The following is a 57,671-nucleotide window of genomic DNA, read 5'->3' on the forward strand; positions in this document are numbered from 1 at the left end:
AAGAAACGCTCGGGCTGGTGCCTCAAGGCGACGGGACCTCGATGGGGCTTGGAATTGACCCTAGCGCCGAGCAGGCCCCCGTCATGCACCAATCCCTCGTGGCCTGGAAGCACATGCGCGACAGCCTGGAAGATGGCTCCGTGACCCCGGATGAGTACGCGGCTTGGAAGGCCTCCTTTACCGCATAGTCGAGAAGAAGCGGCTTGCAGCCCGTGTTTTTGCACCTTTTGGGAGTATTATGTCAGCCCGGTCGTGCGGGAAATCCCTGGCGTTTTGCCCTCCCGAGTTCCAATAGAAGCCTTCAATCATCCAAAATACTCCCCATTAACTACCTGCGGAAACGTTGTTTTCCCTTCTTTTCGACATGGGTGAGTTCCAAAGTGAGTTCCAACTGCGTGCAAAAACGTCGTGCGGCTTATTTGGGGAGTATTTTCCCAGTGGGCCATTCTCACCGTTTGGTACGGATTAGCACCTCTTGTCACCTTTTAGCACCGGTTCATGGAGAAGGCGTGCATGGGGAGTATTCCCTGATGAAAAACTGCAGGTAAATCGCTTGTTTTAGCCATGGAAAAGCCCCGAAGCAGGCGCTTCGGGGCTCGAATACTCCCTATGGTTTCGGCGCATTTTGTCCAAACGGAGCTACTCGATGCCAATCAGGGTGAGTACATGCTGGAACTCAGAAAAAACGCTGAATCACTCCCACTCGATGGTTGCCGGCGGCTTGGAGGTGCAGTCGAGCACCACGCGGTTGATCTGGCGGCATTCGTTGGTGATGCGCGTGGAGATCGTGGCCAGCACGTCGTACGGCACGCGGGACCAGTCGGCGGTCATCGCGTCCTCGGAGGAGACGGGGCGCAGCACAATCGGGGAACCGTAGGTGCGCTCGTCGCCCTGCACGCCGACGGAGTGCACGTCGGCCAGCAGCACCACCGGGCACTGCCAGATATCACGGTCCAGACCGGCCTTCGACAGCTCTTCGCGGGCGATGGCGTCGGCCTCGCGCAGCACATCCAGACGTTCCTTGGTGATTTCGCCGATGATACGGATGCCCAGACCCGGGCCCGGGAACGGCTGACGCCACACGATTTCGTCCGGCAGACCAAGCTCGGTGCCGATCGCGCGGACCTCATCCTTGAACAGGGTGCGCAGCGGCTCGATCAGCTGGAACTTGATGTCCTTCGGCAGACCGCCGACATTGTGGTGCGACTTGATGTTCGCGGCGCCGTCGCCACCGCCGGACTCCACCACATCCGGGTAGAGGGTGCCCTGCACGAGGAACTTGACTTCCTTGCCCTGCGCGCCGGCCTCTTCGATCACCTGACGTTGGGCCTTCTCGAACGTGCGGATGAACTTCTCGCCGATGATCTTGCGCTTGCGCTCCGGCTCGCTCACGCCCTTGAGCGCGGTGAGGAAGTCATCGGCGGCATCCACGGCGATCAGCTTGATGCCGGTCGCCTTGACGAAGTCGTGCTTCACCTGCTCGACTTCGCCCTTGCGCAGCAGGCCGTGGTCCACGAACACGCAGGTCAGCTGATCGCCGATCGCCTTGTGCACCAGAGCGGCGGCCACGGCGGAATCGACGCCGCCGGACAGGCCGCAAATCACCTGCGCGTCGCCGACCTGCTCGCGGATCTTCGCGACCTGATCGTCGATGATGCTCGAAGCGTCCCAGTCGGAATCAAGGCCGGCGCACTCGTGCAGGAAGGTTTCGATGAGCTTCTGACCCATCGGGGTGTGCTTGACCTCAGGGTGCCACTGCACGCCGTACAGCTTGCGGGAGGGATCCTGCATGGCGGCCACGGGAGCGCCTTCGGTGTGCGCGAGCACTTCGAAGCCTTCCGGTGCCTTCTTCACGGCGACGCCATGGCTCATCCACGTGTTCTGCTCGGCGGGGGAGCCGTCGAGCAGGCCTTCGACGTGGTCGATCACGGTATCGGTCTTGCCGTACTCGCCCAGAGCTGCCTTGTCGACGTCACCGCCGAGCTCATGCGCCATCACCTGGAAGCCGTAGCAGATACCAAGCACCGGAACGCCGGCATCGAACACCTTCGGATCGATGGTGGGGGCGTCGGGTTCGAACACGGAAGCCGGGCCACCGGAAAGGATGATGGCCTTCGGGTCCTTGGCGAGCATCTCGTCGGCCGGCATGGAATGCGGTACCAGCTCCGAATAGACGTTTGCCTCGCGTACGCGGCGGGCGATGAGCTGTGCGTACTGGGCTCCGAAATCAACTACGAGCACAGGGCCTTTTGCCATTGGTTGTCTCCCTTGATTCTTGGGTCGCGGATAGGTCTTCCTCACGTCGCCGATACCTCATATATGACTCATATATGGCGAGATGCGCACGGCATGGTCCGGTGCGGACGCACATATATTAGGTATGCGTGCAGCATGCGGGAAAACAGTACCTCTGATTATGGCCGCGTTCGCAGACATTTGCGGTTGTGCGACGTGTGGGGCGGTGAAGCTGCGCGGAAGCCGGGGGTGGACGACGAAGAGGACACCACTTTGCTTATGGATGGCAGATTCGGGGGAGTTGAATATACTAGGTGGCTTATGTATGGCACTCTTTCGCAGATATTGCGGGTATGATCGCTGGGATTTCAACATCCTTACCCGCGGTTTCAAGGGATGCGTGCCATATATAAGCCACTTGGTGGGATTCAATCAGCGAAATCTGCCATATATTAGGCGAGATAGCGGCGGGGATAGTGGGCGAATGGTCTGTGGAAGGATATTCTGCCTTCGTGGGGTGTGTTGGACGGGTCGATTGCCCGGTTTTGTTTCCGCTACGTGGCTGGATGGTGTGCGGGGAGGGCAATGCAAACGTATTCTGCCAAAAGGCAACATTTCCTCCCATATCCAAGGCAACACGCCGATTATGAAAACGTTCGAAACGAACGTGCCGTTTTTGTTGGATTCTCTAAAAACGTTGGAATTTAGCCATTTTTAGGAAATAATCCTCGATTGGCTCGCTTCACAAATCGCACAGTAAAACGAAACAAAAAATGTCATTTTCTTAACTTTTACGAACACACACGCAAAAAACTGTCCAAAAGTCAAACAGTGCTCGTACCATGAAACCGATTGGGCGTGAGTTTCCCAAGGGCTGCAAGGCCTGAAGGAAGCGCACGACCGAATGTAATAATCAATCGCACAACATGTGCAGGAGTTACAGGAGTATACATGACGAATCCTGTTATTGGCACCCCTTGGAAGAAGCTCGACGCTCCCGTTTCTGAGGAAGCCCTTGAAGGCGTTGACAAGTACTGGCGTACCGCTAACTACCTGTCCATCGGCCAGATCTACCTTCGCAGCAACCCGCTGATGAAGGCGCCGTTCACCCGCGAGGACGTCAAGCACCGTCTCGTGGGCCACTGGGGCACCACCCCGGGCCTGAACTTCCTCATCGGCCACATCAACCGCTTCATCGCTGATCACCAGCAGAACACCGTAATCATCATGGGACCGGGCCACGGCGGCCCGGCTGGTACCGCTCAGTCCTACCTGGACGGCACCTACACCGAGACCTTCCCGAAGATCACCAAGGATGAGGCTGGCCTGCAGAAGTTCTTCCGCCAGTTCTCCTACCCGGGCGGCATCCCGTCCCACTACGCTCCGGAAACCCCGGGCTCCATCCACGAGGGTGGCGAGCTGGGTTACGCTCTGTCCCACGCTTACGGCGCTGTGATGAACAACCCGTCCCTCTTCGTCCCGGCCATCGTCGGCGACGGCGAAGCTGAGACCGGCCCGCTGGCTACCGGCTGGCAGTCCAACAAGCTCATCAACCCGCGCACCGACGGTATCGTGCTGCCGATCCTGCACCTCAACGGCTACAAGATCGCCAACCCGACCATCCTGTCCCGCATCTCCGACGAAGAGCTGCACGAGTTCTTCCACGGCATGGGTTACGAGCCCTACGAGTTCGTTGCTGGCTTCGACGATGAGGACCACATGTCCATCCACCGTCGTTTCGCCGAGCTCTTCGAGTCCATCTTCGACGAGATCTGCGAGATCAAGGCCACCGCTCAGACCGACGACATGCATCGTCCGTTCTACCCGATGATCATCTTCCGCACCCCGAAGGGCTGGACCTGCCCGAAGTTCATCGACGGCAAGAAGACCGAAGGCTCCTGGCGTTCCCACCAGGTGCCGCTGGCTTCCGCCCGCGACACCGAGGCCCACTTCGAGGTCCTCAAGAACTGGCTCGAGTCCTACAAGCCGGAAGAGCTGTTCGACGAGAACGGTGCTGTGAAGGCTGACGTCACCGCCTTCATGCCGAAGGGCGAGCTGCGCATCGGCGCCAACCCGAACGCCAACGGTGGTGTGATCCGCAAGGATCTGAAGCTCCCGAAGCTGGAAGACTACGAAGTCAAGGAAGTCAAGGAGTACGGCCACGGCTGGGGCCAGCTGGAAGCTACCCGCCGCCTGGGCGTCTACACCCGCGACATCATCAAGAACAACCCGGACGACTTCCGCATCTTCGGACCGGACGAGACCGCTTCCAACCGTCTGCAGGCCGCTTACGAAGTGACCAACAAGCAGTGGGATGCCGGCTACCTGTCCGATCAGGTCGATGAGCACATGGCTGTCACCGGCCAGGTCACCGAGCAGCTGTCCGAGCACCAGATGGAAGGCTTCCTCGAGGGCTACCTGCTGACCGGTCGTCACGGCATCTGGAGCTCCTACGAGTCCTTCGTCCACGTGATCGACTCCATGCTGAACCAGCACGCCAAGTGGCTGGAAGCTACCGTCCGCGAGATCCCGTGGCGTAAGCCGATCTCCTCCATGAACCTGCTTGTGTCCTCCCACGTGTGGCGTCAGGATCACAACGGCTTCTCCCACCAGGACCCGGGTGTCACCTCCGTCCTGCTGAACAAGTGCTTCAACAACGACCACGTGATCGGCATCTACTTCCCGGTGGATTCCAACATGCTGCTGGCCGTCGCCGAGAAGTGCTACAAGTCCACCAACAAGATCAACGCCATCATCGCCGGCAAGCAGCCGGCTGCCACCTGGCTGACCCTGGACGAAGCTCGCGCCGAGCTCGAGAAGGGTGCTGCTGAGTGGGAGTGGGCTTCCACCGCGAAGACCAACGACGAGGCTCAGATCGTGCTCGCCGCCACCGGTGATGTTCCGACTCAGGAAATCATGGCCGCTGCCGACAAGCTGGACGCCATGGGCATCAAGTTCAAGGTCGTCAACGTTGTGGATCTGGTCAAGCTGCAGTCCGCCAAGGAGAACGACGAGGCCCTCTCCGATGAGGAGTTCGCTGAGCTGTTCACCGAGGACAAGCCGGTCCTGTTCGCTTACCACTCCTACGCTCGCGACGTGCGTGGTCTGATCTACGATCGCCCGAACCACGACAACTTCAACGTCCACGGCTACGAGGAGCAGGGCTCCACCACCACCCCGTACGACATGGTGCGCGTCAACAACATCGATCGCTACGAGCTCGTTGCTGAAGCTCTGCGCATGATCGATGCCGACAAGTACGCCGACAAGATCAACGAGCTCGAGGCCTTCCGTACCGAAGCCTTCCAGTTCGCGGTCGACAACGGCTACGATCACCCGGATTACACCGACTGGGTCTACTCCGGCGTGAACACCAACAAGCAGGGTGCCGTCTCCGCTACCGCCGCCACCGCTGGCGATAACGAGTGAGCCTAGCAGCCTAGCGATTGCTTTGATTCCGGTCGCATGACCGGTGTCGAGTAGGAAAGGGCCTGAGGATTCGTCCTCAGGCCCTTTTCGTTGCCGCGTTCACATGCGCGTTCATGCGAACGACCCACCTCGGAAATGCGGAAGTTACGGGGGATGACAGGGTGTCTACTTGAACGGCATTACAATTGGTTACGATTACAGCGGCGTGGCAACGCGACGCCGAACCAACGTACCTAGGAGACAACGTGAGTCTTACTACCGTCACCATCATCAGCCCGGAAGCAGCAAACGGCCGCAACGTCGCGGCGCTTGGCGTGGTCAGGGCATTGGCGTCCGTCAAAAGAACCGGTGTGTTCCGTCCGGCCGCATGCAGGAAGGAAACCTTCACCTCCGTACTGCTGGATGCCGCCAGCGCGGAAGAAACCATCGAACAGGCCAGGGGAGTGTGCCCCAAACGCGCCCGTAACGACAAGGAAGGCGCGCGCGCCGACATCGTCGCCGCATATGAGACCACCGTCGCCGTCATCGATCCGGAAGCCATGGTGATCGTCGGTACCGATCGCAGCGCCATCAATGATCCGGAAATATTCGGCTTCAACGCCGATGTCGCGGCCGATCTGAAAAGCCCCGTGCTCCTCGCGGTCTGTACTATCGACCGCACCCCCGAACAGGTGCTGGCGACGATTCGAGCCTGCACCGCATCCGTCGAACAGCGCGGCAGCACCGTGCTCGGCGTATTCATCACCGGCGCTGACGAGGATCAGATCCCCGCGTTGAACGAATTCTTCGCCTCCGAATACGATCTGCCCGCTTGGGTGCTGCCCAAGGTCGACTTCGCGGAGGAAGGCGCCGTGCAGAAGGCCGTCGAAGCCTTCAGCGCGAACGTACCCACCGACGAGCTGCTCGCCGCACTCGATACGCCGTTCGCTGCCCCCGTCACCCCGTACGCATTCCAGTACGGTCTGCTCGGCAAGGCCAAGGCCGACAAGAAGACCATCGTGCTGCCCGAAGGCGCGGAAGACCGCATCATCAAGGCCGCCGACTACCTGCTCGAACGTGACATCGTGGATCTGATCATCGTGGGAGACAAGGATGCGATTCTCGCACGCGGCGAGGAACTCGGTCTGAAATCGCTCGGCAAGGCATCCTTCCAGTCCATGGATGATGAGGAAGCGCTCACGCCGATGGTCGCCAAGCTCTGCGAGCTGCGTGCCAAGAAGGGCATGACCGAGGAACAGGCCCGCAAGCAGCTCACCGACGCCAGCTATTTCGGTACCATGCTGGTGGTGCTCGGCAAGGCGGACGGCTTGGTATCCGGATCGGTCAACTCCACCGCCAACACCGTGCGCCCCGCGCTGCAGGTCATTAAGACCAAGCCCGGCGCATCGCTGGTATCCGGCTCGTTCCTCATGTGTTTCAAGGATCACGTCGCCGTGTTCGCCGATTGCGCCATCAACCTCAATCCGAACGCCGAACAGCTGGCCGACATCGCCATCCAGTCCGCCGAAACCGCGGCGGCGTTCGGCATCGAGCCCAAGGTCGGCATGCTGTCGTACTCCACGCTCGGTTCCGGCAAAGGCCCGGACGTCGATCTGGTCGAGGAAGCGACCGCGCTGGTCTGCAGCAAGGCACCGGACCTGCAGGTTGTCGGATCCGTGCAGTTCGACGCCGCCTGGTCGCCGACGGTCGCCGCGACCAAGGCCAAGGGCAATGATGTGGCCGGGCATGTGAACGTCTTCGTGTTCCCCGACCTGTGCGCGGGCAACATCGCCTACAAGGCGGTGCAGCGTTCCTCCGGCGCGATTGCCATCGGACCGGTGCTGCAGGGCCTGAACAAGCCGGTGAACGACCTGTCCCGTGGCGCGACGGTTCAGGACATCATCAACACCGTGGCGTTGACCGCCGTCGAAGCCCAACAGTAAGCGGTAGCCAACGGTAGCCAAACAATGGCCAAAAGATAACTCACCGTGGCCGAACGGTGAACAGCCGATAGCCACCGGCGAACGACCGATTGCCGGGCGCCGTCCAGTCGGATATGCGCGGAACGCGCCTATCCACAAAGCGGCGCACGGCAATGGTTTGTAGAACGTGAAGAGTAATCTGGACAACGGTAAATCCGTGTGTGCGGAACAGTACAACAATTGGAGGATGCCCACAATGGCAAAAACCGTCCTTGTTATCAATTCCGGTTCCAGCTCGATCAAGTACCAACTGGTCGATCTCGAATCCGGTGAAGGTCTCGCTTCCGGTCTCGTCGAAAAGATCGGCGAGCCCGTCGACGGCCACTACAAGCACGAATACAACGGTGAGAAGCACGAGCTCGAAGAGCCGATCCACGATCACGAGCAGGGTCTGAGGCGCGTCCTCGGCTTCTTCGACGAGTTCGGCCCGAAGCTGTCCGACGCTGGCATCGTCGCCGTCGGCCACCGCGTGGTCCAGGGCGGTTCCATCTTCCCGCAGCCGGCTCTGGTCACCGACAAGACCATCAACCAGGTCAAGGACCTCGCCGTGCTCGCCCCGCTGCACAACGGCCCGGAGGCCAAAGGTGCCGAAGTCATGCGCGCTCTGCTGCCGGACGTTCCGCAGGTCTTTGTGTTCGATTCCTCCTTCTTCTTCCAGCTGCCGAAGGCTTCCAGCACCTACGCGCTGAACAAGGAAGTCGCCGACCAGTACCACATCCGCCGCTACGGCGCCCACGGCACCTCCCACGAGTTCATCTCCTCCGTGGTTCCGTCCGTCATCGGCAAGCCCGCCGAAGGCCTCAAGCAGATCGTGCTGCACATCGGCAACGGCGCTTCCGCCTCCGCTGAAATCTCCGGCAAGCCGGTCGAGACCTCCATGGGTCTGACCCCGCTCGAAGGCCTCATGATGGGCGGCCGTACCGGCGACATCGATCCGGCCGTCGTGTTCCACCTGATTCGCAACGCCCACATGAGCGTCGACGAACTGGACACCCTGTTCAACAAGCGTTCCGGCATGATGGGCATGACCGGCTATGGCGATCTGCGTGAAGTGCATCGTCTGGTCGCCGAAGGCAACGAGGACGCCAAGCTGGCCCTCGACGTCTACGTGCACCGCATCGTCGGCTACATTGGCAACTACACCGCTCAGATGGGCGGCGTGGACGTGATCACCTTCACCGCCGGCGTCGGCGAGAACGATGACGTCGTCCGCAAGATGGTGTGCGACAAGCTCGCTCCGTTCGGTGTCAAGCTGGACGAGGAGAAGAACGCCACCCGTTCCAAGGAACCGCGCATCATCTCCACCCCGGATTCCGCGGTCACCATCTGCGTCATCCCGACCAACGAGGAGCTCGCCATCGCCCGCAAGTCCGCCGCCATCGCGGAAGCCGGCGAGGACTACTACGGCTACAAGGTCGCCTGAGTCGACTCTTACGGTGAAACGTCGCGTGGCATGCGCCTGAGCGATGTATCACCCGGATGATTCGGACCAAACGGTGAAGGTCCCGACATGTCATGTGTCGGGGCCTTCACCGTTTTCATGGCTGGTCCGATCCCATTGCGCGGCCGATCCCTGGCCTGAACTCGCTTCCTCCTGCCCAACGGGCGACGCTCCATAAGACAGAAAGTCCGAATGGCGGAAACGATGGGGGAGGTTTTCGACGAAGGGGGGGATTTGGAGCGTCGTTAGGTCGTGCTGACAGTATGATTGGCTCTGTTCATCACGAACCTGAGCATGATCTCCGTTCCGGAATACGAGCGGCGGCGAATCGGTTCGCGCCATCTCGTTTCGTATATGGAAAGAAGAAGGGTCCACGCATGATGAGGAAGTTCGTCGGACTGGACGGTATCAAAGGTCTGGCACTGCTTGCCATCGTCGCATACCATTGCGCACAGGGCAATCTCCCCGGTGGATTCTACGGCGTCGACGTGTTCCTCACCGTGGCGGGTTTCGTTATGGCGACGAGCATGTTCCGCAAACTGTTCCGTGACGGCAAAATCAACTACTTCAGGTATGCGCAGAGGCGTTTATCCCGACTGTATCCGGCGCTCGTGCTCATGGTCGCATCCATGGTGACGTTCGCGAACGTCTTTGACCGGGACGCTTTGGTGGGTGTCTCGGGTCAGGTGCTCAGTTCGTTGACCGGATGGTACAACTGGCATGCGATCATCGGTGGGCAAAGCTACTTCGACCAGATGAACCCGCAACTGTTCCGGCACCTATGGTTCGTTGGTGTATTGCTGCAGTTCTACGTGTTGCTGCCGTTCATCGTGTGGATCATGTGTCGGATACGAAGCACGCGATTCTCGGTGGCGGTGCCGCTCGGTCTCGCCGCGCTCAGTGGCACGTTGATGTGGGTGTTGTACCAGCCTGACGGCGATCCGACGCGCGTCTACTTCGGTACCGACACGCATTCCGTGGGACTCATGTTGGGTGTCGCGTTCGCCTGGTGCGTGTGTACGTATGAGTACAACCAGCAGCGCCCCCTGTCCGCCTCGCAGACGGCAACGGCAACGAATCAGAAGAACGCCGGATTGCAGCCGCCGAAGCCTTTGCAGCCTCCACAGCCACCGTCCGGAATCGGCTACGCCATCGCGCCGATTGTTGGATTCGCCGCGTTCATCGTACTGGCGGTGCTCTGCTTCTGCGGCAGGCAGGATGCGTTCGCCTTCCGCGGTGGCATCATCCTCGCCAGCGTCTGCTCCATCCTGCTCATCGCCGGCACGATCAGCGCGAACTCCTGGATGCGTGAACTCATGCTGTTCAAACCGCTGGCGGCTCTCGGACGCCACTCCTACAGCGTGTACCTGTGGCATTGGCCGCTGTGGATCGTTGTCACGGCCACGGTCGGCAAAGGTGATCCGCGTAACGGCTGGGCGCTCATCCTGACCCTCGCATTGACCGCGGCATTCTCCGCCATCTCGTGGTATCTGCTCGAACAGACTGTCGCGCGGCATTCCGTGTCCTACGCGATCTTCCCGTATCCGGTCAGTCCGGAGGAGAAGAAAGCCGCGCAGATTCTACGCGCGGTACTTGTCGATGTGCTCGTCATCCTCGCCGTAATCGGCTGTGCCCGTGCCATCAATGAGGCTCCGGAGAAGACACAGATGCAGATTCAACTGGAACAGCAATCCCGTAAGCTCAAGCAGCAGCGTGGCCAGCAGAACGCCGGAGGCCCGGCCAAGCCCGCGCCGCCTAATCAGATCAAGCCCGCCGATCAGAAGAACTCATCCAAGCCGAAGGCGGCACCCAAGCACACCGCGCCCACAGGCGATCAGATCACCGCCATCGGTGATTCGGTGATGCTCGCCAGCAGCGGAGGTCTTACCGCCGTGTACCCGGGAATCGACATCAACGCCGAGGTTTCACGTTCCATGGCAGTCGCCCCCGGGCTTGCGCAAGCCGATGCGGCATCCAACACTCTGAGGCAGTGGGTTCTGGTCGGCTTGGCGACCAATGGCTACGTCACCGTGGATCAACTGGACCAGTTGCGTCAGCAGCTCGGGCCCGGCCACGTACTGGTCTTGGTCAATGCGCACGGCGATCGTGCATGGATCGGCGTGAACAATCAGATGTTCGCCTCCTACGCTGTCAGCCATGCCGCGGATACGGTTCTGGTGGATTGGGATGCGATGGCCAACCAGCATCTCGGCCAGTTGTCGTCCGGCGACGGCATCCACCCCAATATCGGTAGCGATATCTACGCACAAGCGGTCAAACAGGCGATCGATGGATGGATCGCCGCAGGGCACTGATCGGCCGGGGTTTTATTGCCGGGCGGCATCCGATATTGTTCGGGTGCCGCCCGGTTGACGTTCGGGGGCTTTCCGGGCGGCAACCATACTGACATGCCGCTAGGCGTAGGTCGGCGGTGCGACCCGCCACGCCGTAATCGCAAAGCATGGCGTGGGGGAGAGGAAGGGGATAGTCGCCGGGGAGTGTTCGCGGTCGGTGTTGGTCGCTACACTGGGAGCTTACAAGCCCATGACTAAACACACTTTTGGGAGATAATGGTGAGCGCAATCCTTGAAGGGAAGCCAGATAAAAACCTCATTCTCGTAACGGGAAGAGTTCATCCGAAACTTGCTCAGGATGTCGCCGATCAACTCGGCATCGATGTACTCGAAACCACCGCATACGATTTCGCCAACGGTGAGATGTATGTGCGTTATACCGAATCCGTTCGTGGCGCCGACGTATTCGTACTGCAAAGCCATTACCAGCCGATCAACAAGGCGATCATGGAACAGCTCATCATGATCGACGCGTTGAAGCGCGCTTCCGCCCGTTCCATCACCGCCGTGTGCCCGCTGCTCGGATACTCCCGTCAGGATAAGAAGCATCGTGGTCGCGAACCCATCTCCTGCCGTCTGGTCTTCGATCTGCTCAAGACCGCTGGCGCGGACCGCATCATGTCCGTCGACCTGCATGCCGCCCAGTCCCAGGGCTTCTTCGACGGCCCCGTCGACCATCTGATCGCCATGCCGGTGCTCGTCGACTATATTCGTGATCGTTTCCAAGATCAGCTTGACAATGTCGCCGTCGTCTCCCCGGACGCCGGCCGCATCCGTGTCGCCGAACAGTGGGCCCAGCGCCTTGGTGGTGGCCCGCTCGCCTTCGTGCACAAGACCCGTGACATCACCCGCCCGAACCAGGCTGTCTCCAATCGTGTGGTCGGTGACGTCGCCGGCAAGGACTGCGTGCTCGTCGATGACCTGATTGACACCGCCGGCACCATTGTTGGCGCATGCAACGTGCTGAAGAACGCCGGAGCCAAATCCGTGACCGTGGTCGCCACGCATGGCGTGCTTTCCGGCCCTGCCGTCGAGCGTCTCAAGAACTGCGGCGCCCGTGAGGTCGTGCTCACCGACACCGTTCCGATTCCGGATGAGAAGCGTTGGGATGGTTTGACCGTGCTTTCCATCGCGCCGCTGCTGGCCAGCGCCATCCGCGCGGTGTTCGAGGACGGTTCCGTCGCCGAACTGTTCGACACTTACCCGGAGCATCACGGCAAGGGATTCCTCTTCGCTTAGCATGCATTCCCTGAGTGGACGGCCGAAAATCAGGCATCCACTCAGGGAATCGCGCCGGAATCACGGCCATAATCGAAGAAAAAACGCCGCCGCGACACGTCGAACGTGAAACGTGTGGCATAATAAACACTTGGCGGGTTTCGCACTCGCCGTTCCCCCATGGTGTAATGGCAGCACACGGGTCTTTGGAACCCTTTGTCTTGGTTCGAGTCCAGGTGGGGGAGCCCATCATGAGACGGCTCTGCGGCATGCGTCGCAGGGCCGTCCTCGTATATTCGAGCGCTGCGGGATCCGGCATGACGCGCGTGGGCTGTTGATCGCCGATTCCCGGCGTCGCGCTCATCCGGGCGACAGTCTATGATGTTGTGCGAAACAACCGATGCCGAGACGCCATGCGCCGCAGCGGCGTCGCGCAGCATCATCCGTCAACGAAGGGAACGCACCTTTATGGCATCCTCGGCATTGTCCGCCGCAATCATCCTCGCCGCAGGCGAAGGCACCCGCATGAAGTCCTCCAAGCCGAAGGTGCTGCACACTTTTGCAGGGAAAACCTTCCTGAACCGTGTCATGGATTCCGTCGCCGCGCTGAATCCCGGCACCCTTGCCGTGGTCGTGCGCTTCCAGGGCGAGCGAGTGGCCGAAGCCGCACGTTCCTACAATGAGCACGTCACCGTCGTCGAACAGGACGACAAGCCCGGCACCGGGCGTGCAGTGCAGTGCGCCATGGAACAGCTCGCGGCGAACGGTGAGCTCACCGGTTCCGTGCTTATCGCGGCTTCCGACATGCCGTTGCTTGATACCGAAACCCTCGGCGCGTTGCTTGACTTCCACAACAACAGCGGCAACGGTGCCACCGTGCTCACCACCGTGCTTGACGATCCGACCGGCTACGGCCGTATCATCCGCGACAGCGAAGGCAACGTGCTGCGCATCGTGGAACAGAAGGACGCCAACAGCAGCGAACTGGCCGTGCATGAGGTGAACACCTCCGTGTACGTGTTCGATGCGGCGGTGCTGTCCAAGGCGATCAAGGGCCTCAACTCCAACAATGCGCAGGGTGAGTTCTATCTGACCGACGCGTTGGAGACCGCCAAGCAGGAAAGCGCCGTGGGTGCGTTCGCCGCGCCGGATCCGCTGAGCGTGGAAGGCGTGAACGATCGCGTGCAGCTTGCCGCGCTGGCCAAGGCGCATAACCTGCGTGTGTGCGAGTATTGGATGCGCGAAGGCGTCGACATTCTCGACCCGCAGACCACGTGGATCGAGGATGATGTGACCATCGGCCGCGACGCCGTGATCCTGCCGGGTAGCTTCCTGCAAGGTCATACCGTGATTGGCGAGAACGCCGTCGTAGGCCCGTATACCACGCTGATCGACGCCGTGGTGGATGAGGAGGCCGTGATGGAACGTTCCCGCGTGCAGGAATCCCATATCGGTCGCGGTACGAACATCGGCCCATGGACGTACCTGCGCCCGGGCAACGAGTTCGGCGAGGGCGCGAAGGCCGGCGCGTTCGTGGAAATGAAGAAGGCGCGTATCGGCAACGGCACCAAGGTGCCGCATCTGAGCTATGTGGGCGATGCCGAACTGGGCGACCACACCAACATCGGCGGCGGCACCATCACCGCCAACTACGATGGCGTGCACAAGAACCGCACCGTGATCGGCGCCGGATGCCATGTGGGCGCGGGCAACCTGTTCGTCGCCCCGGTCACGGTCGGCGACAATGTGACCACGGGCGCCGGCTCCGTGGTACGCCATGAGGTGCCGAGCGATTCCATGGTGTATTCCGAGAACACGCAGCACAACGTCGAAGGCTGGAAGCCGGCCTGGGAACGCTGAACGTCGCACGACGAACGCGTCGCATGTTGTTGCACGCGTCGAACGCCGAAGGACGCTCATCCCAGAGGCGACGTGACATACATACCGAAACCAACGGCAGACCGGTGACTTCCGGCTGCGATAACCACTTGTGAAAGGACATTCATGCCCGCATTGCAAACCTCCATCGACGACATCCGTATCGCGGCCGCGGCCGCGGACCGTATGAAGGCCGCCGACATCGTCGCCTTCGACGTGACGGTTCCGCTCGGCATCACCGACATCATGATGGTCGCCACCGCTTCCAACGAACGTCAGGTGCTCGCCGTCGCCGAGGAGATCGAACGCGACCTGTATCTGAAGTGCGGCAAGCGTCAGCCGCGCGAACGTGAGGGTCTGACGGAAGGCCAGTGGGTGCTGCTCGACTACGGCGATTACGTGATCCACGTGATGCACGAGGAATCCCGCAAGTTCTACAACCTGGAAAGACTGTGGCGCGACTGCCCGCAGATCGACCTGCAGCTCGAACACCCGGAAACCAGCGCATCCGCTGCGTCCGACGAGTCCGACGAATCTGCCGACAGCATCGAAGCTTGATATGCCATCGCCCGGAACCGGCTTTCGAATCGGTTCCGGGCGATGCCGTTTTCGTTCCCGAAACCCGCGCAAGGCCGGGAACCTTAGGGATAGGAAGGATTCCCATGCCACATCATGTACGTTCCATTTTCCTCGTCCGTCACGGGCGCACCTCCTACAATGCGGCGCATCGCCTGCAAGGGCAGGTGGATATTCCGTTGGATGCCGTGGGGGAATGGCAGGTCAGACAGACCGCCCTCGCATTGAAGGACCTGTATGTGGATAGAAGACCGCAAACCGATCATCAGCTGATCGTCTGTTCGGATCTCGGACGTGCTCGCGCCACGGCGCAGGCGTTCGCCGACGTGCTGGGCGACGCGCAGCTGCATCCGGACCCGCGTGTGCGTGAGCGCAGCTTCGGCGATTGGGATGGCCATGCCGTCAGCGAGCTGGCCGAAACGTACCCTGAGGATTTCAAACTGTGGATCGATCACAAGGACGGCGAGATGAAGTACGGTGCCGAAGCCAAAAGCGCCGTGGGTGCGCGTGGCGTCGCCGCGATCAACGACTGGGCGTTGCGTGCCGGGGAGGACACGGATTTGTACATCTTCTCCCATGGTGCGTGGATTTCCCAGACCTTGCAGACCCTGCTCGGCCTTAACCAGGTGGATCCGACGTTCGCCAGCATGCTTTCCATGGATAATGCGCATTGGGTGAGGCTGCTGCCGATGGACACCACTGAAGGCGGTTTGCGATGGCGTCTGAAGGACTACAATCACGGTCCCGCCATCGCCGACACGGACGAATGGGGGCGCGAACGCTGAGCAGGACGCATAACGCTGAACGTTGAGCGCTGAATGAACCAATGGCCCCATGTGTCTTCCCGTATTTCATTGGAAGACACATGGGGTTTCGCTTATCGTGGCGACACGCCGGCATGTATGGCTGAAATCGTTGGAATTCCGCCGAAATTTGCTTGTTGTTTTCACGTGCGACACGCCATGTTTTGCGTCCTTCGACATTCCGTCGTATTGTATACGAGGTTCGCAAAGAGCTGATAAATGAATACGGGGCTATGGCGCAGCTGGTAGCGCATCTCCATGGCATGGAGAGGGTCAGGGGTTCGAATCCCCTTAGCTCCACGAAAAGGTTGAAACCTCTTGCGTCGCGCAAGGGGTTTCTTCATATTTTCTAATCCTGTGCTAGTCTGCCCGTAAATTTCGGGATAACGGTTTTGCGGCACGTGCATCCCATGATGTTGTCTCTCAACAACGATTCAATACCCCCCTGATCTTTTATGCAGGGGGTTGATTCATCCCGGCGAGTCGTGCGTAGCCGTACAGCGGTTGAATCCATTGATTGCAACAGTTGCCTACGGTTGCAGGGCATTCCCCCTATGCCCCCTTTCTTGACAAGCTGATTCTTATTCTCAAGGAAAACAGGTTGAAAACCTGTGCTTGTACTGAGATGAGAGAACTGCTCTGCGTTCATGCGTTGTTGCAGAGTCCCAGAAGGGTGTGGCAGACATGAGAAAAACAACCTCCCCCCTATCCATTGCTGATTGGGCGAAGAACATAATCGTGACTTTCGTTGGGGCGGCGATGATCGTTGCTGGTGGCATTGAGACGGGTGCCGCCAATGCTGATGATGGCTTGGGGACGACAAATCAGACCGAAACCGTATCCAATGAAGATCACACCGGTTCCCAGCTTATCGATGAATCATTCAAGAATACGGATTTCGACAATGCTGGTAACTGGATCAAGGTTGGCGATGCCTGCCTTACCGCAGGGGCGAATGCCTGCACGAACACGCAGGACAGTTCTGCCGTTCAGGGGGTTGGGAACGGCAAAGGCTATCTGCAGTTGACCGACAACAGTCGTGGCAGAAGCGGTGCAGTGCTATACAATCAGGCCATTCCCTCCCGTCAGGGTTTGGATATCACGTTCGATGAATACGAGTATCACACAACCAGCCAAGGCGAGTACGGCAATACCGGCGCCGATGGCATGAGCTTCTTTCTGACGGATGGCGCTGCCACGTTGTCCAAGCCGGGCGCGGCAGGTGCGGGCTTGGGCTATGCGTCAAAAGATGATGACATCTCCAATGGTCGTGACGACAAGGAGGAGGGTATCGCCCAAGGTGTTTTGGGTATCGGCCTTGACATGTTCGGCAATTTCAGCAAGGAGCATGCCGGCAACCGTGAGGTCGGCGGGCAATCATGCCCGACCGCGTCGGGCGGCGACAGTGATTCCGTGACCTTGCGCGGTGCTGGTGCCATGGACTCCTCCGGTAAATGGCTTGATGGGTATTGTTGCCTGAGCACTCAGCCGAATGCCGGTCTGGCGACGAGTCCCGCCACCGCCGAGGAGAACGATACGAACGGCAAGACGGTGCGTATCAAGATTTCAGCACTTGAGGAAGGACAACAATATCAGAAATATCAGACCGTTACCGTGTGGATTGGCGGGCGGCAGGTGATGGTGTATCCGTTGGAGTACCAGTTGCCGACCACCATCAAGTTCGGTTTTTCCGCATCCACCGGTGGTAACCATCAGGTGCATCTGGTGCGGGGTTTGACCGCGTATTCGGTGACTCCGGTGAGCGCGATTAGCGTCACCAAGCAGGTTGACAAGGACCAAGTGCCGGCATGGACGCCGGAGTATGCCTTCAAAAGCGGCGACACGGTACCATACAAGTTCACTGTCGCCAATGGCGGCAAAGAGCAGCTGAACAATGTTACGGTTTCCGATCCCCTTATTGCGAACGTACAGTGCCCTTCGACACTGAACCCGTTGGAATCGGGCGAGTCCGTTACCTGTACGGGATCGCTCATTGTGAATGACGCGCAGGCCGCTGCCGGCAGTTTAACGAATACGGTGACCGCCACGGATTCCGTCGCGGTTCGTACCATGGCCAGCTTGGGTACGCCCGAACATCGCAAATGGGTGGAGAAGGTCAACGGCACGAACGACACCTATACGCTGAACCTTGATGTGAAGGGCAACGATTCCAGCTCCTCCATCACCATCGGTCGTGGCGCGGATGTGGTGGTTGTGTTCGACAAGTCGGGAAGTATGAAAGGGCAACGTCTGACCATCGCGAAGACGGCGGTGAAGAATCTGGCGAATGCTCTACTGACCGATGAGAACGGCAAGCTTGCACCGGGCAAACAGGTGCAGATGAGCATCGTGCAGTTCGCGACCAGCGCTGAGACGGCCAGTTCATTCACCGCTGATGCAGGCAGCATCACATCAACGGTGAATGGCATTACAGCTAGCGGTGGCACCAACTGGGAGTCTGCTTTGAAAAACGCCAACGCTGCGGCCAGCGGACGCGAAGGCGTAGCGAAGTATATCGTGTTTGTCTTCGATGGCAATCCAACGTACCGTGTGACCAGCTACCCGATTGGCTGCAACTGGTGGACCTGCAATCCAGATGGCGGCAGTGAAGGCCACTACGGCGAGGGAAACAACGATAGCTACGGTTACAACTATGACGCCGTGACTGCCGAAGCCAACAAGCGCGAGTCTGGAGTGATGTTATTCTCCGTCAGTTCATCCAGCGAGGCCAGCAAGATGGATGACCTTGCGAAGGATACGCATGGCACATATTTCGACGGCTCCGATTCCGAGAAGCTGATTAAGGCATTCGACGATATCGCGCAGACCATCATCAGCTCCAGCAGTTACACGATTCAATCCATCCAAGACACGTTGTCCGAATGGGTTGATCCAGCGTGGACTGGAGATTTGTCGCAACATATCAGGGTCTACAAGAACAATATGCAGCTCAACGACGGCTGGACCGCATCATACGATGAGGCCGGCAAGAAGGTTGCGTTGACATTCAACCCTGCGGTGACCGCCACGAAAAATGATGTGTTCCGTATCGCCTTCAATGTCAAGCCGAACGATAAGGCATATGAGTACTACGCTTCGACCGGCTATCCGAGCGGCAGTGTCGGCGATCCCGGCACCGGTGACATCTCTTCCGGTCAATCCGGTTTTGCTACCAATGCTGATGCTTCGGTGAACTATTGCGTGGTCACCTCCACCGCAGGTGGCAACGGTACGAGAAACTGCAAGAGTTCGAATTATGCCAAGCCGGTTATTCCCCTGACCAAAGGTACGCTCACGGTCGTTAAGCACTGGGTCGATGGCTCAGGCAGGACAATCAGCGACCCCAGTGTGGAATCGGTCACTGTGAACGTCAAGCAGGACGGCGTGCAATACGCCCAAGGCAAAGTAACACCTGCCGGACCTGATAATGACGATGCGAAGCCCGAAGACAATTGGACATGGTCGAAATCCGTAGCAGTCGGCTCCGGTGACAAAACCTACACCGTTGAGGAACAGTCCTTGCTGGGCTGGAAACCGACCTATGAGATCAGCGTGGTCGGTGGAGCTACGGCCAATGGAAACACGGGCGCGACATTCACAGGCGGTGCCGCCGGACAGTCGGCGACCATCACCATAACCAACCACCAGCTCTCCACATCGGTGATCCCCCTGACCGGTGGGTCGACGGAACGTGACTGGTTGGCGACGGCTTTGGGTCTGGGAGGTCTTGCCCTCCTTCTGGTAGGTGTATCCAATTTGTGGATGCGTGGCAAACGACTCGACTGAATGTTTCAGATTGTGGATCGCGGAGATCCACGGAGGCCTTATAGCGGCTTCATGCCTCCGCGGTTGCAGAAAACAGCAAACAACCAATAGAGAAAGAAGGATTCCCATGAGAATGAGGAAACTTTTCGCCAGCATTGCCGCTGTGGCGACAATGCTGGGCGGTATGGCGTTCGGCGTCATGAGCGCTGCCGCCGCAGACAGTAACCAAACGATCACGATTCACAACTCGCAGTCGGGGCACGCCTATAAGGCCTATCACAAATCGCCACTTTCAGCAACAAACAGTCGACGGAGGCAGATGGCAAGAAAACCGCATTCGTGGACGTGAATACCGTCACGGGTATGGAGAAAGCCGTGTATCTGGCTGCCGCCGCGGCCAAGAATGTTACCGCATTGCCCACCGAGTACGGCGTGGTCTCCGGTACCGGTGATGCCGCGGATTATTCGGCAACGAATCCTGCGGCCTATGTTGCCACATTCGATGCGAATACCTTGCGTAAGTTTGCTGATGAACTGGATCGGTACCTTACGGCAGACGCGCAGTATACCGTGAATGGCAGCACTCCTTCGGGCTCCGATGTGACGCTTTCCATGCCGGAAGGCTGGTATGCCGTCAAGGACACGAAGAATGCCCAGTCGGTTAAGGGGTCGACGGCCATCGTCGCCACCACCGTTGCGGGCGCGGATGGTCTGACCATCGCGTCTCCATATGAGGAGGGACAGCAGAACATCACCGAGCCAGGCCAGGTGAACGCGAAATCGGAAGACAAGCCTGCTGGCGATAAGACGTCCGATAAGAATGGTACGGCCGTGGGCGTGGGTGACTCAGTCCGTTACACGCTGACTTCGTATGTGCCTACCAACTACTATGAGGCCAACACCACGTACAACGTGACGTTCAAGGATGTTCCCGGCACCGGTCTGACTGTCAACCGCAATACGGCCGATTTCAAGGTCAACGGTACGCAGATCGGCACGCAAGCAGGTCAGGTGAACGCTGTCTTCGGCGGTGAACTGACTAATGAAAGTTCTTCGTTTGATGGTGATGGTACTAAGTTCTTCACCGTGAGCTTGGATAAGGATGCCATCGAGACCGCTCTTGGCAATAATCCCGTGGCCGCCGCGAACGGCTATTACAAGCTTGAGCTCACATACACCGCCAAGGTGAACGCCGCTGCCGGCGGCGTGCTTGAAAACACGTACCACGAAGGCGATGCCACGCATACGAATACGGTGAAGACCGGCTCGTTCAGCTTCCAGAAGATCGGCGTAGGCGACGATAAGGCCGGTTTGAACGGTGCCGAGTTCAAGATCTACAAGACTGGTGCCAATGGTGATAAGACTGGCGAGCCATTGTGGTTCACCGCTGCCGGCGGCACATACAAGCTGTCCGCCACGCAGGAAACCGCCACCGGCAATACGCAGACCTTGGTCACCGCCACTGTTGATGGCACGAAGGGTAAATTGGTCGCCAATGGCCTTGCAGCCGGTACATACGTGGTCGAAGAGACGAAGGCACCTACCGGGTATGCCGAGAACCTGGAGGTCACGTTCAACGTCACCGTCAAGAACGACGGCATCGCCGAGCTTGTTCAGGATGCCAAACATCAGGTTGATCCCAAGACGGGAACTGTTCTGAACGTGAAGTCCATTACACAGTTGCCGCTTACCGGTGCCGCGGGCACGGCATTATTCACCGTGATCGGTGTGCTGCTGGTCGGTGCAGCAATGACGGTGCTTGTGAAGTCGCGTTCCGTTAAGCATCAGCTGGAGAGGTAACGGGAAAGCCGTTGTCGACGGTTTGAAAACTGGTGTCAGGGTTGTGTATCGCCGTGGCACCAGTTTCCTTGTATTCACGGAAGGGGAATTGAATTATGGCCGGGGAGATGGGGGATCATTGTCCGAAGGGTGCCGCTCGTGCGTATGCGAGCATCGAATGAAACGTGTAACGCTTGATGTGCGATCGCGGCATCGCATTGGAGACATGTCCTTCTCGGAAGCCACCGATGTCACTGATTTCGTTTATCGTCGCCGGAAACTGCGTCTGGAGCTCATCGCCATGCGTTTCCTGGTGCTGCTGCTGGCGTTATCGGCGATATGCGTTGCAGGCTATCCGTATGTGATGCAGCGGGTTTCCGATTATCGTTTGGCATCGGCAAACAGCGCATTGGAAGAGCGGGTCGCGGGATGGCCATATCCACGTGCGGAGGATGCGCTGAAAGCCGCAGAAGCATACAATCGGCATCTTGCGTCTTCCGGCCAACCAATTCTGGGAGAAGCGACCGACCCGTTCGCTACTGTGGCTGGCGCATCAGGGCCGGTGGCGGTAAAGCAGATTCCAAAGTCTCGGAAGATACGGAATATCAAAGCCTGCTGAACGCTCGGGACGGAGTGATGGGAGCGATCCGCATTCTGCAGCTGTCGATTGACTTGCCTATCTATCACGGTACCGATGAGCAATCCCTCATGAAGGGTGCAGGTCATTTGTATGGCACGAGCCTGCCTGTCGGCGGTCCCAGTACGCATAGCGTGATCGCTGGTCATCGCGGCTTGGTGGAATCGTTGATGTTCACGCGTATTGATGAGATGCGTAAAGGCGATTATTTCTATTTGGATGTGATGGGTAGGACTCTTGCCTATCAGGTGGACCATATCTGGGTGATCGATCCTGAAGATACGAGCAAACTTCGCGTTACGCCTGATGAGGATAGGGTGACGCTTCTCACGTGCACGCCATACGGCGTGAATACGCAACGATTGCTCGTATCCGGCATTCGTGTACCGATGCCTGGTGTGGCACCGAAACCGAGCGATATACATGATGCGCGAGTCATCGGCCTGTGGATTGGTATAGGGACATTCATCCTGGGTTTGGCGGTGATTGCCGTGAGATGGCGCCGGCGGATGTTTTTTGACATCAGAGCGCGTCATGCGAACGAAATGTTTTGGAGGGGAGGCCGTTATGGCCGGTAAGGCGAAACCGTTTAGCAAGCAGACGCAGCGTTATTTACGGACGTTGCCGGCCGTGGACGCGGTTACTGCGACACGTATCTACTATACGGACGAATTCCGTCGCGAGGTTATGCGTCGATACGATGCGGGGATAGTCCTAGCGCCATCTTCCGTGAGAATGGGCTCGATCCCAAAATCATTGGACACAAACGTATCGAACGCGCCATTGCCAGATGGAAGAATGGTGAGGCCACATTTCATAAGTCCCATGACTACGATGCCGATATCGACGATCCGCGTGACGCGCTCATCGTTTCGCAGGCCCTTCGCATTGTCCAGCTTGAGCAGCACGTACGGGAGCTCAAGCAGCGTGTACGTGAGCTTAAACGGCATAAGCGTACGAGTGATTCGGAACAATCGTCTCATGGGCGTGAACAATCACGTGCTGATGAGGAAGAGCATCTATGAGATGTTCTTCCCGTCAATATTGTTGATGGAAACGTACTGTCGAATTGGAATGCTCGACATTATATGGCCATATGCCGTCAGCCTGACAGATGGCGCGTATAGTGGTCGGCGGTGTTCCCGCCCGTGCCGCGCAGGTCAAGGAGCACCCGGAACAGGGGGAGAAGCCCCGCGGGTGGCCGGCGCCGCAACATGCGACATGCCGTCCCGATCCGATCATGTACTGTGCGCGGCGCGAACGGAGACGAGGATTTTCCATGACCATGCAAACACCGCAGCGAAATCAACAAAACCGGCAGGAATCGAACAGACGGAACGTCTCGGGCCCAACCAGCCCGGCACGCAGCACCTTCGGGCATGGCCGCTTGCGCTGGACCCCGGCCGACATCGCGGTCGGCGCGGCGGTAGGCATGGCGTGCGGTGTGGTCTTCCAAGGATTCAACTTCCTGTATCCGGTGCTCTCGTCGACGCTCAGCGCGATTCTTCCCGGCGTGGCGAGCCTGTTCCACGCGGTCTGGTACGCCTCCGGCGTACTCGGCGTGTTGATGATCCGCAAGCCCGGCGCCGCAGTATACGTCAACTTGGTCGGCTCTTTCGCGGAAATGGTCATCGGCAACCAGTACGCGGTGGGATTCGTGATGGTGTCCGCAATCCTGCAAGGCGTATGTTCGGAACTGCCTTTCGCCGTGGCGCGGTACCGCAGCTTCACCCTGCCGCTCGCCATCGCCGGCGGCGCATGCACGGCGGTAGAGTACGGCGTATACCTGCTGCTGTTCCGCTATGCGGGTGTCTCCCCGTTGAGCCCGCGCGGCATCACGCACATGATCTGCGAGACGATTGGCGGTATCGTGATCGCCGGCGTGTTCAGCTGGTTCCTGTACCGGGCGATCGCGAAAACCGGTGCTTTGGATAAGCTGGCGTCCGGCAGGGCCGTGCGCGGGGGAGTTGCCGCGTAACCCTGCGCATACACGAACGCCCGTGCGGCTCTCCTGCGAGGAAGCCGTACGGGCGTTTCCTTATGCGGGGCTATGAAGCCGGGAAACGGCAGGTTCAGCTCTTGGATCCGGTCATCATGGTGAGCATCATGACGCTCGGTTCAAGCGCACGGATCGCATGCGGCAGACGCGTGGTGAAATGCACGAGGCCACCAGGAACGAGCTTGACGGTCTCGCCGCCGCCAGTCACCTCAAGCTTGCCCTTCAACACCTGCACGAACACCGGCATCGCCGCGGTGTGCTCACTCAGCTCCTGCCCTTTGTCGAACGTGAAGAGCACCACGTTAGCGCCTTCGACGCTCATCACCGTGCGGGAAACGGTGGCTTCCTCCTGAATCTGCACCAGCGGTTCCAACTGGTCGATGAAGCTCATCGTATTGGTGGGGGTTTGTTCCGTCATGTCGACTCCTTTGCAGTATGGCGTTCTCATCGCTGACCACTCTACCGGTATCGGCGTGCGGATGACAGCGGAACGGCAGCGGAACGACGGCGTAAGTGCGGAGAGAGCCTGCGAAACGCTTGGAAAACGCCGTGGAAACCACGAAAAACGTACGCGGGAAGCTGAAAAGCGCGCAAAAAGGCGCAAATACGCCGTTCAGTCGCTTCGGGGCGGTAGTCTGAGAAATGTTGAAGGATATGTAATTCGAATGGAGAGCATGGTGAACAACACTTTTGCAACCCTTCCGGTCATGGCTGGTGAGGATGCGCCTTCCGGGCCGGTCGATCCGATTTTCAATCGACTCCTCAAGGACCGCATCATCTGGATGGGCGAGGAAGTCAAGGATGAAATGGCCAATCGCATCAGCGCACAGATGCTAATGCTTGCCGCCGAGGATCCGAAGAAGGACATCTGGCTGTACATCAATTCCCCGGGCGGTTCGATCACCGCCGGCATGGCCATCTACGACACCATGCAGCTTATTGAGCCGGATGTGGCGACGGTCGGCTTGGGCATGTGCGCTTCGATGGGTCAGTTCCTGCTGAGCTCCGGTACCAGGGGCAAGCGCTATCTGACCTCCCACGCCCGCGTGCTGATGCACCAGCCGTCCGGCGGCATCGGCGGCACCACCACCGATGTGCGCATCAACGCCGAGCTCATCATGGACATGAAGAAGACCATGAGCGAGCTGACCGCCGAACAGACCGGTCACACCGTCGAGGAGATCTACCGCGACAACGAATACGATCACTGGTTCACCGCGCAGGAAGCACTGGAATACGGCTTCGTGGATAAGATCATCACCACGCGCGACAGCATGAGGGGAGAGTGAACATGGCTAGCGAAGAAGCACAGTTCATGGCCCGCGCCCAGCGACTGGCGGGGCCGACCAACCGTTACGTTATGCCGCAGTTCAGCGAGAAGACGCCGTATGGCATGAAGACCATGGACGCCTACTCAAGACTGTTCGAGGACCGCATCATCTTCCTGGGCGTGCAGGTGGACGACACGTCCGCGGACGACATCATGGCGCAGCTGCTGGTGCTGGAAAGCCAGGACCCGAACCGTGACGTGATGATGTACATCAACTCTCCGGGCGGCTCGATGACCGCGATGACGGCCATTTACGACACCATGCAGTACATCAAGCCCGACGTGCAGACTGTGTGCCTTGGCCAGGCCGCATCCGCCGCCGCCATTCTTCTGGCTGCAGGCGCCGAAGGCAAGCGTCTGATGCTGCCGAATGCCCGCGTGCTGATTCATCAGCCGGCCATCGACCAGGGTTTCGGCAAGGCCACCGAAATCGAGATCCAGGCCCGCGAGATGCTGCGCATGCGTGAATGGCTCGAGAATACGCTGGCCAAGCATACCGGCCAGCCTGTCGAGCGCATCCGCAAGGACATCGAAGTCGATACCTTCCTCACCGCCCAGGAGGCGAAGGATTACGGCATCGTCGACGAGGTGCTCGAACACCGCCAGTGATGTTCAGGGTGGCTGCGAAAACATGATTCCGTAGTCGCCATAACTGTTGCCGACACGATGCCTCCGCTCCGGATAGGGCGGGGGTATCGTGTTTTATGGGACCGAAGGATTCACAGGAGGCTGCATGGGACGTGTGGTGAGCTACAACGACGAAGTACCGAAATGCACGTTCTGCGGTAAAACCGAGCACCAGGTACGCAAGCTCGTGACCGGCCAGGGGGCGGCCATCTGCGACGAATGCATCGAACTATGCGTGAGCATCATCTCCGACGAGCGCATCAAGGACGTTGAAGTCAACGCGCTCACCCTGCCCAAACCCATGCAGATCAACGCCTACCTCGACCGGTACGTGATCGGCCAGCAAACCGCCAAACGGGCGCTTTCCGTGGCCGTCTACAACCATTACAAGCGCGTCAACATGGAAATGCGCGAAGCCGCCAGCCAAGTAGGCGAGACGGGCGGCAAGCATAACGCTTCCGGGAACGACCCGTTGCGCGACGTGCAGGTGGCCAAGTCGAACATTCTGCTGCTCGGACCGACCGGTGTGGGCAAAACCTATCTCGCCCAGACACTCGCTAAGGTTATGAACGTGCCGTTCGTCATCACAGACGCCACCACGCTCACCGAAGCCGGCTACGTGGGCGACGATGTGGAAACCGTGCTGCAGCGGCTCATGCAAGCGGCGGACGGCGACGTTTCCAAAGCCGAACATGGCATCGTCTACATCGACGAAATCGACAAGATCGCGCGCAAATCCGGCGAGAACACATCCATCACGCGTGACGTATCCGGCGAAGGCGTGCAGCAGGCGCTGCTCAAGATTCTTGAAGGCACCATCGCGTCCGTTCCGGCCGAAGGCACCCGCAAGCACCGCGAACAGGAGGCCATCCAGATTGACACGCGCGGCATCCTGTTCATCTGCGGTGGCGCGTTCGTGGGCCTGACCGACATCATCAAGAACCGTCTGGGCGCACGCGAAAGCGGTTTCGGAGCCAAATGGCATGATCATGAGGTACCCGATGAGGAACTGCTGCAGCAGGTGTGCGCCGACGATTTGGCGGAATTCGGCCTGCTGCCCGAATTCATCGGCCGTCTTCCTGTGATCAGCGTGCTGCAGGAACTCAAGGAGGATGATCTGGCGGCGGTGCTCACCCAACCGTCGAATGCGCTCATCAAGCAATACATGAAGCTGTTCGCGGTGGACGGCGTGACGCTCACCTTCACCGACGACGCGATAGCGGCGATCGCCCGCACCGCGATCCGGCAGGGGACCGGTGCGCGTGGCCTGCGTTCCATCATCGAACGCACGTTGCAGGACACGATGTTCCAATTGCCAAGCCTTGACCATGTGATCGAGGTGGTCGTGGACGGCGATGCGGTGCTGGGCGAAGGGAATCCGCGCATCATCCGCGACGAGGAGAACGTGGACACCCAATCCATGCCAAGCCTGGGTGTGGCGCACTGACATGCCTATATGTGCGAAAACCGTGCGTTTCCAACACAAAACGCCGTTTCCGACATGCGCGACATGCCGTATTTGCATTATCGAGCAAAGTGTGTAATATAAATCGAGTTGTTTGAAAGAGCAACGTTGCGCGAGTAGCCCAGCGGATTAGAGCAGCTGACTACGGATCAGCAGGTCGCAGGTTCGAATCCTGTCTCGCGCACTACCACGGGTCATCACGTGGTGAAAGAAGATGACGTTGCGCGAGTAGCCCAGCGGATTAGAGCAGCTGACTACGGATCAGCAGGTCGCAGGTTCGAATCCTGTCTCGCGCACCACATACAAACTCCGTTGCCATGCAGCGGGGTTTCTTCGTATCGGGGGTAATGGCGTGCGGCCTCCGGCTGGGCCGGGACATGATAAAGGCTGTCTCACCGGTGAAGCTCAGGGCATAAAATGTTCATAATCTTTCGCTAGTGTGTTAGGTGAACATGCAAAGCAGCCCTGCCGATCGCGGCAAGGGTGGTAAAGGAGAGCCGATGGCCGAGACACAAGCGCGAACACCGAATACATTCTGGACGGGGGTACGGCGGGTCGCCTCATCCGATCGACTGTCAGGCCTGATCATGCTTGGTTTCGCGCTCGTCGGCCTGATTCTGGCAAACCTGCCGGCCACCGCCCACCTGTTCGAAACGATCGCGGAAACGCATGTGGCCATTCCCCGCACGAACATCGACCTGCCAATCGGCCATTGGGCGCAGGACGGTCTCTTGACGGTCTTCTTCCTCATGGTGGGCCTCGACCTCAAGCAGGAACTCACCACCGGTTCGCTCGCCAACCCCAAGGCCGCCGCGGTCCCCATGCTGTGCGCCGTGGGCGGCATGATGGTGCCGCCGGTCCTTTTCCTCGCCGTAACGGCACTGTTCTCCCGTTTCGCACCTCCTAGCCCCGGTCTTGAAACCATCGCATCCGGCGAAGTGTATTCCTATTCGGCCATCGCCCAAGGCTGGGCGGTGCCGACCGCCACGGATATCGCGTTCTCGCTGGCCGTGCTCGCCCTCTTCGCCAAGGCGCTGCCCGGATCGATCCGCGCCTTCCTCATGACCCTCGCCACCGTGGACGATCTGCTCGCCATCGTGCTCATCGCCCTGTTCTTCTCCTCCCTGAATGCCTGGTACTGGTTCATCGGCATCGCCGTCTGCGCCGCGGCATGGGCCTTCCTCGTACGTCGCAAGCGCATCCCCTGGATCGTGGCCGGCATCGTGGGCATCCTCGCCTGGGTGATGATGTTCGAAGCCGGCGTGCACCCCACACTTGCCGGCGTACTGGTCGGCCTGCTCACCCCCTCGCGTGAAATCTACGGCGAGAAGACGCCTCGCGCCGCACGCTACCACGACAAGCTGCAGCCGCTGTCCGCACTCGTCGCGCTGCCGATCTTCGCCCTGTTCGCCACCGGTGTGCACTTCGAATCCCTGACCCTCGCACTCGTCGTCTCGCCCGTGGTGGTCGGCATCATCGTCGCCCTGGTGGTCGGCAAGCCGGTGGGTATCATGCTCGTCGCCTGGCTGAGCACGCATGTGGGCGGCCTGAAGATGCCGAAGGGTCTGCGTGTGCGTGACCTGTTCCCGGCGGCCTGCGCCTGCGGCATCGGCTTCACCGTATCGTTCCTCATCGCATCCCTGGCCTACAAGAACCCCGAACTGTCCGCCGAAGCACGTTTCGGCGTGCTGCTCGCCTCACTGATCGCCGCCTCCATTTCCGGCGTGCTGCTCAGCCGCCAGTCGAAGCGGTACGCTGCGTTGGATGCCGCGAAGAACACCGCGGAAACCGAAGCCGAGGAGGCCGAGGTCGAGGAGCGCACCGTGCTTGAAGACGGCACGCAGAGCGTCAGTGTGAGGGCGTTCAGCCCCGAATGGCTTGCCAAGATGAAGGCGAGCAGGCAGGAACGTCAAGCGAAGAAGGACAACAGGTAATCCAAGCGTATGAACAGAAAACCGTTCGACCGTACCTACCGCCGCGGCCCAGAGATCCTCCGAGGCAAGCTCATCCCCAAAGACAGTTCCACCGCGGCGCTGCTGCAAGCGGAACAGCCGTCCGACTGGCTGCACATGGACCCATGGCGGGTGTTGCGCATCCAATCCGAATTCGTGGAAGGATTCGATGCACTCGCCAGTCTCGGTCCGGCCGTGACCATCTTCGGTTCCGCTCGTACCCCGGAGGATTCCCCGTATTATCAGGCGGCGGAACGCATGGGCAGGCGCATCGCCGAACAAAACATCGCCGTGATCACCGGTGGAGGCCCCGGCATCATGGAGGCCGGCAACAGGGGAGCGGCCTTGGCCGGCGGCACATCCGTGGGACTGGGCATCGAACTGCCGCATGAACAGGGCATCAACGATTACGTGAACCTCGGCATGACCTTCAGGTATTTCTTCGTGCGCAAGACCATGTTCGTCAAATACTCCTCCGGTTTCATCGTCTGCCCGGGCGGGTTCGGCATGCTGGACGAGATGTTCGAGACGCTGACCCTGACGCAGACGCACAAGGTGGATAGGAAACCGGTGGTGCTGTACGGCAGCGAATACTGGGGTGGCCTGTTCGACTGGCTGAACGGGCCGGTGAAGGATAATGGCATGATCAGCGGCGTCGACTCGCAGTTGGTCACCATCACCGACGATCCCAACGAGGCGGTTCGCGTGGCCACCGGCAGCATCGCTTCGTGAACATGACACCTCCTGTACAGCCGGTGAACGACTGAACGGGCTCGGGGAAGACCCGTGTGAGCGAACCTCTGCCCACGAGTCTTCCCCGACCCCATTCCTTGCAGAACCAATAGGACGGGCGGAACACCTACGTAGATGTTCCGCCCGTCCTATTGCCCGATATGGTCCCCGGTATGGCCGGTGCCGTTTACTGCGATGATGTTTCAGCGTTTGACGGCGATAAGCAGACCCGTGCCAGTGGAAGTCAGCGCCGTGTCGAAACGCTCATCGGATTCCACGGTTTCCAGCAGTTCCCTCATGGCGGTGGCCTTGGGGGAGCGGTCGGCGGGATTGATCACACCGCCGTTGGCGTCATCATGCTCCAACGCGAGCATATCCGTGAACACGATCGTGCCGTGGGGACGCAGCAGTCTGGACGCCTGTTCGAAACTCGATGCGTAGTTGCTGACATCGCCGGCCACGACGATCAGATCGTACACATTGGCGTTCAAACGAGGCAGGAATGTGCCGGCGGTGGCGTTCACCGCGCGCAGCGTGGTGCCGGTGCCATCCTGAATGCGGTCGAAGGACTTGCGGATCAGGGCGATACCCTCCGCGGAGGAGTCCACGGCGGTCAGCTGACCTTCACCGTCCAGGCCGCGCACCAGTTCCAACGTTTCCACCAAAGAACCGGTGCCAATGGCTATGACGGATTTCGCGTTCGTCAGACGAACCAGCGTGGACAGCAAAGCGGCCTGCGTGGCGGAACCCTGCGGCATACCGGCCTCCTGCGCCTTATGCCGCAATTCGACCAGTTCGGCGGACTGACGGACCGTGGCATGTTCCTCCACGTAATCCCAAACCTTCGCCAGATTCTCGTAAGTGGTGTGATTCATACAGTCATCTCCTTCTCGTCCGCTTGCCTCGCCCGTCAGCGTTCCCTGACCTTGGCCACGATCTGCCACATCTCCTCGCCGACATCGATGCCGCGCGGGCACTGGCGCGAGCAGGCACGCACTGATTGGCAGGCGGCGACACCGTCCGCGGTGTCGATGGTATCCATACGCTCGGCCGCCTTGACGTCGCGGGAATCGTTGATGAAACGGCTGGACCAGATCAGCGCCGCAGGGCCGATGAACGCGTCGCCGCCGGCGAACACCGGGCAGGAACCCTCGCATACACCGCAGGCGATGCAATTGGTCAGACGCTCGTACCGTGCGAGCTGCTCGGGGTTCTGCAGGTATTCGAACACGTCGACCTTGCCGTCCTTCGTGGTGGCCAGCACGCCGTCCGCCTCCAATGCGGGCTTGAGCTTCTTCAGCTGATCGAGCATCGGATCGATGTCGGCGATGAGATCACGCTGCACGGGGAAACCGGGGAGCGCGGCGAGTTCGATGACGCCGAGACTGCCATCGTTCGCGGTATCGGCTCCAGCCGCATCATCCGCATCGTTCACGTCATCGGTGCGACGGAATCCCTCATCATCCGTCTGCACGACGGTATGCTCCGGCTTGACCCAATCCTTCAACGTGGCGGTGCACAGCAACGTGGGGGTGCCGTTGATGGCTACTGCGTCCGAGCCGCACATGCCATGCCCGCAGGAATAGCGGAACGCCAGCGTCGGGTCGACGGTGCGCTTGATGGTCAGCAGACAGTCGAGGACGGTATCTTCCGGACGGGCCTCGATCACATAATCCTGCGTCCACTGCTTGCCGCGTGGACGACGACGTGCCGGAGCCTCGGCGGAGGAACCGAAGGGGGAGCTTTTGCGCGCGAACGGGCTGCCGCCCCTATCGCGGTTACGCTCCGGACGTGGAGCGAAACGGTTCACTCGCAAAGTCACCGTGGTGTTCGTCATGCGCGCGCCTCCTGTTCGTGGAATCCAGCAAGATATTGTGCCATAAGGCGTCGCCCGCTACGAGGGCTGGAAATCATCGTCATGATGCTCATCAGTATTCACGCTTCTTCGGAGGCATGTCGACGATGTGGACGGGCTGCCATGAGACCTCATGCGCGGCGTCCGTCATGGAATGGGCGAGGAAATGCTCGTCATCGCGATCGGGGAAATCGGTGCGCTTCAACGAACCACGGGACTCATGACGGGCGTCGGAGGCCGTGAGCATGGTCTTGGCGAGCTCAACCAGATGCTGCGCCTCCCAGATGGCGGTGATCTCCTGATTGAACGTGGCCGCCTTGTCGTGCGCGGCGAGCGCCTGCGCACGCGGGGTGAGATCATCATCGATCGTTGCGATGGCCTTGGCGAGGGAATCGGCGTCGCAACGCACCGCGGCGGCGCGTTCCATCGTCGACCCGAGTTCGGCCATCAGACGGTAGGGGTTGTCATCGGTGCTGTCGGACGCGCCCGCGAGCAGCGCATCAAGCTCGTTCTGACGTGCATCCAGCGCGGTGCTCATGGCCGCGTCCTGCTCATCGTCGACGATGTCGGTTTCGCCGCTCGCCGCGGTTTCGACGATGCGGGAGGCGAGGGACCTGCCTGCGCGGGCGCCGAACAGGCATGCGTCAAGCAGGGAATTCGCCCCGAGTCGGTTCGCGCCGTGCACGGATACGCAGGAGCATTCGCCGGCCGCATACAGACCTTCGATGGTATGGCGCTCGCCGTCCTCCCAACGGTACACTTCGCCGCTGGTGGTGATGGGGATGCCGCCCATGGTGTAGTGGGCGGTGGGTTTGACTGGCACGAAGTCATGCGTCGGATCGATGCCGGCGTATTTGCGGATGGTTTCGACGACCTGGGGGAGTGTTTGCTCCATGTGTTCGGGGTTGATGCCCGTCATGTCGAGCCATACGCAGTCCTTGGGGCCGTCCGGGTCCTTCGGGTCGGCGACGCCGCGGCCGGCGTCGATTTCGGCCATGATGGAACGGCTCACCACATCGCGGGCCGCGAGATCGCCGTGGCCGGGGGCGTATTTCTCCATGAAGGCTTCGCCGTCGGCGTTGCGCAGCACGCCGCCTTCGGCGCGGGACGCTTCGGACAATAGGATGCCGGTGTGGGCGAGACCGGTGGGGTGGAACTGCACGAATTCGCAGTCCTCAAGTTGCAGGCCGGCCGCCAAGGTCAGGGCCATGCCGTCGCCGGTGAGATCCCAGGAATTGGAGGTGGTATGGAACAGACGCCCTGCGCCGCCGGTGGCGAACAGCACGTTGTGTGCGTTCACGGCGTGCAGTTTGCCCGCGTGGGTGTCGAAGGCGATGACGCCGGCCGCGCGGGTGCCGTCTTCGCTGAGCACCAAGTTGGTGACATACCATTCCTCGGCGAATTCCACGCCGTTGGCGACGCACTGCTGCCACAGGGCGTGCAGGATCTGATGGCCGATACGGTCGGCGGCGTAGGCGGCGCGGCGGACGGGCTGGCCGCCGAACTCGCTGGTATGGCCGCCGAAACGACGCTGCGCGATATGGCCGTCCGGGGTGCGGGAGAAGGCCACGCCCTGACGTTCCAGATTGATGACGGTTTCGGGCGCATACTCGGCGAGCAGTTTGGCCGCATCCTGGTCGACCAGCCAGTCGCCGCCCTTGACGGTGTCGTAGTAATGCCAATGCCAGTCGTCGTGCTCCACGTTGCCCAACGCGGCGGCGATGCCGCCTTCGGCGGAGCCGGTGTGCGAGCGCAGGGATTGGAGTTTCGAGATCACGAGGATGTTCGGCTCCCTGCCGTTCTCCCTCATCTCTCTGACCTCGTCGGATCGGAGCAGTCCCAATGCCGCGGACAGGCCGGCCGCTCCGGCGCCGACGATCACCGCATCATACATATCTTCCAAGTGCTTCGGACTCATACTTGTTATTGTCACACAAGGGGTGACTTGTCTCGCATATTGGTTGCGGGGCGTTTTCCGGCTTGAATCGGCTGGGGTGTAGCGTGGGCGGACACGTTTCGATACCGGACGCGTCGCCGGGTTTCCGGGCGCATAATGATGGCATGGTCGAAGCATCGTTCAATGACCGCGTGTATGCGGTGGTGCGTGGGATTCCGCGCGGCAGGGTCGCCACCTATGGTCAGGTCGCGGCGCTGGTCGGGGCGCCGCGCTGCGCGAGGATGGTGGGATACGCGTTGCACGCCAACCCGGAGCAGGACGTGATTCCCTGCCATCGTGTGGTGTTCCGTGACGGTTCGTTGGCTCCGGGGTTCGCGTTCGGCGGTCCTGACGCGCAGCGTGCGCTGTTGGAGGATGAGGGCGTGACGTTCGTGCCGCCCAAGGAGGGCGGCAATGCCGGCGATGGCGGGTGGCGGGTCGATTTGGATCAGTGCCGTTGGCTGGCGTAGCGCCTGTCGGTCGTTGACGGTTCCGCGTTGTGCGTTATGCGCTACGCCAGTGTGGCGACCCCATCGTAATGGAGCATGCCGCGAGCCTCCAAAGCGCCGATGTCGGCCATCACCTGGCCGATGCCGATGCGTTCCGATGCGGGCGAACCTGCGTTGAGCGCGGCGAGCAGCGCGTCTGGCGTGGCATGCAGATGCCTGCGGTTGCAGGAACGGATCGCACCGATCAGGTCACGTTGCGAGGCCGACAGTGCCGTGCCGCCCATATCATTCACATCATTCACATCATGCGCATCATTCGGCTCGTGCGTGATGTCTCGCGTCGTGTCGCCGTCTGCGAACATGGGTTCGTGCGGGGCGTGACAGAATTCGGTGATGCCGGACGTGCTGGTGAGGATGATCGCCTCGGCCCGCGAAATCAGACGATTGCAACCGGCGTTATTCGGCGCGGTGATCTCGCCGGGCGCCGCCAGAACCACACGGTTCAGATCATTACCCCAGCCGGCGGTGTTCAACGCGCCGGACCGCACACGCGCCTGGGCCACCACGACGGTGGACGCCAACGCCGCGATGATGCGATTGCGCAACAGGAACCGACGGGCCTCGGGAATGGTATCCGGGCACATCTCGCTGATCAACGCACCGCCATACTCCCGCATCGCCTCGAACAGACGTATGTTCGACGAGGGGCCGATATGGTTGAGTCCGCCCGCGAACACCGCGATGGTCCTGCCCGCCGCTTCAAGCCCCCGCTGCCGGAGTGCGTCAAGCGCACCCCAATGCGCCGCGGCATCCGTACCCAACGCGCCTCCGGAAACGATCAGATGCCCATCCGCCGCGGCCCGCGCGGCAACCTCACGGGCCACACGCCGCCCGTAATCGGTCACGCCACGGGAACCGACCACCGCCACCGGCGACGCGCAGCTCGTCAACGCGCGCTCATCGCCCATACCCCACAGGCACAGGGGAGCGGCCCAATCCTTATGTGTCGACAAATCCGCCAACTGGGCCGGCCATACGTCATCCTGCGGGCCGATCAACCATTGCGAGCCATCCATGGTGAACCAGCCTTCCAAGCCATGCCAATCCAACGACGGCAACACGCCAAGCCGCGCATGCCAGCCCTCCACGGAACGCCGGAACACCTTGATCGCACGATTATCCGGTTTGCGCCCCCAACGGGACAATCCGACAAGGAACGTCCCCTCCAGCTTGCGCATCGCGGCATCGCACCCGGCCGTACCGGGAAGGGACTCGATGAGCAGACGCAACGCCTCGGCAGCATTCCCCGCGCCCTTGACCGTCGCATACATCAACGCATCCGCACCATCGAGGCAGAACGTCAGCACCGCGCGGGCCAACGCATCCTCCCGCGGGCGGGAATAATGGGGTTGCCCTACTGCCATGAGATTCACTCCCTTCACATGTTTCCTCCACAACATCACACATGGGTGCGCAGAGCGATGCCCTGAGTCACCTCGTCGCGACCCGGACTGGACAATCCCTTGAGATCGGCGAGCGTCCACGCCAAACGCATCGCCCGATCCGCGCCGCGCAGGCTCAAACGCTGCGTCTCCAACGCCTCATTGACCGGTTCGAGCGCCTTGCGCGACAGATGCTCGCGCATCCACGATCCCGAAGCCTGCGCATTGCACGTCCAACCCATGCCGGAGAACCGCTCCCGCGCGGTCTTCCTCGCTTCGATGACGCGCGCCCGGATATCGGCGCTGGACGGACGTGGCTCGAGCATGTCACGGTCAAGCAGGATGCGGGAGACGGGAGGCACCTCGACCTGGATGTCGATGCGGTCGAGAATCGGCCCCGACAGGCGGGCGAAATACCGTTGCTGTTCCCGCTCCGTGCAACTGCAGCGCTCGCCGGTGCCGTACGACATGCCGCACGGGCAGGGGTTCGCCGCCATGACCAGCTGGAACGAAGCCGGATAGTAGGCCGTGCCCTTCGAACGGGACACGGCCACATACCCGGATTCCAACGGTTCGCGCAACGTCTGCAGCGAACGTGCCGAGAATTCCGGAGCCTCATCCATGAACAGCACACCGCGATGCGCCTTCGTGATCGCGCCGGGCATGGCCACGCCGCTGCCACCGCCCACCAGCGCCGGGGTGGAGGACGTGTGATGCGGCGCCTCGAACGGCGGTACGTCGCTGATGCCGTATGCGGGCAGCGTGCCGCACAGCGAACGGATCGTAGCCACCTCAAGCTGTTCGGATTCCGTCAGTGGGCACATGATGCCGGGCATGCGCGAGGCCAGCATTGTCTTGCCGGAACCCGGAGGGCCGGTCATCAGCAGATGATGCCCGCCCGCGGCGGCGACCTCCATCGCCCATTTCGCGTATTCCTGCCCCACCACCTCGCTCATATCCCCCGCGGAGGGAACCACCATCGAAGGCGCGCCATCCGTCGTGGCGACCTGTCCGGTCGGTTCGTCCGGCAACCGGTAGCTGGCTTCGCCGCCCATCATCTCGATCAGTTCGCCCACATGGCGCACGCCAAGCGTATCCAATCCGTCGATCAGCCCGGCCTCATCCATATTCGCCTGCGGCACGATCACCCGTTCGATGCCCTGTTCGCGGGCGTGCAGCAGGATCGGCAGCAAACCGTTCACCGGCAGCACCGTGCCGTCGAGATTCACCTCACCGACCACCACCGTGGACAGCAGGCTTTCATGGGGTATCGTGCCCGCCGCGCATAACACCGCGGCGGCGATGGCCAGATCGTAGGATGAGCCGCGTTTCGGCATCGACGCGGGGGAGAGGTTCACCGTCACGCGCGTCTGCGGCCAGGGGAAACCGCTCGCCTGACATGCCGATTTCACACGTTCACGCGCTTCGGATAGGGAAGTGTCGGGCAGGCCGATGATGGAGAAATAGGGAAGACCGGGGCTGATGAACGCCTGCATCGTGACGGTGAACGCCTTCAGACCGACAAGCCCCACGGATAACGTGCCGCCGATCGCCATCAGAACGCCCCCGGAATGCAATGGACCGCTACCTGCCCGTCATGCACGGTCACGGTGACGACGTCGAAACGCATGCCGTTGCGTCTCAAACGAGGCCCCGACTCCTCCAACCATTGCAGGGCGGCACGGCGCAGATTCGCCTGCTTGGACGGGGTGACCGCCTCCTGCGGCGTGCCGAATCGGCTGCCGCGCCGCGTTTTCACCTCGACGAACACGATCTGGCCGTCCGCGCTGAGCGCGACGATGTCGAGTTCGCCATACCGGCAATGCCAGTTGCGGTCCAGGATGCGCCAGCCGCGGCGTTCCAACCATGCGGCCGCATAGGATTCGCCGAGTGTACCCACCTGCCGGCTGGACACCTCCCTGCCGCAGAGGCGGGCGGCGATGGACTCCATCGTCTCGCCGGGCTGTTCGCCGGAATGCTCGTCGGAACGCCCGCCGACGAATCGGGATTGCTGAACAGTGCTTGTATCGATCATGGGTCCACTGTGCCGTGGCCGGGCGCGGATGCGCCAGCCGTACGGGCGATGTGGACGGGACCCCCGTCGCCGGGCGTGTCGTGGATAGCGTGTGGATAAATCACGGCTATCCACAATCGTCCGGCAGGCAAATCGGGGGGCGACGCGGCGATGATCGGAACTGCTAGCGGCGCATCAGCCGTGTCATCTCATCCAAATCCAGCTCGAAGCTCACGCCACGCTCCTCATGATGCGGCTGGGATTGCGTGTGTTCCATGGCATGGCGCACGAATTCACCGGCGATATGCGCGGATTCGGCCAACGGTCTGCCCGCCATCACCGCGCCGCACAACGCCGAGGCGAACGCATCGCCGGTGCCGTGCGTCATGAACGGCAGCTTGTCGTGCACGAGCTCGTGGCGGCCCGCCGCGCCGGTCGTGGCGCTGGCCACGATATTGCGGATCTTGCCGTCACCGCGATCGATGCCCTTCAACACCACGTTCCTTGCGCCCAAAGCCAGCAGCGCGTCGACGATTTCGCCCACCTGCGCATCGTCGAGATCCTGCCCAGGGTATTCACGGCCGGTCAGAATGGCAGCTTCGGTCAGGTTCGGCATAAGCACGTCCGCGCCGTCCGCCAATGTGCGCATGGCCTCGCACAGTTCCGGCGTGTACGTGGGATAGGTGTGGCCGCCGTCGCCCATCACCGGGTCGACCAGACGCAGGGCATGCGGGTATTCGGCGTACAGGCGTTTGATGATCGCGACCTGTTGCGCCGAGCCGAGGAATCCGGAATACACGCCGTCAAGCTCCACATTCTCCTTGCGCCAGGCATCCAGATAGCCGTCCAGAATATCGGTCGTATCGTGGAAGGTGTACACGGCGTAGCGCGTATGCGCGGAGAACAGGGCGGTGGGCACCGGGCATACGTCGCAGCCGGCCGCCGACAGGATCGGAATGGCCGCCGTCAGGGAGCACTTGCCGTAACCGCACATGTCATGGACCGCGGCCATGCGCGGGATATAACGCGGGTCACGGTCGAACAGGATCGCATCATCCATGGGAAACCTCTTTCACTGCGAATCGTTCATGATCTTCAATCGATCGTTCGTCTCCCGGTTGTAGACATTCCCGTTGACTTCACACGCGGCTTCACCCCATGGGGCGATCCGCGCGTTCCCGGCCTCGCCGCGATCCACTCTTCGGCATGGCGCTTTTCGGCGTGTCGCGCGTTTTGCGACCGGTTTCCCCGATGGTTGAAAGCCCTGCCGAAGCCAATGATTCCAAGGGTTGATAAGGGGGTATAGGCAAGTGCGATAACGTTCAGCTTGCGCCGGCCTTGTCCGCCGGTTTATTGTCACTACCAACAGCCGGCCAACCGAACCCCACGGGGGAACGGATAGTCGGGCAGCACGATGAGAACCACCACCCAACAATCCACGAGGAGCATCATCATGGCGGATACCAAGAACTACCGTTTCGAAACCCTGCAGCTGCACGTCGGCCAGGAACAGGCCGATCCGGCCACCGATTCCCGTGCCGTGCCGATCTACCAGACCACCAGCTACGTCTTCCACAACTTCGATCACGCCGAGGCCCGTTTCGGACTGGCTGATCCGGGCAACATCTACGGCCGCCTGACCAACTCCACCCAGGCCGTGTTCGAGGATCGCATCGCCGCCCTCGAAGGCGGCACCGCAGGCCTCGCGGTCGCATCCGGCGCCGCGGCCGTCGAATACGCGGTGCGCAACATCACCCAGTCCGGCGATCATATCGTCGCCGCCAAGAACGTGTACGGTGGCACTTTCAACCTGCTGCGTCACACCCTGCCCCGCGACGGCGTGAACACCACCTTCGTCTCCGCCGAGAATCCGCAGGAGTTCGAGGACGCCATCCAGGAGAACACCAAGCTCGTCTACTTCGAGACCTTCGGCAATCCGAACGCCGACCTGCCCGACTTCGAGGCCATCACCGCCATCGCCCACAAGCATCATCTGCCGGTGATCGTCGACAACACCTTCGCCAGCCCGTACCTGTTCCGTCCGCTGGAGCACGGCGCTGACATCGTGGTGGAATCCGCGACCAAGTTCATCGGCGGCCACGGCACCACCCTCGGCGGTGTGATCGTGGAAGGCGGCAGCTTCAACTGGGCCGAGGTGCCGGGCAAGTTCCCGACCCTGACCGAGCCGGATCCCTCCTACCACGGCCTGAACTTCTACGAGGCCCTCGGTGGCGCCGCGTTCGTGACCCGTGTCCGCGCCATCCTGCTGCGCGACACCGGTGCCACGCTGTCCCCGTTCTCCGCGTTCCTGCTGCTGCAGGGCACCGAAACCCTGTCGCTGCGCGTCGAACGCCATGTTGAGAACGCGCTGAAGGTCATCGACTATCTGAAGACCGTGCCGGAGGTCGAGTCCATCTCCCATCCGTCCATCGAAGGCCGCAAGGACAACGATCTGTACAAGAAGTACTTCCCGAATGGCGGCGGCTCCATCTTCACCTTCGACATCAAGGGCGGCAAGGACGCGGCACGCGTATTCATCGACAACCTGCACCTGTTCAGCCTGTTGGCCAACGTGGCCGACGCCAAGAGCCTGGTGATCCACCCGGCCTCCACCACCCACTCCCAGGAGACCCTGGAGGAGCTGGAGGATCAGGGCATCCACCAGGGCACCATCCGCCTGTCCATCGGCATCGAGAACATCGAGGACATCCTCGACGATCTCAAGGGTGGTTTCGCGGCTCTGCGCGAATCTGGTCTTGCCAAGTGAAATGCATCGGATCGGCGGAATAGCGCCATCCTAAACAAATGAGACGGTCTGCGACACCGAAAAGAAGGGGTGGTGTCGCAGACCGTTTCGGCGTATCTGCAAACGATGTCATCTCAATGTATTACAGCTGGTATAGAATCTGCGGTTGTTGCGAAAAGCAATATCTCAATTCTTTTCTTTGAAAGAAAAAACATTAGATTCTTTCAAAAATACAAGCATTACCGATGATATTGAGAATAACGTAAAGAGAGAAGAGATCATGGCCCAAGAAGTCAAGAACGATATCAAAAAGGCGTTGCAGGTCAACGCCATTCCGCTGATCGCCATTATGACCGCGGTCACCACGGTGCTGACCATGCTCGTGAAGATCCCGACCCCGATCCGTGGCTACCTCAACCTGTCCGACACCATGATCTATTTCAGCGCGTATGCGTTCGGACCATGGGTGGGCGGCGTTATCGGCGGTCTTGGCCCGGCGTTGAGCGATCTGATTTCCGGTTATCCGCAGTGGGCCATCTTCACGTTCGTCATCGATGGCCTGCAGGCCGTGCTCGTGGGCCTGCTCGTCAAGAAATTCAATCCAGCGAACATCATCATCGGATCGGTGATCGCAGGCGTATGGAAGGTGTTCGGCTATTTCATCGCAGGCGGAATCCTTTCCGGATTTGGCCCGGCGTTGGGCGAGATCGCGGGCAACTCCTTCCAGATGGCGGTGGGTCTGATTGTGGGCTTCGCGCTGTTCACCGCCGTTCGTCAGGCCTATCCGCCGCTGGTACGTTTGGGCAACCTCGGTATTAAGGCGGGGGAGTGATACATTAATATCATGTGAAGGCAGGCCCGTGGATTTGCCGATGAAAGGCGATTCCACGGGTTTTTATTGTGAAATGCGGTTGCCGTCTGCGGAAAAAATGCGTGAAAGCACGGGGTGGGCGTCATGATTACGGTTCGCGACTTAGGGTGGAAGTACGCGCCACTGACCGACGGGGGCAAGCCGGTGGAAAGTCTCAAGCGCGTCAGCTTCGACATCCGGTCCGGATCCTTCGTCGGCATCATCGGACCGACCGGAGCGGGCAAATCCACGCTATGCATGGCATTGGCCGGCATCATTCCGAACCTGGCCGACGGCACCATGAGTGGCGTCGTGGAAGTCAACGGCATGAATACGAGCAGACACTCCGTCTCGGCACTGTCGGAGCGCGTCGGCTACGTGCAACAGGATCCGGAAGCGCAGCTGTTCTGCTCGAGTGTCGAGGATGAGATCGCTTTCCCGCTGGAAAACCGCGGAGTAGCCCCAAACATCATCGACAAGCAGATCGACATCATGCTCGACTTGGTCGGCATGGCCGGATACCGCAAACGTGTACCGACCAGCCTGTCGGGAGGCCAGATGCAGCGCGTGGCCATCGCCGCCGCGCTCGCGGCGGAACCCGATGTGCTTATTCTTGACGAACCCACCGCGGCCCTCGACCCCGAAGGCAAGCAGGAAGTGTTCGACGTGCTCGACCGCATTCGCCAGACCCGTTCCATGACGGTGATCATGGCCGAGCAGGATACCGAACACATCGACTACTGGGCCGATCAGGTGCTGTTCATGGTCAACGGTGAAGTGGTGCGCAATGGAGACGCCAGCCTACTTACCCGGGAACGTCGACTGTTGGAATCCTCCGGCGTGCGGGTGAGTGGCGGACCGTCTCCCGTCATCAAGGCGTTGCCGGTAAGGAACGACGTCAAGCCGAAGCATGCGATCATCAGTCTGGACCATGTGACGCACCGCTATGGGCAGGGCGGCAATGCGTCTCCCGCACTGGACGACGTCAGCCTGGATATCGAACAGGGCGCCTTCGTAGGGCTTATCGGGCGCAACGGGTCAGGCAAGACCACGCTTGCCAAGCATCTGAACGGGCTGATTCAACCCACGCAAGGAATCGTGAATGTGGATTGGCTCGACGTGTCGAAGCATAGCGTGGGCGAAATGGCCGCGCACGTCGGATTAGTATTCCAAAATCCCGACCATCAGATTTTCTGCTCCAGCACCAAAGAGGAGATCGCGTTCGGTCCGACCGCGCTCGGACTTGACGCGGCCACCGTGTTCAAACGTGTCGACGAAATGATGACATTGTTCGACCTGCACCGGTATGAGGACGTTTCGCCGGCCACGCTCGGCTACGGCGAACGACGTGCGGTGGCATTGTCTTCGGTGATCGCCATGCGCACGCCAATACTCGTCCTCGACGAACCTACGGCGGGTCTCGACCATCGTCTCGCATCACGATTCCTTGGAACCGTGGGAAAACTCAACCGGCATGGCGTCACCGTCATCATGATCAGCCATGACATGCGTGCCGTATATCGGTATTGCACGCACGTGCTCGAATTGGAAGACGGTCATATCGTGCAATATGGACCGATCGACAAATCGCAGGAAGCGCAACAATCGCCCGCGCGACAGGCGCGGCAACCGCACAAGTCGCGCGGTCCGGTATCAGCGACCCACGTATTGTTGAAAATCGCCAAGGATGAATGCGACAAGGAGGAACGCTGATGGATGCCGGCCTGTATGTGCCAGGCGACGGATGGTTACATCGCACCGATCCGCGCGTCAAATTCCTCATCTCCATCGTCATGCTGGCCCTTTGCCTCGTATGGCGTAACTGGGCGTTCATCCTCGGCATCCTCATTCTCGAACATGTGATGCTCGCCACCGACCGTGTGCCCGCCGAACGCATTGGATGGGTGTGGAAGATCCTCGCCGTGCTCATCGTATTCATCGTGGTGCTTTGGCCGGTCTTCGACCAGAGTGGAACGCACGTGCTCTGGCAGTGGGGATGGTTGCGTCTCACGCAGGAGAACCTGCTCATGGCGGCGGTGATGGGTCTGCGCATTCCAGCGCTCGGCTTTGCATGTTTCATCACGCTGTTCACCACCAGCCAGACCAAACTGGTTCGTGGCCTTACCTCGCTTGGTGTGCCCTACAAGGCCGGGCTTACCTTGGCAACCGCATTACGGTATATTCCCGTGTTCTTTTCCATCTTCCAATCCGTGTCCGAAGCGCAGCGTGCGCGCGGGCTTGATCTGAGCGGCAAAGTCAATGCGGCAGGTAAAAAACGTAACATATTCGTACGTCTCGTAGACCGGTTCAAATCGTATCTGCCGATCATCATCGCCGTATTGATTCGCGCCTACAAAATGAGCCAAAGCGTGGACTGGGCCATGGAATCGCGCGGACTCAACCTGAATCGGAAAGGTGTGAAACGCACATATCGGGTCAACCTTACGATGAGAATTGTCGACTGGATTATTCTCGTGATTGCCATCGCCGCCGCAGGCAGCGTGTGGGTGATGACATGGCTGTCATAGGGGGTGTGATGACGCAGGATGAAGGGCATACCACAATCACCGCACGTGATTTGAAGGTGGTATCGGCACTGCAATGCAACGGACGCATGACCATGCAGGCGCTTGCCGATAAAATCGGCATTTCCGTATATGCGGCGACGGAAAGCTACAAACGGCTCACCGATGCGGGCATCATGACCATTGTGCCCGTATGCAATCCGTTGAGTTTCGGAAATTACAGTCAGGTACTTGTGGGACTGCGCATCAACGGCAATCGCAACGAGGCGCTCGCCATGCTCAAAGCCATGCCTCAGGTCACCTATGTGGTCTGCGCGCTGGGCGATGCCGACATCATCGCCGAAGCCGTGGTGTATTCAGCCGAAGGTATGGACCATTTCCTGAAGTACGATTTGCGCGCACTGCCCGGATTGACCCGTCTGCAAGTGTTCTCCTGCGGTCGATTGGTGCTTGACGACCATAATGTCAGCGTAGTCAACCGTCTGCTGGCCGAACGCGGCGAAACTGGATTCATGACCAAACGTGAGGCCAGCGTCGGCACCGATATTCCCGTGCATCGGTTGGACGCGCGATTCGTGCACACGTTCAACGAATTGCAGAAAGACGGCAGGGCAAGCTACGCCATGCTGGGGGAACATCTTGGTGTGACGCACACCGCGATTCGTGGGCGCGTCAAAAAACTGGAGGATTCCGGTGTGATGCGTATTATGGCCACGGTAAGCCCCATGCGTTTAGGTGGACTCCGCCAAGCGTTTCTCGGCATCGGTGTGAAGCCTCCGTATCGCCTCGACGTCGAACAGTTGTTAGCAATCGACGAGGTGACATATGCAATGAGCGGGGTCGGTTTGAATGGCGCCGACTACCTCATCGAAATCATCGCCGGAGATGACGAGGACTTATGGCGTGTGGTGGATGAGTCCATCCGTTCGCTGCCAGGCGTGGACCAGACATGGTGGGCTTCCACCGTCAGCGTGGAAAAAGAGTCGTACTGGCTCGAACCTCCGCAGGATGGTGTACTCCTCGACGATTGACAAATCAATGGTATGAGACGTTTCATTTTTGCTCATTCTCAAGGATGAGATGATAATTCAGACCAACGCATGATATTTGAATCAGCTGTTTTTCCGTAATTTTGGAGGTAATCCAAAGAAAGGAATGACAGCATGGATATCGGGGACACCATCAAAGCTACCAATACGGCCATTGCAACCGTGGATCTTGTGAAGGACTACGGTTCCGGAAATAACACGGTGCATGCGTTGCGTGGCGTCAACGTCGCTTTTGAAAAAGGAAAATTCACGGCGATTATGGGACCTTCCGGTTCCGGCAAATCCACGTTGATGCACACGTTGGCAGGACTGGATTCCGCAACCGGCGGGCACATCATATTCAATGGCGACGATCTGACGCGCATGAACGACAACCAGCTTACGTTGCTGCGCCGCCGCGACATCGGATTCATCTTCCAAAGCTTCAACCTGCTGCCGATGTTCACCGCCGAACAGAACATTCTCATGCCATTGACCTTGGCTGGAGCGAAACCCGACCGACAGTGGTTGCGTCTGCTGGTGGAAACGCTTGGCCTTAAGGAACGTCTCAATCATCGTCCGAACGAACTATCGGGAGGTCAACAGCAGCGTGTGGCCATCGCACGAGCATTGATCACCAAACCGAAACTGGTGTTCGCAGACGAGCCCACCGGCAATCTTGACTCCGTATCAAGCGCCGAAGTGCTGAGCTTCCTGAAACGTTCCGTCAACGAACTTGGCCAAACCATCATCATGGTCACGCATGATGCGGTCGCCGCGTCTTACGCCGACCGTGCGCTCGTGTTCGCCGACGGCCAGATCGTGGCGGACGTGAACAAGCCGACAGCAGACCAGATGAGTGAACTGCTGATGAAGGAACGCGAAGCCGCCACAATGAATGTGGCTTCCGCGAGACATTCCCACTAAACGCACTGTAGAAGCATTCGAAGAAGGGAACAGAATCCACCATGTGGTCCATCACTTTGAAACTCATGCGAAAAACCAAGCGCATGCTCATACCCGCAGGCATCGCCATCATGATCGGCACAGCGTTCATCGCCAGCACCTTCCTGTTCGGCAATGCCATGAACGACTCCCTGACGCGGCGGCTGACCGCCATGTTCGGAAACGCCAACTATGCGGTGACCGTCAACAGCTCCGACCTGAGCGATGAGGAACTCAACGAAGCGTACTCCAGCACTGTCGGCGACTTCCATCTCGACCAGATCGCCGGCATCGAAGGGGTCGACGGCGTTCGCGCCTCGGTGGAAACCGGCGTCAGCGTTTCCAAGGGAGACAGCACCATCAGCGGTGAGATCATCTCCACCGCGGCACAGAAGAACATGCTCCCCGTGAATATTACGAAAGGGGACCAGCCGAAGGACTCCAACGAAGTCGCACTGCCGGAAGACATGGCGAAGCAGCTGAACGTCAGCATTGGCGACACTGTAAGCCTGACCTCCCGATATGAGGTAGGCGCCGATGGCAAAGCCAAAGCGGACAACGTGCGCGTGGTCGGACTCACCTCCGATCCAAACGGTGCCTACTCGTACTATGGTGGTGCGATTGTAGGATCCAACAATCTGCTTGCCGCAATGCAGGGAACAGGCGATTTCAACACCACCGGAACAACAACGGTATACCTCGACCTTGCCTTGGATGGAAACAGCGCATCCGCAAAAACCATCAACAGTGTGAAAGCGTTGCTGCCAAAGCATTTCGATTTGATGCCGCGACAGCAGATCAGTGACGAAAGCATCAAATCCTTAACCGGCAACCAAACCAACATCGTCACCACATTCCTCATGTGCTTCGGCGTGCTTGCCATGTTCGTGGCGGCACTGGTGATTGCCAACACGTTCCAAGTGCTCGTGGCGCAACGCCGTCGCACACTCGCCTTGCTGCGCACTATCGGCGCGAAGAAAGGCCAGCTGTATGGTTCCGTGCTGTTCGAAGCGGCAGTGCTTGGCTTCGTCGCATCCGTGCTTGGCGTGGTGCTGGGAAGTCTGCTCATGTGGGGCATGTGCGTCAGTGACATCATGCAAGAGGGTATGCGATTCAATTTCTCTTGGCAGGCCGTCGTCGTGCCTATTCTCTTCGGTATTGTGGTGACGGTGCTCGCATCCTTGGGATCCGCACGTTCCGCTACTGCGGTGACGCCATTGGAGGCATTGCGCCCGATTGAACTGACCGACAACCGTCGTTCCAGCCTCACTCGAGCCATAATCGGTATTCTGATGGTGGTGGTCGGTATCGCCATGGCAGTATTTTCCATCTGGCAGGTACAAGCCACCAATGGCGGCGAGGAAGCGAACAGCGATCAATTCACGATGATTCTGCTCATAGCCATCGCCGGCGCTGCACTGGTGTTCCTCGGCATGGTGGTCACCGCGGTGTTCTGGATGCCGACCCTCATGAAGGGCGCTGGAGCGTTGGCCTCACTGACAGGATCTTCCGCAACAGTTGCACACGCCAACATTCAGAAGAATCCGCGACGCATCGCAGCAACCGGTGCCGCTCTGCTCATCGGCGTCACCTTGGTTTCCACCATCGCAACCGGTGCCGCTAGCGCCAAAGGGACTATGAATGGTGCACTCGCCACCCGTTATAGCGTCGACATCGTGGCCATGGGCGATGACATCAGCCAGCAAATGGCCAAGGATGTAGCCGACATCAACGGCGTGTCCGACACGTTGTATGCGCCGGCGGTTTCCGTGACCTTGGAGAAAGCGGATGGAACCCGGCCTACGTCCGCATTGCTGGTCGGTGTGAAGAACATCGATCAGGTCAAGCAGGTCATGCGTGCCAACTTGGGTAACGCCTCCATCGACAGTGATAGCGTTCTCATGCCAACATACAATGCGCAAACCGGCAAGGAGCTGCAGTTCGCCAATGGCACGGCTGATTTCTCCACCGAATGGAACCAGGACGGCGACGCTACGCGTTCGCTGACATTGCAAGCAAACCAAGCTGACTACCGTCGCGTATCCGCACAGTATGAAGCTGTCGGATTCGTGGATGAAAGTCATTTCACCAATGGTGACCTTGATGCCGCCACCCATGTGTTGCTGGTCAAAGCAGATACTGACAAGTCGGGAGTTTCCGTCGACGGCATCTACAACGACATGCAGGCCGCATTGGAAAAGAGCACTGATGCGACAGTGACCGGACCGATCGCCGAACGCATCACCTGGGCGCAGATGATCGACTCCATGATGATGCTTATGGTGGGACTGATCGCCGTGGCGGTACTGGTCGCCTTGATCGGCGTGGCCAACACACTGTCCCTATCGGTGATCGAACGCACCCGCGAATCGGCCACCCTGCGAGCCATCGGCATGACCCGCGGCCAGCTGCGGGCGTCACTCGCCATCGAAGCGCTGCTCATCTCCGTGGTATCCGGCCTTGCCGGCATTCTGCTTGGCACATTGTTCGGCTGGCTGGGCGCATACGTGGTGTTCAGTCTGTACGGCACCGTGGTGTTCCCGTTTGAATGGGGAATCAACGGCATTGTGCTTGCCGTGGCGGCTGTGGCAGCATTGCTGGCCAGTGTCGCGCCCGCCCGCAGCGCGGCCAAGGTGCCGCCGGTTGAGGCGCTCGCGGAAGCCTAGATCACTAAATAAAATGCTCCTTCGGAAGAAGGAGCATTTTTGTTGCCTGAATGCGTTTTTTATGAAGGTTTTATACGAGATGGTTTTCATAGGCGAACACGACGGCTTGGACGCGGTCTCGCGCATTGATTTTCGACAGAATATGCGCCACATGCGTTTTCACCGTCGTCAGGCTGATGAAAAGCTTGTCGGCAATCTCCTGATTCGACAATCCATGCGCGATCTCAATAAGCACTTCGCGCTCGCGATCGGTCAGTTCATCTAATTCCGGATCGGTGTACGTCGAATCAGAAGTGGAAGAAGCAGTGGAATTTCCATGTGCACCAACATTCGCAGCCATGAAATCGCCTTCCATCATTTTCTCGATAAGGCGTTTCGTGGCGGACGGTGCGATAATCGCATTACCTTGAAAAACCGTGCGAATCGAATTCAACAACGTTTCCGGTTCCGTATCCTTCAGCAGGAACCCCGAAGCTCCGGCATTGATCGCCGCCATCACATATTCATCCAAATCGAATGTCGTCAAAATAATCACCTTGGTACGGGCGACTTCTGATTTCGTGCCATCGGCAGCGAACCGATGCTGCAACGCGCTGATCTGCCGAGTCGCTTCAATACCATCCATGCCTGGCATACGCACATCCATCAACACCACATCAGGATGTAGTGTTTCCGCCAACGCCAAGGCTTCCGCACCATCGCGAGCCTGTGCCGCGACTGCCATATCGGGTTGGGAGCCGATCACCATGGCAAAACCGGTACGTACCAATTCTTGGTCATCGGCAATGACCACATGAATCTTCTGTTCTTCACTCATACTCTCCACCTTATCGGCATGTTCCGCTCACAGCGCGAAATAAACCCTTAAATCTCCCTGAAAAACCCTGAATTGGTTATCGGGGCATGTGCTGCAACTGTTCATCCAACGATGCGACCGGCCGCAATTGCAGTTCATTCGAGCCGTTGGCGTGGGAGCTATCGCTGAAACCGGTTTCGCGCAGCATGCCAAGCAGTTCGCGCATACGTTTGAGCGCGGCTCGCCCCTGCTCGCCGATTGCCTTGAACGCCGAGGAAATCTCGTCGGCGGTCGGCTCCTTGCCTTGAGCCTCGGCATCATCCAACATGCGAATGCCATCGACGGCTTGATTGATTACACTGTTCAATGTGGCAGTGACCTCAGCCTGAATATTGGCACTGATACGGTCGCGTTCCATATTTGCCGCGAGAATGCGTTGCTTCTCCTGCTCGGCCATCAGCGCTTCCTCTCGCGCCTGCAACACCAGTGCGTTGGAATCACTGGACCGCGTCCACCGCGCCCACGCCATGATGCCGGCGCACAGCATCAACACTGCAACCGTATACATAATGCCGGTAAAGAGCGCTGCACCACTACTTGCCGTGGCTGAAACCGGTTTTGTCAAGCCCACGGAAGCGGCGATGGCATCGAACAGGGTAGTGTATCCATGTTGGTCAGCTGCGATTTTCAAGCCCATCAGAGCTGAACAGGTGACAGCGGCAAGACCGGTCCAACGCCATGCGTGTTCACGCCCATACAATACGGCTGAATACAGTGCGCACAACGACGCTACGATGTGCCCGACCTCAATCGATCCCAGAAACACCAATTGCGTAACCGACAATACGAACACAATAAGCGCGCAAGTCTCGGGGAACCTGCGGCGAAGAGCCAGTGCCAGCAAGCAGCATACGGCGATCGTATGAGAGAGCTGCGCATGAGATGAACTATCAAAAAAGAACGTAATCGACATGAGATTCAGCAGCATGACCGCTACCACGGCACCAACGGTATCCATGAGCACATAATGATGCTGCGTCCACGCGGAAACACGTTCCACCCAATTCGAACTGTGCGCATTGGATGTATTTGCAAGTTCCACGGATTCCAGTTTCAATGATTTGAGCAAATCATGCAGGTTGGGCGCGGTGATGCGCAGATGTTGCAAAGCGTTCGAACGATGATTGCGACCGGCCGATTGTGTGGTTTCCTGCGTTTGCTCCGATGGCTGATTTGGTATTCGTGCCGATATGCTGACGGCTGTGTTGCGTGTGATTGCCACGTCTGATAGGTCCGCCTTGTTGGATGTGGCAGTTGCATGTGATTCGGATTGCTGTTCCGATACATGCCGTTTGCCGGTTCCATCTATCGCTGGTTCCTTGCCGCCGTAGGGCAGTATGGCCGTGACCTCGAAGCCTCCGCCAAGTCGAGGGCCGGCCTGCAATGAGCCTCCGGCCGATTCGATACGTTCCCTCATGCCCAACAGGCCATAGCCTGGAGTATGTCCGTCGATACTGGCCGCGGCTCCGCGACCATTGTCAGTGACGGTCAAAGTGAGCAAACCGTTGTTCCATGATTCCTTGATATACACATCGACATGCGGCCCCGCATACTTGCGGATATTCGTCAGCGCTTCCTGGACCATATGATAGGAAGCCGCCGAAGCTGGTCCGCCGAGTTGTTCAGGACTGACGGTGCCGGTGAGACTCCGTCGTATTCGAATGTCGGGGGAGACGTTTCGCGCTTGTTCCACAAGATTGTCGATATCGTTATAATCGGCGTGCGGTGAGCCCCCAAACACTCCCAGAAGACGTTGCATGTCATGCAATGCGCGTTCCGATTCATGCCGAATCGTCTCCATGGTGTTTCGGGCTACTGCAGGATCATGCGTACCCGCATAGCGGCCACCATCAGACTGCACGATGATGATCGACAAGGTGTGTGCCACCACATCGTGCATGTCGCGTGCGATACGTGCACGTTCCGCCAACGCCGCGATATCACGCTCATCCTGATCTCGCGCGGCGATTGCCTCATTGCGTTCCCGCATCATGCGAACGGTTGCCATGCGCGCACGATGCCAGAACGACATAACAATGGTAGAAATAATGCATACTTCAATCGGCGTTAGTGTCAGCATGTATTGCGCTACCATGCCGGCGACTTTCGGCATGGATGTTCCCGTGTAAATGGAACCGATGATGTCTTCCGTGACCATAGTGTCATTCGGATTTGAGCTATTCCAGCTGCTCCATGTATGCACTTTGCCTCCGGTGAGCAGCGGTCCATTGGTCATGGTCCATGCTATCAGCGCCGAAGCCAGAAGACCGATGGCCAACGCCAGAACAATGAAGGCTTTCGTGTTTTTGGGATTGCCGTAGACGATCACCGAATACAGCATGAACAATGCCAGAATGTCGGCACCCAGCAGGCATGGGCCGAATATGAGATGCGCCAAGGTTAATGCCACGCAGAGCAATGCGCCGGTCTGCGGCCGCCATCGACGAATCAGCAGCGGAACAAGCATCACCATCTCCCATGCCATTTGCGCGGAAGGGCTGAGATCGAACAGCAATCCCGGATTGTAGGTGACGCTGCCGGTCACGCCGAACAACAGAAACCCCACAACAATCGTGATGATGAGATCGCCTGCGAAAACATGGCCGTGCATCCACGACAAGAGACGCTGCTTGAGATTCGACATGCGTTCAACCCTAGCGTCAGATGTGCGGTGACGCCATCATGCGTAGGAATGAAATAGCGGTAAGATAAAGCCGCTTTTGTGAGGTAAGGTTGTTTCCGCATGTGGGTGAGATGGACGTTACCAATCGTATTGAACATGCCGATGAAGCCAAGGGAAAGGTGAACGCATGACATTGCTGAGCGAATACTACGTGCCCGGATTGCATATTGAGGATCGTTCCATCAAGGTGCCATTGGATTGGACCGGTCATGAGCCCGGTCATGGGTTCGATGGCGAATCGATCAGCCTGTTCTACCGTGTGGTCACCGCTCCCGAACATGTGCATGATGATCTGCCGCTGCTCGTGTTTTTGCAGGGCGGTCCTGGCGGTTCCGGCCCGCGTCCGCTCAGCCCAAGTTCTGACGGGTGGATTGAAGAGGCCATCAAGCATTTCCGTGTGGTGCTGCCGGATCAGCGCGGCACCGGGCGTTCCTCCCGCGTCGACACCCACATCATGAACCGTATGGACGGCACGCAAGGCGCCGCATATCTTAAGCATTTCCTCGCGGACTCCATCGTGCGCGACTTCGAACATCTGCGTCGCACCGAATTCGGGGGCGCACGTTGGGTCACGCTTGGTCAAAGCTATGGCGGATTCCTGACGTTGACGTATCTTTCGCTGTTCCCGGGCGGCGTGACCGCCGGCTTCACCACCGGCGGCATCCCGCACGTCCCCGCCGACGCCACCGACGTATACCGCCACACCTTCCCGCGCATGGCCCGCAAAACCGCGCAATTCTACAAACGCTACCCACAGGACGTCGAGCGTGCGGCCATCATCGCCGACAGGCTCGCCGCCGAACCCGTGAGCCTGCCCAACGGTGATCCGCTCACCGTCGAACGCTTCCAGATGCTCGGCTCCGATTTCGGCATGAAACCAAGCTTCGAACGCGTCCACTGGATTCTTGACGACGCCTTCCTTGACGACGACGGCTCCGCATCCGCCGATTCCGAGCTCTCCGACGAATTCCTCGCCAAGGTCATGGACGCCACCGCCTCCCGCCCGCTGTACTGGCCGCTACAGGAGTTCATCTACGCCAACGGCGAACTGGAGACGCCTATTCGTTGGGCCGCGCAGCGTGTACGTGACGAGCATCCGGAATTCGATGCGGGGGAGCGTCCGCTCAACTTCACCGGCGAAGCGATGTTCCCATGGATGTTCGAACAGGAGGCGGCACTCCGCCCCTTCAAGCCGGCCATGGACGTGCTGATGGAAAGCACGCATTTCGGCACGATCTACGACGCGGACCAGCTGGCACGCAACGAGGTGCCACTGCAGGCCGCCGTATACTTCGACGACATGTACGTCGACTCCGGGCTGCAACTCGACACCCTCTCGCGCGTGGGCAACTCGCACTACTGGACCACCAACGAATTCGAACACGACGGACTACACGGCAGCACGGTGTTCAAACACCTCTACACGGAAGCGCTGAACCGCGGCGACCTGGAAGAACTGTTCTAACCCCCTTAAGCACACAACCCGCTGCCGAACCGGCAGCCGAACCGGCAGACACAACACGAGCCATTGCTTCCTGCAACAGGAAGCAGGGAAGGAAACCCCATGAACAACCACACCATCGGATTCATCGGATACGGCAACATGGCGCAGGCCATCGCACAAGGCATGGTGGACGCCGGCGTACTGGACGGTGAACACATCGTCGCCTGCGCCGCCCACTACGACAAACTCGAACGCAACGCCGCCAAATTCGGCATCCGAGCCGTACACACCGCTGCGGAAGTAGCCGACGCCGCCGACGTGGTCGTCATCGCCATCAAGCCCTACCAGATCGAAGACGTAATCGGCCCCATCGTCGCCAAGCTCGCCCAAAGCAGCAAATTCGTCGTCTCCATCGCAGCAGGCTGGGATCTCAACAAATACCGTTACCTATTCGGCGAACAGTTCGACGCCGTGCACATCCAATGCACCATCCCGAACACGCCAATGGCCGTAGGCAAAGGCGTGCTTGTCACCGAATCCGACAACACGCTCAGCGAGACGCAGACCGAAACATTCGAACAGCTGTTCGCGCCGATCAGCCTCATCGAACGCGTCGACTCCGCACACATGGGCATTGCCATGTGCGTGGCCGGATGTGCGCCCGCCTTCACCGACATGTACATCGAAGCGCTCGCCGACGCCGGTGTGAAATACGGTTTGCAACGTGCCACGGCATATCGTTTGGCTGCGAAGATGGTGGAAGGTGTGGGTGCTCTATATCTCGCCACGGAAACACACCCGGGTGCCATGAAGGATGCCGTATGCTCGCCTGGCGGCACCACCATCAAAGGTGTCGCCTCGCTGGAGGAGAGCGCGTTCCGTGGCGCGATCATCAAGGCCGTCGACGCGATCGAACAGTGACGGTGTTCAGCAAGGAATCCGGTGCCGTTCATTCGCCAGATCGGGCATGAGACGCGTTCTGCAGGTCGGATAGGGGAATTCGACAAGGAACCGGCTCGAGATCGGGCGGTGCCGGATACGGCCATCATTGGCCTGCCGGCACAACACGGCAGCGGCTCGGTGCGAACAGGTTCATAGGCCGGTGGTTGTATGGTTGGGAACCATGTCTCTTACTATCGGAATCGTCGGACTGCCGAACGTCGGCAAGTCCACCATGTTCAATGCACTGACCCGCAACAACGTGCTTGCGGAAAACTACCCGTTCGCCACCATCGAGCCGAACACCGGCGTCGTGCCGCTGCCGGACAAGCGTCTTCCCGTGCTGGCCAAGCTCGTCCACACCGAGAAGATCGTGCCCGCCACCGTCACCTTTGTCGACATTGCAGGCATCGTCAAGGGCGCCTCCGAAGGCGAAGGCCTGGGCAACAAGTTCCTTGCCAACATCCGTGAGGCCGATGCGATCTGCGAGGTCGTGCGCGCCTTCGAAGACGACGACATCGTGCACGTCAACGGCAAGGTCGATCCGGCCGACGACATCGACACCATCAACACCGAGCTCATCCTCGCCGATTTGCAGACCATCGAGAACGCGCTGCCGAAGCTGGAAAAGGATTTGCGCGGCAAGAAGATCGAACCGGCATACATGGATGCCGTCAAGCAGGCCAAGGAGATTCTCGAAGCCGGAGAGACACTCGACAAGGCCGCCCGTGAAGGCCGTTTCGACAAGGACTCCGTGTACGACCTGCATCTGATGAGCGCCAAGCCGTTCATCTACGTGTTCAACGTGGACGACTCCGAGCTGCAGAACGACGAGCTCAAGACCAAACTGTCCGCCACCGTCGCTCCGGCTCCGGCCATCTTCCTCAACGCGCAGTTCGAAGCCGACCTGACCGAGCTGGACGAGGACGACGCCCGCGAAATGCTCGCCGACGCCGGTCTGGAGGAATCCGGCCTCGATCAGCTGGCACGCGTCGGCTATGACACGCTCGGCCTGTCCACCTTCCTCACCGCTGGTGAGAAGGAAGTGCGCGCATGGCAGATCCACAAGGGCTACACCGCCCCGCAGGCAGCCGGCGTGATCCACACCGACTTCGAAAAGGGCTTCATCAAGGCCGACATCGTCTCCTATGACGACTTCGTGGCCGCCGATGGTTCCATGGTGACCATCAAGGAGGAAGGCAAGCTCCGCCAGGAAGGCCGCGACTACGTCATGCAGGACGGCGACATCGTGGAGTTCAAGTTCAACGTCTCCAAGTAGCGGTTTCCGCCATCTGGAAACGGCTTGTTTTCAACGGTTTTGAGCTTCCCGACCGTTGGAAACGAGCCGTTTTTGAATGCGCTCGGAATGGCGGTTTCTGCCACGTCTCGGGCGGCTGTTGCCATCGCTTGAGTGCTTTTAGAGTGCTCTTGCGGGGGCTGCTGGAACGGCATGCGAAGGCACTCCCTCAACGAAAGGGAGAAACCATGGCCACGAGAAAAAGAACGCCCGGATCAGGCAGCGTGTTCAAGGACGGGAAAGGCGTCTGGCGTTTCCGCAAGGATCTGGGGAAGGACCCGGCCACCGGCAAACGGCGCATCCTCGAAGCGAGGGGACGTACGAAGGCGGAGGCCAGGGCCCGCTTCGAGGCGAAGTTGGCCGCGTTGGAGCGCACCGGCCTGCTGCCGGGAGGCATGAGCCCGTACCTGGCCGACTACGCGGAACGCTGGCTGGCCGACTATCGCACCCGCGTCAAGCCGACCACCTACCGCACCCGCGCCGGCAGAATCAAGGCCTGCACCGATGTGATCGGGCACGTGCGCCTCAAAGACCTCACGCCCGAGCACATCCGCCACTGCATGCGCGTGCTGGGGGAGCGGCTCGCGCCAAGCACACTCAAGGACCATTTCGTCAGCCTCAAGATGGTGCTCGACCAGGCGGAGCTTGAGGAACTTATCCCCGTCGACCCGTGCCGGAAGGTCAAGCCGCCGAGGGTGGAGCGGCGCGTGGTGGACGTGCTCGGCCCGGAACAGCCCAGGCGCATGATCGAGGCCGCCTCCTCCATGCCGTTGGCCAGACGCGGAGCGCGTCCAGCGGAGGAGGACCTCGAGATGTGGGCGCTCCTGTTCGAGGTTGCGTTCGAGACCGGTATGAGGGAGGGTGAACGGTACGCGATCATGCCGTTCGAGCTGGAGCTGCGCGACGGGCAGCCGGGCATCCACGTGCGCCAGCAGATCCAACGCTACGGAAGGCCGGGCGAGGTCGAGATCCCCAACTGGCTGGAAGCGACCCACCTCAGCGGCACGCTGTGGCTCACCACCCCGAAGACGCCCGCCGCCGAACGATTCGTTCCGGTCAGCGGCAGCCTATGGGAACGCTTGTGGAAGTGGATTAGAGACAACGGCATCGGGAGCCGGGAGCTTGTGTTCACATCCGCCCGCGGCAACCCCGTCTGCTCCAGCACTGAACGATACCAATGGTGCAAGGCGCTGAAGGCCGCCGGACTCCCGCAGGTCAAGATCCACTCGGCCAGACACTGGATGGCCACGATGGCCGCACGGGCGAACATGCCGGACGACGCGCGCATAGCCGTCATGGGCCACACCAGCATGCAGATGACCATGCGCTACACCCACCGCGACGCCGCCTCCCTCGGACGCCTCATGGCCGCCGCCATACCCGACCTAGGTGGCAACGAAATTGTGGAAGCCGAGGTCGTGGATTAGGATTAGCGGTCGTGTCTTTCTTGGCCGTTTCTTACACGTGTTTGGCGGTTCATGACGATTTGGCGGCACGGACGTGTTGACCGCAGACGGTGCATCGGGCTATATTCAAGATGGAAGACATATTGCCATATGGCCTCGGCAAGGGAGGATAACGTCGCATGGGAGTGAACTATCCATCGATGAAGTCCTCCGACTTGCTGCACATCCTCGCACACCTCGGATACATAGAGGACAGACGCGTCGGATCGCACAGGAGGCTCAAGGCGAACGGCAGGCCCGATCTGACGTTCGCCTTCCATGACGGGCAGACGGTTCCGCCGGGATTGGTGAGGAAAATCCTCGCTAAGGACGTCGGACTGTCGGAGGTCGAGATTCGGGAGATACTCAA

The 57,671-nt window shown here is 59.7% G+C and carries 44 protein-coding genes and 4 tRNA genes (2 of these 48 only partly in view); 37 read left to right on the forward strand and 11 right to left on the reverse strand.

From position 1 onward, the window contains the following. On the forward strand, positions 1 to 188 hold the end of the coding sequence (locus BUB29_RS04010) for a helix-turn-helix domain-containing protein (protein ID WP_033521608.1). The gene continues 238 nt to the left of window position 1, outside the view; the window shows 188 of its 426 coding nt (coding positions 239-426); its start codon lies beyond the left edge, outside the window; the stop codon is at positions 186 to 188. Between the two features lie 505 nt (positions 189 to 693). Here BUB29_RS04010 and guaA read toward each other — a convergent pair. Continuing rightward, complete coding sequence (gene guaA, locus BUB29_RS04015; RefSeq protein ID WP_033521598.1) at positions 694 to 2,256, reverse strand: glutamine-hydrolyzing GMP synthase; 1,563 nt, start codon at positions 2,254 to 2,256, stop codon at positions 694 to 696. Between the two features lie 930 nt (positions 2,257 to 3,186). Between guaA and BUB29_RS04020 the strand changes: the two genes are divergently transcribed. The 16 genes from BUB29_RS04020 (at position 3,187) to BUB29_RS04095 (ending at position 24,054) form a co-directional block, all read left to right on the forward strand. After that, positions 3,187 to 5,664, forward strand: coding sequence for a phosphoketolase (locus BUB29_RS04020; protein WP_033521588.1), 2,478 nt, complete (start codon positions 3,187 to 3,189; stop codon positions 5,662 to 5,664). A 245-nt stretch (positions 5,665 to 5,909) separates the two neighbouring features. Beyond that, on the forward strand, positions 5,910 to 7,586 hold the full coding sequence (pta, locus tag BUB29_RS04025; protein WP_033521580.1) for a phosphate acetyltransferase: 1,677 nt from the start codon (positions 5,910 to 5,912) through the stop codon (positions 7,584 to 7,586). Between the two features lie 235 nt (positions 7,587 to 7,821). Then, positions 7,822 to 9,048, forward strand: coding sequence for an acetate/propionate family kinase (locus BUB29_RS04030; RefSeq protein ID WP_033521572.1), 1,227 nt, complete (start codon positions 7,822 to 7,824; stop codon positions 9,046 to 9,048). Between the two features lie 395 nt (positions 9,049 to 9,443). Then, positions 9,444 to 11,381, forward strand: a complete 1,938-nt coding sequence (locus BUB29_RS04035; protein ID WP_327020854.1) for an acyltransferase family protein — start codon at positions 9,444 to 9,446, stop codon at positions 11,379 to 11,381. Positions 11,382 to 11,636: 255 nt separating this feature from the next. Next, positions 11,637 to 12,659, forward strand: a complete 1,023-nt coding sequence (locus BUB29_RS04040; protein ID WP_033521570.1) for a ribose-phosphate diphosphokinase — start codon at positions 11,637 to 11,639, stop codon at positions 12,657 to 12,659. A 153-nt stretch (positions 12,660 to 12,812) separates the two neighbouring features. Beyond that, positions 12,813 to 12,883, forward strand: a tRNA-Gln gene (locus BUB29_RS04045). Between the two features lie 223 nt (positions 12,884 to 13,106). Next, complete coding sequence (glmU, locus tag BUB29_RS04050; RefSeq protein WP_033521568.1) at positions 13,107 to 14,498, forward strand: bifunctional UDP-N-acetylglucosamine diphosphorylase/glucosamine-1-phosphate N-acetyltransferase GlmU; 1,392 nt, start codon at positions 13,107 to 13,109, stop codon at positions 14,496 to 14,498. Between the two features lie 144 nt (positions 14,499 to 14,642). Continuing rightward, positions 14,643 to 15,074 (forward strand): ribosome silencing factor, encoded by a 432-nt coding sequence (gene rsfS, locus BUB29_RS04055; RefSeq protein ID WP_033521566.1) that lies wholly within the window; start codon positions 14,643 to 14,645, stop codon positions 15,072 to 15,074. 104 nt (positions 15,075 to 15,178) lie between these two features. Then, entirely contained in the window at positions 15,179 to 15,877 is a 699-nt protein-coding gene (locus BUB29_RS04060) for a histidine phosphatase family protein (RefSeq protein WP_033521564.1), read from the forward strand. Positions 15,878 to 16,122: 245 nt separating this feature from the next. Then, positions 16,123 to 16,195 (forward strand) — tRNA-Ala (locus BUB29_RS04065). Between the two features lie 438 nt (positions 16,196 to 16,633). Then, on the forward strand, positions 16,634 to 19,681 hold the full coding sequence (locus BUB29_RS04070) for a DUF7604 domain-containing protein (RefSeq protein WP_159430606.1): 3,048 nt from the start codon (positions 16,634 to 16,636) through the stop codon (positions 19,679 to 19,681). A gap of 106 nt (positions 19,682 to 19,787) precedes the next feature. Continuing rightward, positions 19,788 to 20,009: a hypothetical protein gene (locus tag BUB29_RS04075; protein WP_033521560.1), complete on the forward strand. Its 222-nt coding sequence runs from the start codon at positions 19,788 to 19,790 to the stop codon at positions 20,007 to 20,009. Then, positions 20,006 to 21,460, forward strand: a complete 1,455-nt coding sequence (locus BUB29_RS04080) for a SpaH/EbpB family LPXTG-anchored major pilin (protein WP_143155146.1) — start codon at positions 20,006 to 20,008, stop codon at positions 21,458 to 21,460. Before BUB29_RS04075 ends, BUB29_RS04080 begins: the two co-directional genes overlap by 4 nt. 205 nt (positions 21,461 to 21,665) lie before the next feature. Beyond that, entirely contained in the window at positions 21,666 to 22,058 is a 393-nt protein-coding gene (locus tag BUB29_RS10310) for a hypothetical protein (protein ID WP_051915137.1), read from the forward strand. 17 nt (positions 22,059 to 22,075) lie between these two features. Continuing rightward, the gene (locus tag BUB29_RS10315) at positions 22,076 to 22,654 is read left to right on the forward strand and encodes a class C sortase (protein ID WP_407640904.1); all 579 of its coding nucleotides are present in this window, start codon (positions 22,076 to 22,078) and stop codon (positions 22,652 to 22,654) included. A 701-nt stretch (positions 22,655 to 23,355) separates the two neighbouring features. Continuing rightward, the gene (locus tag BUB29_RS04095; RefSeq protein ID WP_268751045.1) at positions 23,356 to 24,054 is read left to right on the forward strand and encodes an ECF transporter S component; all 699 of its coding nucleotides are present in this window, start codon (positions 23,356 to 23,358) and stop codon (positions 24,052 to 24,054) included. A 94-nt stretch (positions 24,055 to 24,148) separates the two neighbouring features. Here BUB29_RS04095 and BUB29_RS04100 read toward each other — a convergent pair whose 3' ends face one another. Beyond that, positions 24,149 to 24,466, reverse strand: a complete 318-nt coding sequence (locus tag BUB29_RS04100; protein ID WP_455593756.1) for a cupin domain-containing protein — start codon at positions 24,464 to 24,466, stop codon at positions 24,149 to 24,151. Between the two features lie 286 nt (positions 24,467 to 24,752). Here BUB29_RS04100 and BUB29_RS04105 point away from each other — a divergent pair, with 286 nt between their 5' ends. From BUB29_RS04105 to BUB29_RS04135, 7 genes are all read left to right on the forward strand, one after another. After that, entirely contained in the window at positions 24,753 to 25,364 is a 612-nt protein-coding gene (locus tag BUB29_RS04105) for an ATP-dependent Clp protease proteolytic subunit (protein ID WP_173552626.1), read from the forward strand. A gap of 2 nt (positions 25,365 to 25,366) precedes the next feature. Beyond that, positions 25,367 to 26,014 (forward strand): ATP-dependent Clp protease proteolytic subunit, encoded by a 648-nt coding sequence (locus BUB29_RS04110; protein WP_033521553.1) that lies wholly within the window; start codon positions 25,367 to 25,369, stop codon positions 26,012 to 26,014. A 124-nt stretch (positions 26,015 to 26,138) separates the two neighbouring features. Beyond that, positions 26,139 to 27,479 (forward strand): ATP-dependent Clp protease ATP-binding subunit ClpX, encoded by a 1,341-nt coding sequence (gene clpX, locus BUB29_RS04115; protein ID WP_033521551.1) that lies wholly within the window; start codon positions 26,139 to 26,141, stop codon positions 27,477 to 27,479. 128 nt (positions 27,480 to 27,607) lie between these two features. After that, positions 27,608 to 27,681: transfer RNA gene (locus BUB29_RS04120), tRNA-Arg, on the forward strand. 38 nt (positions 27,682 to 27,719) lie between these two features. Then, a tRNA-Arg gene (locus BUB29_RS04125) sits at positions 27,720 to 27,796 on the forward strand. Positions 27,797 to 27,997: 201 nt separating this feature from the next. Next, entirely contained in the window at positions 27,998 to 29,431 is a 1,434-nt protein-coding gene (locus tag BUB29_RS04130) for a Na+/H+ antiporter NhaA (RefSeq protein WP_051915134.1), read from the forward strand. Between the two features lie 9 nt (positions 29,432 to 29,440). After that, on the forward strand, positions 29,441 to 30,181 hold the full coding sequence (locus BUB29_RS04135) for an LOG family protein (protein ID WP_033521547.1): 741 nt from the start codon (positions 29,441 to 29,443) through the stop codon (positions 30,179 to 30,181). A gap of 203 nt (positions 30,182 to 30,384) precedes the next feature. Here the strand turns inward: BUB29_RS04135 and BUB29_RS04140 are convergent, their stop codons facing one another. The 3 genes from BUB29_RS04140 to BUB29_RS04150 all read right to left on the reverse strand — a co-directional run bounded on the left by BUB29_RS04140 (position 30,385) and on the right by BUB29_RS04150 (position 33,954). Next, positions 30,385 to 31,056 carry an O-methyltransferase gene (locus BUB29_RS04140; RefSeq protein WP_033521545.1) on the reverse strand — a complete coding sequence of 224 codons (672 nt, stop codon included), beginning with the start codon at positions 31,054 to 31,056 and terminating at the stop codon, positions 30,385 to 30,387. Between the two features lie 35 nt (positions 31,057 to 31,091). After that, complete coding sequence (locus BUB29_RS04145) at positions 31,092 to 32,018, reverse strand: succinate dehydrogenase/fumarate reductase iron-sulfur subunit (RefSeq protein ID WP_033521543.1); 927 nt, start codon at positions 32,016 to 32,018, stop codon at positions 31,092 to 31,094. A gap of 91 nt (positions 32,019 to 32,109) precedes the next feature. After that, the gene (locus tag BUB29_RS04150) at positions 32,110 to 33,954 is read right to left on the reverse strand and encodes an FAD-binding protein (RefSeq protein WP_033521541.1); all 1,845 of its coding nucleotides are present in this window, start codon (positions 33,952 to 33,954) and stop codon (positions 32,110 to 32,112) included. 143 nt (positions 33,955 to 34,097) lie between these two features. On the opposite strand from BUB29_RS04150, the gene BUB29_RS04155 reads away from it, so the two are divergent. Next, positions 34,098 to 34,442, forward strand: coding sequence for an MGMT family protein (locus BUB29_RS04155; RefSeq protein WP_033521539.1), 345 nt, complete (start codon positions 34,098 to 34,100; stop codon positions 34,440 to 34,442). A 41-nt stretch (positions 34,443 to 34,483) separates the two neighbouring features. Here BUB29_RS04155 and BUB29_RS04160 read toward each other — a convergent pair whose 3' ends face one another. From BUB29_RS04160 to BUB29_RS04175, 4 genes are all read right to left on the reverse strand, one after another. Continuing rightward, a complete protein-coding gene (locus BUB29_RS04160) occupies positions 34,484 to 35,845 on the reverse strand; it encodes a DNA-processing protein DprA (protein ID WP_051915146.1) in 1,362 nt (453 codons plus the stop codon). A gap of 35 nt (positions 35,846 to 35,880) precedes the next feature. Beyond that, positions 35,881 to 37,419 (reverse strand): YifB family Mg chelatase-like AAA ATPase, encoded by a 1,539-nt coding sequence (locus tag BUB29_RS04165; RefSeq protein WP_033521535.1) that lies wholly within the window; start codon positions 37,417 to 37,419, stop codon positions 35,881 to 35,883. Further along, positions 37,419 to 37,814 (reverse strand): YraN family protein, encoded by a 396-nt coding sequence (locus BUB29_RS04170; RefSeq protein ID WP_033522025.1) that lies wholly within the window; start codon positions 37,812 to 37,814, stop codon positions 37,419 to 37,421. Before BUB29_RS04170 ends, BUB29_RS04165 begins: the two co-directional genes overlap by 1 nt. A gap of 247 nt (positions 37,815 to 38,061) precedes the next feature. Continuing rightward, on the reverse strand, positions 38,062 to 38,937 hold the full coding sequence (locus BUB29_RS04175) for a pyridoxamine kinase (RefSeq protein ID WP_033521533.1): 876 nt from the start codon (positions 38,935 to 38,937) through the stop codon (positions 38,062 to 38,064). A gap of 393 nt (positions 38,938 to 39,330) precedes the next feature. On the opposite strand from BUB29_RS04175, the gene BUB29_RS04180 reads away from it, so the two are divergent. The 7 genes from BUB29_RS04180 (at position 39,331) to BUB29_RS04210 (ending at position 48,637) form a co-directional block, all read left to right on the forward strand. After that, on the forward strand, positions 39,331 to 40,644 hold the full coding sequence (locus BUB29_RS04180; RefSeq protein WP_033521531.1) for an O-acetylhomoserine aminocarboxypropyltransferase/cysteine synthase family protein: 1,314 nt from the start codon (positions 39,331 to 39,333) through the stop codon (positions 40,642 to 40,644). Positions 40,645 to 40,903: 259 nt separating this feature from the next. After that, the gene (locus BUB29_RS04185; protein ID WP_033521529.1) at positions 40,904 to 41,455 is read left to right on the forward strand and encodes an ECF transporter S component; all 552 of its coding nucleotides are present in this window, start codon (positions 40,904 to 40,906) and stop codon (positions 41,453 to 41,455) included. Between the two features lie 123 nt (positions 41,456 to 41,578). Beyond that, on the forward strand, positions 41,579 to 43,186 hold the full coding sequence (locus BUB29_RS04190) for an ABC transporter ATP-binding protein (protein ID WP_033522023.1): 1,608 nt from the start codon (positions 41,579 to 41,581) through the stop codon (positions 43,184 to 43,186). Further along, positions 43,186 to 44,001, forward strand: coding sequence for an energy-coupling factor transporter transmembrane component T family protein (locus BUB29_RS04195; RefSeq protein ID WP_033521527.1), 816 nt, complete (start codon positions 43,186 to 43,188; stop codon positions 43,999 to 44,001). The genes BUB29_RS04190 and BUB29_RS04195 overlap by 1 nt, the downstream gene beginning before the upstream one ends. Then, positions 43,989 to 45,029, forward strand: coding sequence for an Lrp/AsnC family transcriptional regulator (locus BUB29_RS04200; protein ID WP_081888429.1), 1,041 nt, complete (start codon positions 43,989 to 43,991; stop codon positions 45,027 to 45,029). The genes BUB29_RS04195 and BUB29_RS04200 overlap by 13 nt, the downstream gene beginning before the upstream one ends. 132 nt (positions 45,030 to 45,161) lie before the next feature. Continuing rightward, the gene (locus BUB29_RS04205) at positions 45,162 to 45,953 is read left to right on the forward strand and encodes an ABC transporter ATP-binding protein (protein ID WP_033521524.1); all 792 of its coding nucleotides are present in this window, start codon (positions 45,162 to 45,164) and stop codon (positions 45,951 to 45,953) included. Positions 45,954 to 45,994: 41 nt separating this feature from the next. Beyond that, the gene (locus tag BUB29_RS04210; RefSeq protein WP_033521522.1) at positions 45,995 to 48,637 is read left to right on the forward strand and encodes an ABC transporter permease; all 2,643 of its coding nucleotides are present in this window, start codon (positions 45,995 to 45,997) and stop codon (positions 48,635 to 48,637) included. Positions 48,638 to 48,707: 70 nt separating this feature from the next. Here BUB29_RS04210 and BUB29_RS04215 read toward each other — a convergent pair whose 3' ends face one another. After that, entirely contained in the window at positions 48,708 to 49,454 is a 747-nt protein-coding gene (locus BUB29_RS04215; protein ID WP_033521521.1) for a response regulator, read from the reverse strand. A gap of 76 nt (positions 49,455 to 49,530) precedes the next feature. Then, positions 49,531 to 52,137: a sensor histidine kinase gene (locus BUB29_RS04220; protein ID WP_033521520.1), complete on the reverse strand. Its 2,607-nt coding sequence runs from the start codon at positions 52,135 to 52,137 to the stop codon at positions 49,531 to 49,533. Between the two features lie 166 nt (positions 52,138 to 52,303). On the opposite strand from BUB29_RS04220, the gene BUB29_RS04225 reads away from it, so the two are divergent. The 5 genes from BUB29_RS04225 to BUB29_RS04245 form a co-directional block, all read left to right on the forward strand. Further along, positions 52,304 to 53,641: an alpha/beta fold hydrolase gene (locus BUB29_RS04225; RefSeq protein ID WP_033521519.1), complete on the forward strand. Its 1,338-nt coding sequence runs from the start codon at positions 52,304 to 52,306 to the stop codon at positions 53,639 to 53,641. A gap of 99 nt (positions 53,642 to 53,740) precedes the next feature. Further along, positions 53,741 to 54,541 carry a pyrroline-5-carboxylate reductase gene (proC, locus tag BUB29_RS04230; RefSeq protein ID WP_033521518.1) on the forward strand — a complete coding sequence of 267 codons (801 nt, stop codon included), beginning with the start codon at positions 53,741 to 53,743 and terminating at the stop codon, positions 54,539 to 54,541. A 202-nt stretch (positions 54,542 to 54,743) separates the two neighbouring features. Beyond that, a complete protein-coding gene (gene ychF, locus BUB29_RS04235) occupies positions 54,744 to 55,838 on the forward strand; it encodes a redox-regulated ATPase YchF (protein WP_033521517.1) in 1,095 nt (364 codons plus the stop codon). Positions 55,839 to 56,044: 206 nt separating this feature from the next. Next, positions 56,045 to 57,283 carry a tyrosine-type recombinase/integrase gene (locus tag BUB29_RS04240; protein WP_033523750.1) on the forward strand — a complete coding sequence of 413 codons (1,239 nt, stop codon included), beginning with the start codon at positions 56,045 to 56,047 and terminating at the stop codon, positions 57,281 to 57,283. A 158-nt stretch (positions 57,284 to 57,441) separates the two neighbouring features. Further along, on the forward strand, positions 57,442 to 57,671 hold the 5' portion of the coding sequence (locus tag BUB29_RS04245; protein WP_033523751.1) for a type II toxin-antitoxin system HicA family toxin. Its footprint extends 4 nt past the window's final position; only the first 230 of its 234 coding nucleotides appear in the window; it begins with the start codon at positions 57,442 to 57,444; the stop codon falls past the right edge of the window.

The sequence above is a fragment of the Bifidobacterium merycicum DSM 6492 genome (assembly GCF_900129045.1).
In the GTDB taxonomy this organism is placed as follows: domain Bacteria; phylum Actinomycetota; class Actinomycetes; order Actinomycetales; family Bifidobacteriaceae; genus Bifidobacterium; species Bifidobacterium merycicum.

What these genes read in the sequence shown, in the direction of transcription:
- BUB29_RS04140 (WP_033521545.1), bottom strand. Translation starts at nt 31,056, where the DNA reads ATGAATCACACCACTTACGAGAATCTGGCGAAGGTTTGGGATTACGTG.
- BUB29_RS04160 (WP_051915146.1), bottom strand. Translation starts at nt 35,845, where the DNA reads ATGGCAGTAGGGCAACCCCATTATTCCCGCCCGCGGGAGGATGCGTTG.
- ychF (WP_033521517.1), top strand. Translation starts at nt 54,744, where the DNA reads ATGTCTCTTACTATCGGAATCGTCGGACTGCCGAACGTCGGCAAGTCC.
- glmU (WP_033521568.1), top strand. Translation starts at nt 13,107, where the DNA reads ATGGCATCCTCGGCATTGTCCGCCGCAATCATCCTCGCCGCAGGCGAA.
- BUB29_RS04110 (WP_033521553.1), top strand. Translation starts at nt 25,367, where the DNA reads ATGGCTAGCGAAGAAGCACAGTTCATGGCCCGCGCCCAGCGACTGGCG.
- BUB29_RS04035 (WP_327020854.1), top strand. Translation starts at nt 9,444, where the DNA reads ATGATGAGGAAGTTCGTCGGACTGGACGGTATCAAAGGTCTGGCACTG.
- BUB29_RS04095 (WP_268751045.1), top strand. Translation starts at nt 23,356, where the DNA reads ATGACCATGCAAACACCGCAGCGAAATCAACAAAACCGGCAGGAATCG.
- BUB29_RS04165 (WP_033521535.1), bottom strand. Translation starts at nt 37,419, where the DNA reads ATGGCGATCGGCGGCACGTTATCCGTGGGGCTTGTCGGTCTGAAGGCG.
- BUB29_RS04145 (WP_033521543.1), bottom strand. Translation starts at nt 32,018, where the DNA reads ATGACGAACACCACGGTGACTTTGCGAGTGAACCGTTTCGCTCCACGT.
- BUB29_RS04210 (WP_033521522.1), top strand. Translation starts at nt 45,995, where the DNA reads ATGTGGTCCATCACTTTGAAACTCATGCGAAAAACCAAGCGCATGCTC.
- BUB29_RS04215 (WP_033521521.1), bottom strand. Translation starts at nt 49,454, where the DNA reads ATGAGTGAAGAACAGAAGATTCATGTGGTCATTGCCGATGACCAAGAA.
- BUB29_RS04135 (WP_033521547.1), top strand. Translation starts at nt 29,441, where the DNA reads ATGAACAGAAAACCGTTCGACCGTACCTACCGCCGCGGCCCAGAGATC.
- BUB29_RS04020 (WP_033521588.1), top strand. Translation starts at nt 3,187, where the DNA reads ATGACGAATCCTGTTATTGGCACCCCTTGGAAGAAGCTCGACGCTCCC.
- BUB29_RS04175 (WP_033521533.1), bottom strand. Translation starts at nt 38,937, where the DNA reads ATGGATGATGCGATCCTGTTCGACCGTGACCCGCGTTATATCCCGCGC.
- BUB29_RS04195 (WP_033521527.1), top strand. Translation starts at nt 43,186, where the DNA reads ATGGATGCCGGCCTGTATGTGCCAGGCGACGGATGGTTACATCGCACC.
- BUB29_RS10315 (WP_407640904.1), top strand. Translation starts at nt 22,076, where the DNA reads ATGGGAGCGATCCGCATTCTGCAGCTGTCGATTGACTTGCCTATCTAT.
- proC (WP_033521518.1), top strand. Translation starts at nt 53,741, where the DNA reads ATGAACAACCACACCATCGGATTCATCGGATACGGCAACATGGCGCAG.
- BUB29_RS04075 (WP_033521560.1), top strand. Translation starts at nt 19,788, where the DNA reads ATGAGAATGAGGAAACTTTTCGCCAGCATTGCCGCTGTGGCGACAATG.
- BUB29_RS04100 (WP_455593756.1), bottom strand. Translation starts at nt 24,466, where the DNA reads ATGAGCTTCATCGACCAGTTGGAACCGCTGGTGCAGATTCAGGAGGAA.
- BUB29_RS10310 (WP_051915137.1), top strand. Translation starts at nt 21,666, where the DNA reads ATGTCCTTCTCGGAAGCCACCGATGTCACTGATTTCGTTTATCGTCGC.
- BUB29_RS04220 (WP_033521520.1), bottom strand. Translation starts at nt 52,137, where the DNA reads ATGTCGAATCTCAAGCAGCGTCTCTTGTCGTGGATGCACGGCCATGTT.
- BUB29_RS04060 (WP_033521564.1), top strand. Translation starts at nt 15,179, where the DNA reads ATGCCACATCATGTACGTTCCATTTTCCTCGTCCGTCACGGGCGCACC.
- BUB29_RS04180 (WP_033521531.1), top strand. Translation starts at nt 39,331, where the DNA reads ATGGCGGATACCAAGAACTACCGTTTCGAAACCCTGCAGCTGCACGTC.
- BUB29_RS04030 (WP_033521572.1), top strand. Translation starts at nt 7,822, where the DNA reads ATGGCAAAAACCGTCCTTGTTATCAATTCCGGTTCCAGCTCGATCAAG.
- BUB29_RS04170 (WP_033522025.1), bottom strand. Translation starts at nt 37,814, where the DNA reads ATGGAGTCCATCGCCGCCCGCCTCTGCGGCAGGGAGGTGTCCAGCCGG.
- guaA (WP_033521598.1), bottom strand. Translation starts at nt 2,256, where the DNA reads ATGGCAAAAGGCCCTGTGCTCGTAGTTGATTTCGGAGCCCAGTACGCA.
- BUB29_RS04185 (WP_033521529.1), top strand. Translation starts at nt 40,904, where the DNA reads ATGGCCCAAGAAGTCAAGAACGATATCAAAAAGGCGTTGCAGGTCAAC.
- BUB29_RS04190 (WP_033522023.1), top strand. Translation starts at nt 41,579, where the DNA reads ATGATTACGGTTCGCGACTTAGGGTGGAAGTACGCGCCACTGACCGAC.
- BUB29_RS04040 (WP_033521570.1), top strand. Translation starts at nt 11,637, where the DNA reads ATGGTGAGCGCAATCCTTGAAGGGAAGCCAGATAAAAACCTCATTCTC.
- rsfS (WP_033521566.1), top strand. Translation starts at nt 14,643, where the DNA reads ATGCCCGCATTGCAAACCTCCATCGACGACATCCGTATCGCGGCCGCG.
- BUB29_RS04240 (WP_033523750.1), top strand. Translation starts at nt 56,045, where the DNA reads ATGGCCACGAGAAAAAGAACGCCCGGATCAGGCAGCGTGTTCAAGGAC.
- BUB29_RS04155 (WP_033521539.1), top strand. Translation starts at nt 34,098, where the DNA reads ATGGTCGAAGCATCGTTCAATGACCGCGTGTATGCGGTGGTGCGTGGG.
- BUB29_RS04205 (WP_033521524.1), top strand. Translation starts at nt 45,162, where the DNA reads ATGGATATCGGGGACACCATCAAAGCTACCAATACGGCCATTGCAACC.
- BUB29_RS04130 (WP_051915134.1), top strand. Translation starts at nt 27,998, where the DNA reads ATGGCCGAGACACAAGCGCGAACACCGAATACATTCTGGACGGGGGTA.
- BUB29_RS04150 (WP_033521541.1), bottom strand. Translation starts at nt 33,954, where the DNA reads ATGAGTCCGAAGCACTTGGAAGATATGTATGATGCGGTGATCGTCGGC.
- clpX (WP_033521551.1), top strand. Translation starts at nt 26,139, where the DNA reads ATGGGACGTGTGGTGAGCTACAACGACGAAGTACCGAAATGCACGTTC.
- BUB29_RS04225 (WP_033521519.1), top strand. Translation starts at nt 52,304, where the DNA reads ATGACATTGCTGAGCGAATACTACGTGCCCGGATTGCATATTGAGGAT.
- BUB29_RS04200 (WP_081888429.1), top strand. Translation starts at nt 43,989, where the DNA reads ATGGCTGTCATAGGGGGTGTGATGACGCAGGATGAAGGGCATACCACA.